Annotated in this window: 59 protein-coding genes and 2 pseudogenes (1 of these 61 running past the window's edge); 36 read left to right on the top strand and 25 right to left on the bottom strand. The window is 64.3% G+C overall.

What is annotated here, in order from left to right; all coding sequences use genetic code 11:
- Positions 1–831, top strand: partial view of an excinuclease ABC subunit UvrB gene (uvrB, locus tag HF680_RS13160; protein ID WP_185225367.1) — the end only. It extends 1,509 nt beyond the left edge of the window; only the last 831 of its 2,340 coding nucleotides appear in the window; the start codon falls outside the window, past its left edge; it ends in the stop codon at positions 829–831.
- A 16-nt stretch (positions 832–847) separates the two neighbouring features.
- On the opposite strand, the gene HF680_RS13165 is transcribed toward uvrB, so the two are convergent.
- The 3 genes from HF680_RS13165 to HF680_RS13175 form a co-directional block, all read right to left on the bottom strand.
- Positions 848–1,585, bottom strand: coding sequence for a hypothetical protein (locus HF680_RS13165; RefSeq protein WP_185225368.1), 738 nt, complete (start codon positions 1,583–1,585; stop codon positions 848–850).
- Positions 1,586–1,723: 138 nt separating this feature from the next.
- The gene (locus tag HF680_RS13170; protein WP_185225369.1) at positions 1,724–2,401 is read right to left on the bottom strand and encodes an NACHT domain-containing protein; all 678 of its coding nucleotides are present in this window, start codon (positions 2,399–2,401) and stop codon (positions 1,724–1,726) included.
- A 569-nt stretch (positions 2,402–2,970) separates the two neighbouring features.
- Positions 2,971–3,723 carry a hypothetical protein gene (locus HF680_RS13175; protein ID WP_185225370.1) on the bottom strand — a complete coding sequence of 251 codons (753 nt, stop codon included), beginning with the start codon at positions 3,721–3,723 and terminating at the stop codon, positions 2,971–2,973.
- A gap of 164 nt (positions 3,724–3,887) precedes the next feature.
- Here HF680_RS13175 and HF680_RS13180 point away from each other — a divergent pair, with 164 nt between their 5' ends.
- Positions 3,888–4,451: a hypothetical protein gene (locus tag HF680_RS13180; protein ID WP_185225371.1), complete on the top strand. Its 564-nt coding sequence runs from the start codon at positions 3,888–3,890 to the stop codon at positions 4,449–4,451.
- A gap of 276 nt (positions 4,452–4,727) precedes the next feature.
- Positions 4,728–6,218 carry a DEAD/DEAH box helicase gene (locus HF680_RS13185; protein ID WP_317134072.1) on the top strand — a complete coding sequence of 497 codons (1,491 nt, stop codon included), beginning with the start codon at positions 4,728–4,730 and terminating at the stop codon, positions 6,216–6,218.
- Between the two features lie 214 nt (positions 6,219–6,432).
- Here HF680_RS13185 and HF680_RS13190 read toward each other — a convergent pair whose 3' ends face one another.
- Together HF680_RS13190 and HF680_RS13195 are read right to left on the bottom strand one after the other, a co-directional pair.
- On the bottom strand, positions 6,433–7,782 hold the full coding sequence (locus tag HF680_RS13190) for an OmpP1/FadL family transporter (RefSeq protein WP_235968980.1): 1,350 nt from the start codon (positions 7,780–7,782) through the stop codon (positions 6,433–6,435).
- A 162-nt stretch (positions 7,783–7,944) separates the two neighbouring features.
- On the bottom strand, positions 7,945–8,712 hold the full coding sequence (locus HF680_RS13195) for a competence/damage-inducible protein A (RefSeq protein WP_185225372.1): 768 nt from the start codon (positions 8,710–8,712) through the stop codon (positions 7,945–7,947).
- Positions 8,713–8,810: 98 nt separating this feature from the next.
- Here HF680_RS13195 and map point away from each other — a divergent pair, with 98 nt between their 5' ends.
- The 7 genes from map to HF680_RS13230 all read left to right on the top strand — a co-directional run bounded on the left by map (position 8,811) and on the right by HF680_RS13230 (position 13,032).
- Entirely contained in the window at positions 8,811–9,629 is an 819-nt protein-coding gene (map, locus tag HF680_RS13200) for a type I methionyl aminopeptidase (RefSeq protein ID WP_045809810.1), read from the top strand.
- A gap of 52 nt (positions 9,630–9,681) precedes the next feature.
- On the top strand, positions 9,682–10,419 hold the full coding sequence (gene radC, locus HF680_RS13205; protein ID WP_045809809.1) for a RadC family protein: 738 nt from the start codon (positions 9,682–9,684) through the stop codon (positions 10,417–10,419).
- On the top strand, positions 10,416–10,940 hold the full coding sequence (locus tag HF680_RS13210; RefSeq protein ID WP_082064340.1) for a GNAT family N-acetyltransferase: 525 nt from the start codon (positions 10,416–10,418) through the stop codon (positions 10,938–10,940). The genes radC and HF680_RS13210 overlap by 4 nt, the downstream gene beginning before the upstream one ends.
- Positions 10,941–10,996: 56 nt before the next feature.
- A complete protein-coding gene (locus tag HF680_RS13215; protein WP_045809808.1) occupies positions 10,997–11,239 on the top strand; it encodes a BolA family protein in 243 nt (80 codons plus the stop codon).
- A gap of 5 nt (positions 11,240–11,244) precedes the next feature.
- A complete protein-coding gene (locus tag HF680_RS13220) occupies positions 11,245–12,147 on the top strand; it encodes an aldo-keto reductase family protein (RefSeq protein WP_185225373.1) in 903 nt (300 codons plus the stop codon).
- 91 nt (positions 12,148–12,238) lie between these two features.
- A complete protein-coding gene (gene grxD / locus HF680_RS13225; RefSeq protein WP_185225374.1) occupies positions 12,239–12,592 on the top strand; it encodes a Grx4 family monothiol glutaredoxin in 354 nt (117 codons plus the stop codon).
- The gene (locus tag HF680_RS13230) at positions 12,592–13,032 is read left to right on the top strand and encodes an acyl-CoA thioesterase (RefSeq protein WP_153925945.1); all 441 of its coding nucleotides are present in this window, start codon (positions 12,592–12,594) and stop codon (positions 13,030–13,032) included. The genes grxD and HF680_RS13230 overlap by 1 nt, the downstream gene beginning before the upstream one ends.
- Here the strand turns inward: HF680_RS13230 and HF680_RS13235 are convergent.
- A complete protein-coding gene (locus HF680_RS13235) occupies positions 13,016–13,396 on the bottom strand; it encodes a hypothetical protein (RefSeq protein ID WP_205196280.1) in 381 nt (126 codons plus the stop codon). The two genes, HF680_RS13230 and HF680_RS13235, sit on opposite strands and share 17 nt — an antisense overlap.
- A 279-nt stretch (positions 13,397–13,675) precedes the next feature.
- Here HF680_RS13235 and HF680_RS13240 point away from each other — a divergent pair, with 279 nt between their 5' ends.
- Complete coding sequence (locus tag HF680_RS13240; protein WP_185225376.1) at positions 13,676–14,788, top strand: NADH:flavin oxidoreductase/NADH oxidase; 1,113 nt, start codon at positions 13,676–13,678, stop codon at positions 14,786–14,788.
- Here HF680_RS13240 and HF680_RS13245 read toward each other — a convergent pair whose 3' ends face one another.
- From HF680_RS13245 to rpsD, 3 genes are all read right to left on the bottom strand, one after another.
- Positions 14,789–17,140, bottom strand: a complete 2,352-nt coding sequence (locus tag HF680_RS13245) for a bifunctional diguanylate cyclase/phosphodiesterase (RefSeq protein ID WP_185225377.1) — start codon at positions 17,138–17,140, stop codon at positions 14,789–14,791. It abuts the gene before it with no gap.
- A gap of 95 nt (positions 17,141–17,235) precedes the next feature.
- Entirely contained in the window at positions 17,236–17,616 is a 381-nt protein-coding gene (locus tag HF680_RS13250) for a hypothetical protein (RefSeq protein ID WP_082064339.1), read from the bottom strand.
- Between the two features lie 195 nt (positions 17,617–17,811).
- Positions 17,812–18,429 (bottom strand): 30S ribosomal protein S4, encoded by a 618-nt coding sequence (rpsD, locus tag HF680_RS13255; RefSeq protein WP_017504690.1) that lies wholly within the window; start codon positions 18,427–18,429, stop codon positions 17,812–17,814.
- Positions 18,430–18,679: 250 nt separating this feature from the next.
- Here rpsD and HF680_RS13260 point away from each other — a divergent pair, with 250 nt between their 5' ends.
- On the top strand, positions 18,680–18,901 hold the full coding sequence (locus HF680_RS13260) for a hypothetical protein (protein WP_045809802.1): 222 nt from the start codon (positions 18,680–18,682) through the stop codon (positions 18,899–18,901).
- On the opposite strand, the gene HF680_RS13265 is transcribed toward HF680_RS13260, so the two are convergent.
- Together HF680_RS13265 and HF680_RS13270 are read right to left on the bottom strand one after the other, a co-directional pair.
- Positions 18,898–19,836 carry an MBL fold metallo-hydrolase gene (locus tag HF680_RS13265; protein ID WP_185225378.1) on the bottom strand — a complete coding sequence of 313 codons (939 nt, stop codon included), beginning with the start codon at positions 19,834–19,836 and terminating at the stop codon, positions 18,898–18,900. The two genes, HF680_RS13260 and HF680_RS13265, sit on opposite strands and share 4 nt — an antisense overlap.
- A 94-nt stretch (positions 19,837–19,930) precedes the next feature.
- Positions 19,931–20,542 carry a superoxide dismutase gene (locus tag HF680_RS13270; RefSeq protein ID WP_017504687.1) on the bottom strand — a complete coding sequence of 204 codons (612 nt, stop codon included), beginning with the start codon at positions 20,540–20,542 and terminating at the stop codon, positions 19,931–19,933.
- Between the two features lie 149 nt (positions 20,543–20,691).
- Between HF680_RS13270 and HF680_RS13275 the strand changes: the two genes are divergently transcribed.
- Positions 20,692–20,982 (top strand): hypothetical protein, encoded by a 291-nt coding sequence (locus HF680_RS13275; RefSeq protein WP_185225379.1) that lies wholly within the window; start codon positions 20,692–20,694, stop codon positions 20,980–20,982.
- Between the two features lie 10 nt (positions 20,983–20,992).
- Here the strand turns inward: HF680_RS13275 and HF680_RS13280 are convergent, their stop codons facing one another.
- From HF680_RS13280 to fghA, 3 genes are read right to left on the bottom strand one after another with little or no spacing between them, the layout of a single operon-like run.
- Positions 20,993–21,220: a hypothetical protein gene (locus tag HF680_RS13280; RefSeq protein WP_045809799.1), complete on the bottom strand. Its 228-nt coding sequence runs from the start codon at positions 21,218–21,220 to the stop codon at positions 20,993–20,995.
- A gap of 15 nt (positions 21,221–21,235) precedes the next feature.
- The gene (locus tag HF680_RS13285; protein WP_185225380.1) at positions 21,236–22,195 is read right to left on the bottom strand and encodes a DUF4350 domain-containing protein; all 960 of its coding nucleotides are present in this window, start codon (positions 22,193–22,195) and stop codon (positions 21,236–21,238) included.
- A gap of 7 nt (positions 22,196–22,202) precedes the next feature.
- On the bottom strand, positions 22,203–23,042 hold the full coding sequence (gene fghA / locus HF680_RS13290; protein WP_017504684.1) for an S-formylglutathione hydrolase: 840 nt from the start codon (positions 23,040–23,042) through the stop codon (positions 22,203–22,205).
- A gap of 87 nt (positions 23,043–23,129) precedes the next feature.
- Here fghA and HF680_RS13295 point away from each other — a divergent pair, with 87 nt between their 5' ends.
- Positions 23,130–23,816, top strand: a complete 687-nt coding sequence (locus HF680_RS13295) for a glutathione S-transferase family protein (protein ID WP_185225381.1) — start codon at positions 23,130–23,132, stop codon at positions 23,814–23,816.
- 5 nt (positions 23,817–23,821) lie between these two features.
- Here HF680_RS13295 and HF680_RS13300 read toward each other — a convergent pair whose 3' ends face one another.
- From HF680_RS13300 to HF680_RS13310, 3 genes are all read right to left on the bottom strand, one after another.
- On the bottom strand, positions 23,822–24,205 hold the full coding sequence (locus tag HF680_RS13300) for a VOC family protein (RefSeq protein ID WP_017504682.1): 384 nt from the start codon (positions 24,203–24,205) through the stop codon (positions 23,822–23,824).
- A 66-nt stretch (positions 24,206–24,271) separates the two neighbouring features.
- Positions 24,272–24,964, bottom strand: coding sequence for an SDR family NAD(P)-dependent oxidoreductase (locus HF680_RS13305; protein ID WP_017504681.1), 693 nt, complete (start codon positions 24,962–24,964; stop codon positions 24,272–24,274).
- Positions 24,965–24,966: 2 nt separating this feature from the next.
- Positions 24,967–26,073: an S-(hydroxymethyl)glutathione dehydrogenase/class III alcohol dehydrogenase gene (locus HF680_RS13310; protein WP_185225382.1), complete on the bottom strand. Its 1,107-nt coding sequence runs from the start codon at positions 26,071–26,073 to the stop codon at positions 24,967–24,969.
- Between the two features lie 63 nt (positions 26,074–26,136).
- On the opposite strand from HF680_RS13310, the pseudogene cobB reads away from it, so the two are divergent.
- A pseudogene (cobB, locus tag HF680_RS13315) lies at positions 26,137–26,846 on the top strand (Sir2 family NAD+-dependent deacetylase).
- Between the two features lie 61 nt (positions 26,847–26,907).
- On the opposite strand, the gene HF680_RS13320 reads toward cobB, so the two are convergent.
- A complete protein-coding gene (locus HF680_RS13320) occupies positions 26,908–27,459 on the bottom strand; it encodes an OmpA family protein (RefSeq protein WP_039244254.1) in 552 nt (183 codons plus the stop codon).
- A 376-nt stretch (positions 27,460–27,835) separates the two neighbouring features.
- On the opposite strand from HF680_RS13320, the gene HF680_RS13325 reads away from it, so the two are divergent.
- The 7 genes from HF680_RS13325 to HF680_RS13355 all read left to right on the top strand — a co-directional run bounded on the left by HF680_RS13325 (position 27,836) and on the right by HF680_RS13355 (position 34,383).
- Positions 27,836–28,669 (top strand): hypothetical protein, encoded by an 834-nt coding sequence (locus HF680_RS13325; RefSeq protein ID WP_185225383.1) that lies wholly within the window; start codon positions 27,836–27,838, stop codon positions 28,667–28,669.
- 314 nt (positions 28,670–28,983) lie between these two features.
- The gene (locus HF680_RS13330) at positions 28,984–30,429 is read left to right on the top strand and encodes a protein adenylyltransferase SelO family protein (RefSeq protein ID WP_185225384.1); all 1,446 of its coding nucleotides are present in this window, start codon (positions 28,984–28,986) and stop codon (positions 30,427–30,429) included.
- A 123-nt stretch (positions 30,430–30,552) separates the two neighbouring features.
- Complete coding sequence (locus tag HF680_RS13335) at positions 30,553–31,080, top strand: DUF2975 domain-containing protein (RefSeq protein ID WP_185225385.1); 528 nt, start codon at positions 30,553–30,555, stop codon at positions 31,078–31,080.
- Positions 31,081–31,092: 12 nt separating this feature from the next.
- Positions 31,093–31,311, top strand: a complete 219-nt coding sequence (locus HF680_RS13340) for a helix-turn-helix domain-containing protein (RefSeq protein ID WP_185225386.1) — start codon at positions 31,093–31,095, stop codon at positions 31,309–31,311.
- A 210-nt stretch (positions 31,312–31,521) separates the two neighbouring features.
- A complete protein-coding gene (locus HF680_RS13345) occupies positions 31,522–31,938 on the top strand; it encodes a DoxX family protein (protein WP_185225387.1) in 417 nt (138 codons plus the stop codon).
- Between the two features lie 174 nt (positions 31,939–32,112).
- Positions 32,113–32,595 (top strand): MerR family transcriptional regulator, encoded by a 483-nt coding sequence (locus tag HF680_RS13350; protein WP_039244783.1) that lies wholly within the window; start codon positions 32,113–32,115, stop codon positions 32,593–32,595.
- 3 nt (positions 32,596–32,598) lie between these two features.
- The gene (locus HF680_RS13355; protein WP_185225388.1) at positions 32,599–34,383 is read left to right on the top strand and encodes an acyl-CoA dehydrogenase C-terminal domain-containing protein; all 1,785 of its coding nucleotides are present in this window, start codon (positions 32,599–32,601) and stop codon (positions 34,381–34,383) included.
- On the opposite strand, the gene HF680_RS13360 is transcribed toward HF680_RS13355, so the two are convergent.
- On the bottom strand, positions 34,384–34,764 hold the full coding sequence (locus HF680_RS13360) for a hypothetical protein (protein ID WP_185225389.1): 381 nt from the start codon (positions 34,762–34,764) through the stop codon (positions 34,384–34,386).
- 64 nt (positions 34,765–34,828) lie between these two features.
- Between HF680_RS13360 and HF680_RS13365 the strand changes: the two genes are divergently transcribed.
- The 3 genes from HF680_RS13365 (at position 34,829) to HF680_RS13375 (ending at position 38,229) form a co-directional block, all read left to right on the top strand.
- Positions 34,829–35,992 (top strand): acyl-CoA dehydrogenase family protein, encoded by a 1,164-nt coding sequence (locus tag HF680_RS13365; RefSeq protein ID WP_185225390.1) that lies wholly within the window; start codon positions 34,829–34,831, stop codon positions 35,990–35,992.
- Positions 35,993–36,078: 86 nt separating this feature from the next.
- Positions 36,079–36,798: a 16S rRNA (uracil(1498)-N(3))-methyltransferase gene (locus HF680_RS13370; RefSeq protein WP_185225391.1), complete on the top strand. Its 720-nt coding sequence runs from the start codon at positions 36,079–36,081 to the stop codon at positions 36,796–36,798.
- A 69-nt stretch (positions 36,799–36,867) separates the two neighbouring features.
- On the top strand, positions 36,868–38,229 hold the full coding sequence (locus HF680_RS13375; RefSeq protein ID WP_185225392.1) for a glutamate--cysteine ligase: 1,362 nt from the start codon (positions 36,868–36,870) through the stop codon (positions 38,227–38,229).
- On the opposite strand, the gene HF680_RS13380 is transcribed toward HF680_RS13375, so the two are convergent.
- Together HF680_RS13380 and HF680_RS13385 are read right to left on the bottom strand one after the other, a co-directional pair.
- On the bottom strand, positions 38,226–38,747 hold the full coding sequence (locus tag HF680_RS13380; protein ID WP_185225393.1) for a hypothetical protein: 522 nt from the start codon (positions 38,745–38,747) through the stop codon (positions 38,226–38,228). The two genes, HF680_RS13375 and HF680_RS13380, sit on opposite strands and share 4 nt — an antisense overlap.
- A gap of 45 nt (positions 38,748–38,792) precedes the next feature.
- On the bottom strand, positions 38,793–38,963 hold the full coding sequence (locus tag HF680_RS13385) for a hypothetical protein (protein ID WP_185225394.1): 171 nt from the start codon (positions 38,961–38,963) through the stop codon (positions 38,793–38,795).
- A gap of 112 nt (positions 38,964–39,075) precedes the next feature.
- Here HF680_RS13385 and HF680_RS13390 point away from each other — a divergent pair, with 112 nt between their 5' ends.
- The 7 genes and pseudogenes from HF680_RS13390 (at position 39,076) to HF680_RS13420 (ending at position 44,831) form a co-directional block, all read left to right on the top strand.
- Positions 39,076–40,647, top strand: a complete 1,572-nt coding sequence (locus HF680_RS13390) for an ATP-binding protein (RefSeq protein WP_185225395.1) — start codon at positions 39,076–39,078, stop codon at positions 40,645–40,647.
- Between the two features lie 54 nt (positions 40,648–40,701).
- Positions 40,702–40,947: a type II toxin-antitoxin system ParD family antitoxin gene (locus HF680_RS13395; protein ID WP_045809783.1), complete on the top strand. Its 246-nt coding sequence runs from the start codon at positions 40,702–40,704 to the stop codon at positions 40,945–40,947.
- Positions 40,947–41,267 carry a type II toxin-antitoxin system RelE/ParE family toxin gene (locus HF680_RS13400; protein WP_185225396.1) on the top strand — a complete coding sequence of 107 codons (321 nt, stop codon included), beginning with the start codon at positions 40,947–40,949 and terminating at the stop codon, positions 41,265–41,267. The genes HF680_RS13395 and HF680_RS13400 overlap by 1 nt, the downstream gene beginning before the upstream one ends.
- A pseudogene (locus HF680_RS13405) lies at positions 41,264–41,605 on the top strand (DUF72 domain-containing protein); the annotation flags it as partial. The gene HF680_RS13400 and the pseudogene HF680_RS13405, both read left to right, overlap by 4 nt.
- A 40-nt stretch (positions 41,606–41,645) precedes the next feature.
- The gene (locus HF680_RS13410; RefSeq protein ID WP_185225397.1) at positions 41,646–43,349 is read left to right on the top strand and encodes a recombinase family protein; all 1,704 of its coding nucleotides are present in this window, start codon (positions 41,646–41,648) and stop codon (positions 43,347–43,349) included.
- 83 nt (positions 43,350–43,432) lie between these two features.
- Positions 43,433–44,203, top strand: coding sequence for a 3'-5' exonuclease (locus HF680_RS13415; RefSeq protein WP_185225398.1), 771 nt, complete (start codon positions 43,433–43,435; stop codon positions 44,201–44,203).
- Complete coding sequence (locus tag HF680_RS13420; RefSeq protein WP_185225399.1) at positions 44,148–44,831, top strand: SOS response-associated peptidase; 684 nt, start codon at positions 44,148–44,150, stop codon at positions 44,829–44,831. Before HF680_RS13415 ends, HF680_RS13420 begins: the two co-directional genes overlap by 56 nt.
- Here the strand turns inward: HF680_RS13420 and HF680_RS13425 are convergent.
- Both HF680_RS13425 and HF680_RS13430 read right to left on the bottom strand, forming a co-directional pair.
- Positions 44,828–46,069, bottom strand: a complete 1,242-nt coding sequence (locus tag HF680_RS13425) for a Y-family DNA polymerase (protein ID WP_185225400.1) — start codon at positions 46,067–46,069, stop codon at positions 44,828–44,830. The two genes, HF680_RS13420 and HF680_RS13425, sit on opposite strands and share 4 nt — an antisense overlap.
- Positions 46,069–46,443: a LexA family protein gene (locus tag HF680_RS13430; protein ID WP_185225401.1), complete on the bottom strand. Its 375-nt coding sequence runs from the start codon at positions 46,441–46,443 to the stop codon at positions 46,069–46,071. The genes HF680_RS13425 and HF680_RS13430 overlap by 1 nt, the downstream gene beginning before the upstream one ends.
- 106 nt (positions 46,444–46,549) lie before the next feature.
- On the opposite strand from HF680_RS13430, the gene HF680_RS13435 reads away from it, so the two are divergent.
- Positions 46,550–46,861 carry a hypothetical protein gene (locus HF680_RS13435; RefSeq protein WP_185225402.1) on the top strand — a complete coding sequence of 104 codons (312 nt, stop codon included), beginning with the start codon at positions 46,550–46,552 and terminating at the stop codon, positions 46,859–46,861.
- On the opposite strand, the gene HF680_RS13440 is transcribed toward HF680_RS13435, so the two are convergent.
- Both HF680_RS13440 and HF680_RS13445 read right to left on the bottom strand, forming a co-directional pair.
- A complete protein-coding gene (locus HF680_RS13440; protein ID WP_185225403.1) occupies positions 46,858–47,439 on the bottom strand; it encodes a recombinase family protein in 582 nt (193 codons plus the stop codon). The two genes, HF680_RS13435 and HF680_RS13440, sit on opposite strands and share 4 nt — an antisense overlap.
- 199 nt (positions 47,440–47,638) lie before the next feature.
- On the bottom strand, positions 47,639–47,932 hold the full coding sequence (locus HF680_RS13445) for a hypothetical protein (protein WP_185225404.1): 294 nt from the start codon (positions 47,930–47,932) through the stop codon (positions 47,639–47,641).
- Between the two features lie 531 nt (positions 47,933–48,463).
- On the opposite strand from HF680_RS13445, the gene HF680_RS13450 reads away from it, so the two are divergent.
- The 3 genes from HF680_RS13450 to HF680_RS13460 all read left to right on the top strand — a co-directional run bounded on the left by HF680_RS13450 (position 48,464) and on the right by HF680_RS13460 (position 50,586).
- A complete protein-coding gene (locus tag HF680_RS13450; protein WP_185225405.1) occupies positions 48,464–49,849 on the top strand; it encodes a hypothetical protein in 1,386 nt (461 codons plus the stop codon).
- Positions 49,849–50,103: a hypothetical protein gene (locus HF680_RS13455; protein WP_185225406.1), complete on the top strand. Its 255-nt coding sequence runs from the start codon at positions 49,849–49,851 to the stop codon at positions 50,101–50,103. Before HF680_RS13450 ends, HF680_RS13455 begins: the two co-directional genes overlap by 1 nt.
- An 87-nt stretch (positions 50,104–50,190) precedes the next feature.
- Positions 50,191–50,586 (top strand): hypothetical protein, encoded by a 396-nt coding sequence (locus HF680_RS13460; RefSeq protein ID WP_185225407.1) that lies wholly within the window; start codon positions 50,191–50,193, stop codon positions 50,584–50,586.
- Positions 50,587–50,677: the final 91 nt, after the last annotated feature.

A 50,677-nucleotide genomic window follows, 5' to 3' on the forward strand; every position in this document is an offset into this window, starting at 1 on the left:
AAGACCCGCAACCAGGTCGACGACGTCATCGACGAGGTCAAGGCGACGACGGCCAAGGGCTATCGCAGCCTGGTCACCACCCTGACCAAGAAGATGGCCGAGGACCTGACCGAATATATGCACGAGCAGGGCATCCGGGTTCGCTACATGCACTCCGACGTCGACACGCTGGAGCGGATCGAGATCCTGCGCGACCTGCGGCTGGGGACGTTTGACTGCCTGATCGGGATCAACCTGCTGCGCGAGGGCCTGGACATCCCCGAGTGCGGCCTGGTCGCCATCCTGGATGCGGACAAGGAGGGCTTCCTGCGCTCGGAAACCTCATTGATCCAGACCATCGGCCGCGCCGCGCGCAACGTGGACGGCCGCGTCATCCTGTACGCCGACCGCATGACCGGCAGCATGGAGCGGTCCATCGCCGAGACGGACCGCCGTCGCGAACGGCAGATGGCCTACAACGCCGAACACGGCATCACGCCCGAAACGGTCAAGCGCGACATCAAGGAGATCATGGACAGCCCCTATGAGTCGCGCGAGATGGATCGCCTGACCAAGCCGGGCGTGGCCGAAGCCTCCAAACCCTTCGTCGGCTCCAACTTCCAGGCCGCCCTGCGCGACCTGGAAGGCCGCATGCGCGAGGCCGCCTCCAACCTGGAGTTCGAGGAAGCCGGCCGCCTGCGCGACGAGATCAAGCGCATGAAGCTGATGGACCTGGAGTTCGCCAACGAAGCCCTGACCGGCGCGGGGGAAGCGGTGGACAAGTCGGCGCCCAAACGCTGGCGCGCCGAGGCGGCGGCGGAGGCGCAGGAGCGGTTCAGGAAGGGGCGATAAAGAGCATTTCGAAGCCTCATTCGACGCCAAATATAGATGCCATCTTCACAGTGTTCTGGGTTGCGATAGCTAGCTCCTTATTAGCATACGACGCGGCATTTTTCATTATTCCGCCAACATAACCGTACAAAAAGCTATCAGTCATAGCGTCGATAAGATTTTCCTTCATCAAATCCGAGAAATTTACAACTTTACCACCCTTTGCCCTCATTAGATCAACCCGTAATGTTGACTCTTTAGCACTAAAGACAATTCTATCTGCGTTTGCCAGTCGCATGCCGCTGTAAACGTCCGATACTACGGACTCCAGATTATCTCTCGTCCCCCTTGGACTTACAGAGCGACCTTTGGCGTCCTTACCAGAAAGGCGCTCAAACGCTTTTGCGACATATTCCAGCTCACCGCCCTCGTGCAGCAAGATGTGAAGAGTCCGGTCTTTCTTTCCAGCAATACTCACATACGCAATCTCAAACCTAATGTCGGCGACTTCCATAAACGCCGCGATATTCTTTTTATTGGCTACATTTTTTAACACTGATTGGTATTTCACTGCCATTGGAACTACGAACTCATCACGCAGAAGCTCTGGATTCATATCCCTTAGCATTATGACCGCCTGTTCATGCGGCCTCTTCACCAATTCCGTTACAATATTTTTAAAGTTCTTTTTTGTAACGAACGCGAGACAATACGCCGCAAAATATTCTTGAAAAGAGCGGTGGGGAAATACGTAATCATTTCCCTCTTTGATCATTATGCAAACCGCACTACATAGATCATCTATATATGGCGAAGTTCCGAACTTTGATTGATTCAGTTCTATAGCAGAGCGAATGTACTTTTCCGCCGTAGAAGATGAGAATGCAAATTTTTGCTCATAAAATGTTAGTAGTCAAAAATATGAGAACACTCTTTTAAATTCGTCTTCGTCTTTAGTAGACTGGAATTGTCTCTTAAATCCTCCTGGCTTATATCTATCGTGTCGCTTATAAAGGGCATCGTAAGCTAACTCATAAAACTGATGCATTTTGTCTGGTATTTCGTAGTTTTGACTAAATGCCAATAACATCATTGATGCCAGTAGTGGATTAGATAAAAAACTACTGTTAGAACTATAGAACGCATCTTCTTTTATTTTATCTATAAATTTGGACTTGATTGTGTCGTCAAAGTCTACTTTTTGTATCAACTCTACTGTATCAAGTCTCGTAAGAGGCGCAACTTCAGCAACATCAAAATTCTGCCAAGACGCGAACTGCTGATCTGGACGGCTTGAGACTATGACGCTGGTTAACGGGTAATCTTCTGTCAGCTCTAGTACTGCTTGTTGTACCTTGTCCTTTATGGACTCTGTTAACTCGTCATATCCATCAAGAATGACGACGAACTCGCCCTTCTCCAGACCACGTCGAAACGACTGTATGGATAGCTTGGACTTTCCACGGGTGAGAGTATGAAATAGGTAAGGCGATATATCCGCCTGTGTTATTTTATTTAGGTTTCTTAGCTCTATGAAGATAGGTATGCGTCCTCCGCTGTCCACAAAAAGTGACAACCAGAGGTAACGCATGAACATACTTTCCCAGCGCCTCCCGTCCCGGTAATTATGATGCGCTGGACAGAGTTTTTAATTAGTTCAACCGCCTCGTACTGATCGAACTTATTCTGCCTAAATGAGAATCTTTGAGTAGAATATATTGAAAGAAAGTCAGATTGAGTTGCTGGATTTATTAGCGTCTTTATCTTTATACACTTATTAAATGTTGCTTCCAGATGTGGCGAAAGGTCAGTTTTCACCCGTTCTTGCTTACCAAAATCAAACGCCCTGCTAACGTGGTCGGCAAACAGTTTTGTTAGTGCCGCTTGAAAAGCGGGTTTCGCCAGCGCGCCTGCTGTCGCAATATCCAGCATACTTAGACCCTCCAAAATCAATCCAAGATTGCGGGGATTTCGCAATATGCGCAAGGGCTTGTAGGGAATCCAGCGGGGCTAGCACCTCATGGATGCGCGCAATGTATCTGGTGGCCGAGCACCCATGAGGCGCGAGCACATTTACGTGGGAATCGTCAGTTTGACGGCGGCGGTCTATATACGAGACGTATCGCTCGCTACGCGCACGGCTTCCGACGACACCTGCCCTCACAACTCGTCCAGCGTCTTCTCCCATTCTTCCATCGTCACTCTCCCACGCAGGGGGCCGAGGAAGAGGTCGAGGCCTTGGGAGATACGGCGGTCCTGTTCGCGTTCGATGACGGGGTCGAGGCCGGCGGCGCGGAGCTGGTCCTCAAGGGCGGCGATGCGGCGCTCCAGCTGGACGCGGCGGGCCAGTTGGGCGTGGCCCCATTCGGTGTTGGCGCGCTCCAGCTTCTGCTTCGCCTGCCAGTACTGGCCGCGCAGTTCCCAGTCGCTCCTGTCGCTGGTGTTCATGGCAAAGCGGCGCTCGGCCTCGGCCTCGTTGGTCAGGATGTCGAAGACCAGTTGCAGGGGGGCGTTCTTCACCGTCAGGCGGGCGGCGCGGCCGGGGCCGTCGCGGTCGGCCAGTTTGCGATAGGTCTCGGCCAGAGCCGCCAGGGCGCGGGCCTGGGCGAAGTCCTGGGCGTGCAGGGCGCGGCCCGAGGCCTGGGCGGCGGCGCGGGCCAGGGCGGCCGGGTCATTGGGGTCGTCAGGCGACAGGTCGGCGGCCTCCTGAGGCGAAAGGGGCTGGGGCGCAGGCGTCGCGGCCTCGCTGCGCGGATGGCGGGACCAGCCCTCCTTCGTCGCGCGGGCGCGGATGGAGGCCTCGGTCACGTCGTGGCGGGCGGCGACGGTCTTGGCGTCGAGGCCGGACAGATAGTCCTTTCGGACCTGGGTCCAGACCTCGGGCGGTTTGATCTTGTAGCGGCGTTTTTCCATGCGGGCATTATGGGGCGGTCTCTACCCCAGGCCGGGAGAAGGCCGATTTTCGAGGCTAGAGACTTGATTTTCCACATCGCGAGATGTCAGGGGTCACGCGCCAGCTGTGCATGAGGCGCGGGTGCGACCGATGATGACGCAGGGGCGTGCGACACCCCCGTCCCATGAGCCAGGGCATACATCGCAAGATCCGGCCGGACGCCGTCTGGGCCGAGGTTCGCAAGGCGTGGGAGGACGGCGAGACCGCGCGGTCCGTGGCCGCACGCTATGACGTCGGGGTGCCCGCCCTGTGGAAGCGGCGCGAGGCGGAGGGCTGGAAACGGCCCGAACCGACGCTGGCGCCGATCGAGCCGGCCGAGGGCTGGGACCGGCATATCCAGGCGCGGCGCGACGCCTTCAACGCCCAGCTGGAGGACGCGCGGGCGCTGGCGGAATGTCTGGCGGCGGCGATGACGGACGAGCGGCTGACGCAGGCGCCGCACTGGCATATTCCGTGGCTGTATCACTGGCGCGCGACGCATCTGGGGCCCGAGGCGACGGCGCGGGACCGGGAGCGGGCGATCGAGACGGGCCAGCCGTGGGCCGAGCGGTTCTGGGACGACGACGGGGCGTTGAAGCCGCTGGCGTGGCTGGATCTGGAGATGGCGCGGCTGCATCCCGAGGACTGGCGCGCGGCCATCGGCCTGCCCGACGGATTGCCCGAGGCGGCGACGCGATACGCGCCCTGAGGGGCGCCGCAGTTGACTTATCGGCGATAAGCGCCCATTTGCGCGGCGTCGCACACTCGCGATCTCCGGCGTCTCCAGCGCGTGTGGGTCCCCTTCGGACCTGTCTGTAGAAGCCGCCGGCCCCTCATATCCATTCGCTGCCCGGACACGCGGGGCGGCGCCCGATCCACCCCGCAGGCCTCCTCCCCGAGGCCCCGTCGGGACTGGCGGTGCGCGGCCCGACGGCGTCATGCCATGGCTGATCGCGCCCTGCCGCTACGCGAAAGATACATTGCTGTGAGCACCACATTCGAATCCATGGGCCTGAACAAGGCCCTGCTGCAGGCCCTGGCCTCGACCGGCTATACCAAGCCGACCCCGATCCAGGAAAAGGCCATCCCCGACGTCATGGCCGGCAAGGACCTGCTGGGCATCGCCCAGACCGGCACCGGCAAGACCGCCGCCTTCGCCCTGCCGATCCTGCATCGCTTGGCCGAAAACCGCATTCCGCCCAAGCCGCGCACCACGCGCGTGCTGGTCCTGAGCCCCACGCGCGAGCTGGCCACCCAGATCGGCGACAGCTTCAAGGCCTACGGCGCACACCTGGGCTTTAGGGTCGCGGTGATCTTCGGCGGCGTGAAATACGGCGCCCAGGAGCGGGCCCTGCAACAGGGTCTGGACATCCTGATCGCCGCGCCCGGCCGCCTGCTGGACCACATCCAGCAGAAGAACCTGGACCTGTCCTCGACCGAGATCTTCGTGCTGGACGAAGCCGACCAGATGCTGGACCTGGGCTTCATCAAGCCGATCCGCCAGATCGTGTCCAAGATCCCGGCCAAGCGCCAGAACCTGTTCTTCTCGGCGACCATGCCGTCCGAGATCGGCAAGCTGGCCGGCGAACTGCTGAAGGATCCGGTCAAGGTCCAGGTCACGCCGCAGTCGACCACCGTTCAGCGCATCAGCCAGTCGGTCGTCTATATCGAACAGGGCAGGAAGCGCGCCCTGCTGACCGAGATGTTCTCGGATCCCGAATACACGCGCTGCCTGGTCTTCACCAAGACCAAGCACGGCGCCGACAAGGTCGCGGCCTATCTGGAAGCCGGCGGCGTCGAGGCCGGCGCCATCCACGGCAACAAGAGCCAACCCCAGCGTGAACGCACCCTGGAAGTCTTCAAGAAGGGCAAGCTGCGCGTCCTGGTCGCCACCGACATCGCCGCGCGCGGCATCGACGTGGACGGCGTCTCGCACGTCGTGAACTTCGAACTGCCGCACGTGCCGGAAAGCTATGTCCACCGCATCGGCCGCACCGCGCGGGCGGGCAAGGACGGCACCGCCGTCAGCTTCGTCGCCGGCGACGAGATGAAGCTGCTGCGCGACATCGAAAAGGTCACGCGCCAGAAGATCCCCGCCATCGACCGCCGCAACGACAAGTCCCTGGGCCAGCTGGACGCCACCATCATGGCCACCGGCGTCGGCAAGAAGGCGACCCTGCCCGAGCGCGAAGGCGGCGAGCGCAACGAAGGCGGACGGGGTGGTCGCGGCCGTCGCAATCCCCACCGCGACGGCGTGCGTCCGGAAGGCGGCGGCCAGCCGCACCGCCAGCGTCGCAACCGTCCGGGCGAAACCCCGGCGGCCCCGCGTCCCGAGCGCGTCTACAACCCCCTGGCCGGCGAGCGCGTGCCCTCCATCAATGACAACGCCAAGCCGGCGGAAGGTCAGATGAAGCGCCGCCCCCGTCGCCGTCCCTCGAACGGCGGCAAGGGCTACGGCGGCGCCGCCAAGGGCTGACCTAGATCCTCCCCCGTTTGCGGGGGAGGGGGACCGCGAAGCGGTGGAGGGGGCGAACGTCGCACGGCACCAAATGTCGGAGATCGAGCCCGTTTCCGCCCCCTCCACCCCGCTTCGCGCGGTCCCCCTCCCCCGCTGCGCGGTGGAGGAATAAAAAAACGGCGGCTCCTGCGAAGGAGCCGCCGTTCTCATGTCAGCCGGGGCTGAGCGGACCTCAGAAGTTCCAGGTCGCGCCCAGGGAGAAGCCGACGCCCGAGCCTTGGGCTTCGCCGCGCAGGTTCGAGATGACCAGGCCGTTGCCATAGACGTCGCGGGTGTCGTTGATCGTCGCGGTGTCGATGTCGATGTAGGTCACGGCGCCGTCGAAGGTCATGTTGCCGATCGTCTTGGATAGACCGGCGGCGTAGAGCCAGCGATCGCCGTCCGGGATACGGGCGGTGCGGTGATCGTCCGGCGTCGGGGTCGGGTCGTAGCCTAGGCCGGCGCGGAAGGTCATGGACGGATCGATCTTGTAGTCGAAGCCGATCGCGCCGGTGGTGACATCGTCATAGTCCTGAACGATGGTGGAGCCGCCGCCGGTGTAGGCGACGCGGATGGCGTCGAACTCGCTCCAGCCGATCTGATTGACCTGGGCGTTCAGGGTCAGGCGATCGTTGACGGCGTAGCGGGCCGAGACGGTGGCGTACCAAGGCGTGGTGAACGACGCGCCGCCATCGGTCGAGACGTTGGCGCCGGCCAGGACGCCAGTCAGGCCCGAGATGTTCACCGAACCTTCCAGCTCGTGCTCGATCTTGGAGCGGTAGGACAGACCCAGGTCCAGCTTGCCGAAGTGCATCTGGGCGCCGGCGTTCCATCCGTAATCCCAGCCGTCGCCTTCCAACTGGTTGCGACCGTCGGTCGACGGCGAAACGACATAGGCCGGCGACAGGACGGCCGGGATCGGCACGTTCGGCAGGGCGGACGACAGGGTCGCCTTGGCGTACTGGGCGTCGAAGCCGACGCCGAGGTCCAGCCAGTCGGTGACCGTCATGGCGGCGACCAGGCTGACGTTGGCCGAGCGCAGTTCCGACGTCAGCGCGTCGTAACGGGCGAAGTCGTCGGGCAGATATTTGGTGGTGAAGTTGTAGGGCGCCTGGACGGCCAGGCCGACATTGAAGCGGTCGCCGATCGGCATGGAGACGGCGAAGTTCGGCACAATGCCGCTTTCGACCACGTCATGCACGTGCGGGTCGCCGTTGACGGGGGCCGAACGGCTGACGACGCCGACGCCCGGAACCGGGACGTTGTAGGTCAGGGTCGAACCGGTGTTGTCGACGTCGGAGTCCAAGATCAGGCCGTGGGCGCCGAGGTAGACTTCACGCTGGGTTCCGGCGATGGCGGCGGGGTTCCACCACAGCGACTGGACGCCCTTGTCGGCGCCGACGCCGGCGTTGGCGCGACCCTGGCCGCGGGTCGATTGTTCCTGGACATAGAAGGAGCCGGCCATGGCCGGGGCGGCGACGCCGGCCAGCAGGGCGGTCGTCATGGCGATCCCGCCCATGCGGGCGAAGTTCCTGGAGGTCATTTCATACACCTAAGTCAACGTCGGCCGCATTACGCGCGGTCGATCAGGGGAGGAGCCCTCTCAGCGTTCGCGGCGCGAAAGCGTTGCGGGCAAGGCCCCCATCGGACCGGAAACAGGCGAAACCGTGGCGCCTGAGCCGCACACGATCACGGCTTTGCGAGGTTACGCAGCGGCAACATCGATGCCCAGATTACGCAGTTCTGCGATCAAATCATGCGCCGCCGCATCGACCTGATCGGCATCGCGGCCACGAATGACCAGCTGGGTTCCGATCTCGCCGATGCTGCCATGGCCAAACGGATAGCTGCCGAAGGACAGCTCCCGACGCTGATTGGCCGCCGCCCGCAGCACATCGGCCACCGCCCCCTCGCCTACCCCGCTGACCTTCAGGGTCTGGACATGAACGATGGCGCCGGTGCGCAGGCGCGGGGCCACATCCTCCAGCATGGCCTGCATGATCTTGGGCACGCCGGCCATGACGAAGACATTGCCGATCTGGAAGCCGGGCGCGTCGGTGACCGGATTGGCGATCAGAACGCTGTCTTCCGGGATGCGCGCCATGCGACGGCGCGCGGCGTTGAACTCGTCGCCATAGCGGCGCGACAGAATGGCCAGCGCCTCGGGATGTTCAGGCAGGGCCACGCCGAAGGCGGCCGCCACGGCGTCGGCGGTGATGTCGTCATGGGTCGGACCGATGCCGCCGGTGGTGAAGACATAGTCCCAGCGTGAGCGCAGCGCGTCCAACGCCTCGACGATCCGGCCGTGATCGTCGCTGACGACCCGCGCCTCCATCAGATCGATCCCCAACGCCGCCAGAAACCGGGCGATAGTGTTGGTGTTCGCATCCTGGGTCCGGCCCGACAGGATTTCGTCGCCGATCACCAGGACGGCGGCGGTCGGCGCAGAGGCGATTGGTGCGGCGTCGGTCATACGGGAATCCGGGGGCAGGCTTGAGGTTTCATGCTATAACGCCCATCTGCGGCGAACGGATTGCGCCGTATCCCGCCTTTTGCAGACCGATCGCCCCCATGTACGAAACGCCCGAACTCGAAACCGACGTCCTGGTCCGCTCCAGCGCCATCCGCATCCATGAGGCGGAAGACTTCGAGGGCATGCGCAAGGCCGGACGTCTGGTCGCCGAGGCGCTGGACATGATCGCGGCGCATGTGAAGCCGGGCGTCCTGACCAGCACGATCGACGATCTGGTGCGCGAGTTCACCCTGGACAACGGCGGCCTGCCCGCCTGCCTGGGCTACAAGGGTTACGAGAAGACCGTCTGCACCTCGATCAACCACGTCGTCTGCCACGGCATTCCCGGCGACCGGGTGCTGAAGGACGGCGACATCGTCAACATCGACCACACCGTGATCGTGGACGGCTGGCACGGCGATTCCAGCCGCATGTATGCGGTGGGCGAGATCAATGCGCGGGCCAGAAAGCTGATCGACGTGACCTATCAGTCGCTGGATCTGGGCCTGGAGCAGGTCAAGCCGGGCAATACGTTCGGCGACATCGGCTATGCGATCCAGAAGTTCGTCGAGGCCCAGCGCATGAGCGTGGTGCGCGACTTCTGCGGCCACGGCATCGGCCGCGTCTTCCACGACAGCCCCAATGTCCTGCACTATGGCCGTCGCGGCGAGGGCGCGGTGCTGAAACCCGGCATGTTCTTCACCGTCGAGCCGATGGTGAACCTGGGCAAGCCGCACGTGAAGGTGTTGTCCGACGGCTGGACCGCCGTGACGCGCGACAAGTCCCTGTCGGCCCAGTGCGAGCACACCATCGGGGTGACCGAAGACGGGCTGGAAATCTTTACGGCGTCTCCGGCGGGGCTGTTCCGACCGAACTGAACCCTTGATCCCCAATCGCAATACGCACAGGTTGCGTTGAGCGGGAGGGATCATGCTCGACGACAAGGCGTCCGAAGTCGGGGACAAGCCCAAGCCGCGCCACAGCGGTCATCGAGACCGGCTGCGTGAGCGGGCGGCGAAAGGAGGCCTGGGCGCCCTGCCCGACTATGAGCTGCTGGAGTTGCTGCTGTTTCGCAGCGTGCCCTACAAGGACACCAAGCCGCTGGCCAAGGATCTGCTGGCGCGGTTCGGAGGGCTGGAGGGGATCGGCGCGGCAAGCCATGAGGCGATCGAGGATCAGGTGGCGCGGTCGATGGGATATGCTGTCGGCAAGGCGACGCGGGCGGTGGCGCTGGACCTTCAGTTGATCTTCGACGTGACGCGGCGGATCGCGAAGGAGCCGACGGCCAAGCGGCCGGTGATCTCGTCCTGGACGGCGCTGCTGGCCTATGTCCGCGTCGCCTTGCAGCACGAGCCGCGCGAGCAATTCCGGGTGCTGTATCTGGACAAGAAGAACCAGCTGATCCTGGACGAGGTGCAGAACCGCGGCACGGTCGATCATGCGCCGGTCTATCCGCGCGAGGTCGTGCGGCGCGCGCTGGAGCTGTCGGCCAGCGCCCTGATCCTGGTGCACAACCATCCGTCGGGCGATCCCACCCCCAGCCGCCCCGACATCGAGATCACGAAACAGGTTGTGCAGGCCGGCCGCGCCCTTAACGTCGAGGTTCACGACCATCTGGTCGTCGGCCGCGACGGGGTGGCCAGCTTCAAGCAACTGGGCCTGATGTGAACGACAGGATTCTGACGACCGAGCGGCTGGTGATGAGCCCCGTCTCGACACAGGATTTCGACGATCTGCTGACGCTGTGGTCCGATGAGGATTTCACGCGCCACATCATGGGCCGGGCGCTGGGCCGCGAGGAGGTGTGGTTCCGGCTGCTGCGCGATCTCGGCCATTGGGCGGCGACGGGCCATGGCAACTGGACGATCCGGCTGCGGGACGACGGAACCTATCTGGGCAGCGTCGGGGTGTTCGACTATCGCCGCGAGCTGGAGCCGCCGTTCGACGCGCCGGAGCTGGGTTGGGGCGTGGCGCCGGGGTTTCAGGGGCGGGGCTATGCGGCCGAGGCGCTAACGGCGGCCCTGGACTGGACCGACCGGAGGCTGGAGGGGCGAACCGTCTGCATGATCGCGCCCGAGAACCTGGCCTCGCTGAAGCTGGCGGCGCGGGTCGGTTATCGCCCCTATGCGAGTGCGACCTACAAAGATCATCCGGTGCAGCTGTTCGAACGGCAGCGCTACGGAGCGTAGGCCGCCATTAAGGATTACCGGGCAAACTGGCGTCCAACGAAGTGTGAGTGCCCGCCATGCCCATGTCCGTGGAAACGCTGCGCCAGCATCTGGTCGACGCCTTCGCCGACGCCGAGATCGAGATCGAGGATCTGGCGGGCGACGGCGACCACTATCGCGCGCGGATCGTGTCCAGCGCCTTCGCCGGTCTGCCGCGCGTGCGTCAGCACCAGATGGTCTATGCCGCGCTGAAGGGTCAGATGGGCGGCGAACTGCACGCCCTGGCGCTGGAGACCTCCGCGCCGGCCAAGGAGGGCTGAAGGCCATGCGCTATCGCCCCTTCGGCGTCTCCGGCTCCGCCATCTCGAACCTGACGCTGAGTTTCGGCGCCGGCGTGCTGAAGCGCGGGCGCGAGGCCGGGCTGGACCTGCTGTATTCGGCGCTGGAAGCGGGGGTGAACAGCTATCGGCTGGAGACCGCCGACCCGGTGGCGGCCGAAGTGCTGGGCGAGGCCCTGTCGCATGTGGATCGCAAGCTGGTCTATGTCAGCCTGACGCTGGGCGCCGGCGACGGTCGCGACCAGCAGCGCGACTTCTCCGCACAAGGCATGACGGCGGCCATCGATCGGGTGCTGCACTTCTCGGGCCTGGGCTGGATCGACGTTGCGGTGCTGCACGAGCCGGGCGAGACCGAACTGGCGCAATCGTCGCTCAGCGCGCTGAAGGCCATGCGCGCCACCGGACGGATCAAGCTTTTGGGCATCGCCGGCGGCGGCGACGTGATGGACGCCTATGTGTCGACAGGGGCGTTCGACGCCCTGCTGACGCCGTTCGACATCAACGCCGACTGGAAGATCCGAAACCGCATCCGCTCGGCGCGCGAGCAGGACATGGCGGTCTTCGCCTATGACTTCTACGCCGACCGGCGCGCGCGGGCGCCCGATGCGCCGATCTTCAAAAAGGGGCTGTTCGGCTTCGGCAAGGACAAGCGTCCCGTCGATACGCCCAAGAAGGACGCCTTCGGTTTCCTGTACCGCACCCAGAACTGGACGGCCGAGGCGATCTGCCTGTCCTACGTGCTGACAGACCCGTCGGTGTCCAGCGTGATCGTCACTCCGACCGACACCGATCGGCTGGCGACACTGGCCGCGGCGCCCGAGAGGGACATGCCGCCGGGCCTGGCCGCGCAGATCGAGATGGCGCGCGTCTTGGCCAATCAGGCGGCCTGACCGTCCTTCCCGGCTGTGCAGAACGTCGAGGACGCCTTGACCGCGACCGTTCGGCTCCCTAGCTGACGGGCTTCACGAAAGGCCCGCATCCGTGACCGACACCGCCCAAGCCGCCGATCCCGTCCACGCCTTCATCGGCGAAACCGTCGCCCAGAACGACGTGGTTCTGTTCATGAAGGGCACGCCGGACCAGCCGCGCTGCGGCTTCTCCTCCCTGGCGGTGCAGATCCTGGATCATGTCGGCGCCGGCTTCGTGGGCGTGGACGTGCTGCAGGACGAAGCCCTGCGCGAAGGCATCAAGAGCTTCACCGACTGGCCCACCATTCCGCAGCTGTATGTGAAGGGCGAGTTCGTGGGCGGATCGGACATCATCCGCGAGATGTTCCAGGCCGGCGAACTTCAGGCCCTGATGGTCGAGAAGGGCGTGCCGCTCGGCGAGACCTGATGGCCAGGAAGACCCTCACGCCGCGCGAAGACCGCGAGGTCTTCGTCGTGCCGCTGGACGTGCGGCCCGAGCACATCGACGCCAACGGCCACGTCAACAACGTCGTCTATGTCGGCTGGCTGCAAGATGCGGGCACGGCCCACTGGAACGCGCGCTTCGACGAGGCGACGCGGGCGAAATGGTCGTGGGTCGCGACCCGGCATGAGATCGACTATCTGCGCGGCATCGCGCCGGGCGCCGAGGGCGTGGTCGCCCGCACCTGGGTCGGCGATCCGCAGGGACCGCGCTTCACCCGCTACGTCCGCATCGAGGACGCCCAAGGTCGCGTCTGCGCCCAGGGCGTCACCGAATGGGTGCTGGTGGACGCTGCGACCCTGAGGCCGCAGCGCATTCCGCCAGACATGCTGGTCGTATTCGAGACGCCTACTTCAGCGGATTGAGGATGCGGGCCGCCGTGCCGGGCTCCAGGCCCAGGTCGGCATAGGTCCAGCGCAGTTCGACGCCGTCCGGGACCAGGGCCTTGCACAGGTCCTGTTTGGTGCGGCGAAGCGTGATCTCGACCGGCGCGCCATCCGATACCGACACCTCGAAATCCGACGCCTGGGTGCAGCCGTTGGAATCGACGCGCGCGACCAAGGCGCCGTCGGCGAACCGGGCTTCGCGGATGGCCTCGGCCGGCGGGGCGTCGTCGCGGCGCAGGTTCACCGAGACGTTCTCGCCCGCATCGCTGTCATAGATGACGCAGGCCGACAGCAGCGGTGCGACCAGGGCCGCGACCACCAGACCTTTGACCAGGCCGCGCATCACTGGCCCGAGGCCGGCGCGGTGATGACGCGCGTGGTCGGCTTTTCGGTCGAGACGATGATGCAGCCCGACAGCAGCGGCGCGGCGATGGCGATGGCGAGAGCGAGACGAAGCATTGGTGTGTTCCCCAGTTGAAGCTTGACCCTTTTGTGCCGCGTGGGCCGGGCGCGCACACGTGAATAATCGGAAAGCTGGGTGAACAATCGGAAAGGATCGGGGTTGAACGTGACCGCAACCGCCATAGCTACAGGCCCCCTCCCCTCCCACGGATCACCTTTCATGAGCCAACTGTTCTCGCCCCGCGCCGTCGGCCCCCTGACGCTGAAGAACCGCGTCGCCATCGCGCCCATGTGCCAGTATTCGGCCATCGACGGCGTGCCCCAGCCCTGGCACGTGCAGCATCTGGGACGACTGGCGATCTCCGGCGCGGGACTGGTCATCGTCGAGGCGACGGGGGTCGAGGCGGCGGGACGGATCACGCCGGACGACACCGGCCTGTGGAACGACGCCCAGGAAGAGGCCTTCGCCCGGATCATCCGCGACATCCGCACCTACAGCGACACACCCATCGGCATCCAACTGGCCCACGCCGGACGCAAGGCCTCAACCAGCGCGCCGTGGAAGGGCGGCGGCGCCCTGGAGGCCGAAGACGGCGCGTGGGAAACCTTCAGCGCCTCGGCCGAACCGTTCAAGGATGACTGGCACACGCCGACCGCCATGACCCCGGCCGACATGGACCGCGTGGTCGCTACGTTCGAAGACGCCGCGCGGCGGGCGGATCGGGCCGGGTTCGACCTGGTCGAACTGCACGCCGCCCACGGCTATCTGCTGACCCAGTTCCTGTCGCCGGCATCCAACCACCGCACCGACGAGTTCGGCGGATCCTATGAGAACCGGGCACGCTTCCCGCTGCGGGTCGCCCAGGCCCTGCGCGACGCCTGGCCCCGGACCAAGGCGTTGGGCGTGCGCTTCAACGGCTCGGACTGGGTCGAGGGCGGCATCGCCTTGGACGAGGTGACGGCCTTTGGTCAGGCGCTGCACGACATGGGCTATGACTATCTGCACCTGACGTCGGGCGGAAACGTCGCCCAGGCGAAGATTCCGGGCGGCGAGCCGGGCTATCAGTTGCGGTTCGCCCAGGCCGTGAAGGCGGCGACGCCTGAGGCCAATGTTATGGCCGTCGGCATGATCTTCGATCCGCAGCAGGCCGAGGACATCGTGGCGTCCGGTCAGGCGGACTTCATCGCCATCGCACGCGCGGCGCTGGACGACCCGCACTGGGCGCACCATGCGGCCGTCGCCTTGGGAGAGGATGAAGGCCTGCCGGTCCAGTATCGCGGCGCCGGCAAGGGCGTTTGGCCCGCCTATGATCGCGTCAACAGCCCGGCCTGATCAGGCGGCCTTTTCCATCGACGGATCGACGGCCCACAAAACGCGTGCGGCGGCTTGAACTTCGGCATCGGCCGTCTTTTGCGGGCGGCCGAGCAGATAGCCCTGAACCTCGTCACAGCCCTGGTCACGCAGGAAGGACAGCTGCTCCAGCGTCTCGACGCCCTCAGCCAACACGGGGATGTGCAGGCTCTCGCCCAGGGCCAGAACGGCGCGAATGATGGCGGCTGACTGAGGTCCGCCGTCCAGTTCGGACATGAAGGAGCGATCCAGCTTGATCTTGTCGAACGGGAAGGCGCGCAGGGTCGATAGCGACGAATAGCCGGTGCCGAAGTCGTCCATGGCGATCGAGACGCCCAGCAGCTTCAGCTGGCGCAGGACGTGGGTCGTGCGCTCCATGTCGGTGATCATGGCCGTCTCGGTGATCTCCAGCTCCAGCCGCGACGGCGACAGGCCGGTCTCGACCAAGACCTGATGCACCAGGCGCGGCAGGTCGACGTGACCCAGCTGCACCGGCGACAGGTTGACGGCGATCTTGTGCGGTTCGGTCCAGCTGGCGGCCTCGGCGCAGGCGGTGCGCAGCACCCATTCGCCGATCGGCAGGATCAGGCCGTTCTCTTCGGCCAGAGGGATGAAAACGGCCGGCGAGATGAAGGTCCCGTCCGGCTGGATCCAGCGCAGCAGCACCTCATAGCCGGTGATGTCGCCGGTATCGACGGCGGCCTGCAGCTGCCAGTTCAGGCTGAACTGGCCCTGATCCAAGGCCTCGCGCATCTGTTGAGCCATGCGACGACGATTGCGCACCGCCTCGTCCATCTCCTCCTCGTAGAAGCAGACGTCGGTCCCCAGCGAGGCCTTGGCCCGGTACATGGCCAGGTCCGCGTCATTGATCAGGGCGGACGGGTCGTGGGCGTCGTCAGGCCAGATCGCGATGCCGGTGCTTAGGCCGCAGGCGACCTCGGCATGGTCCAGCACGACCGGCGTGGTGACGGCGTCGCGCAAGCGCGCGACCAGATCCAGAGCGTCGTCCTTGTGCTGGATCGGCACGACGGCGACGAACTCGTCCCCGCCCAGGCGCGCGATGAACTCGTCGTGGCGCAGACAGCCGCGCATCCGTTCGGCGATCTGGATCAGAAGCTGGTCGCCGGCGGCATGGCCGTGAACGTCGTTGACCTCCTTGAACCGGTCCAGGTCCATGGCCAAGAGGGCCACCTTGTTCGGAACCGTCAGGTCGGCCGTCTGGCGCGTCAGCCATTCCAGGAAGGACGAGCGGTTGGGCAGGCCGGTCAGGCCGTCGTTGCGCGCCAGATGGGCGATGCGACGCTCCTGCGCCTGACGCATGCGCAGATCGCGCACGGCGTAGATCATGACGTGATCCACACCGCAGTCGCGGCGCACGGCGATCTCGACGGGGATGTCCGCCCCGCCCTCGGCGACCAGTTTGGACTGGCTGAGGCCGTTGACCGCCAGATCCGCGACGCCGGCGATCCAGCGCGACAGCGGCTCGCCGACCAGGGCGTGGTGGGCGACGCCCGCCAGATCGGCGAAGGCGGCGTTGGCGGCCAGGATGACGCCGTCCTGTTCGACCACCATGCCATCGACGCTGCCCTCGATCAGATGATCCAGGCGCGCCTTGGCCTGAAGCCGGGACTGGACGTCCAGGGCGTGGCTGGCGACGCCGGTGCCCAGCATCATCAGGCCGACGGCGGCGACGGCGAAGGCCAGGACCAGGTTGGTCGATCCGACAGCGCCCATATCCCTCAGCGCGCCGACCGGCACGATCGTCATGGCGGCCATGCCGGTGAAGTGCAGGGCGACGATGCCCAGGACCATCAGCACCACAGGGACGACCTTGCCGGACTGCCGGGCGCGATTGAACGCCAGGGCGCCCAAGACGACCGCCCCTGCCACAGAAGCCGCGACGTAGGCGGTCGACCAGTGGATGACGGCGTCGGTCGCAAAGGCCGCCATGCCGGTATAGTGCATGGCCACCACGGTCAGGCCGAACAGCACGCCGCCGATCTCGGCCGAGGCGGGCATCCGGCGCGAGGCCACCCACAACGCCAGCGCGCTGCCGGCGATGGCGACACCCAAGGACAAGCCGGTCAGGACGGGGCCGTAGCTGATGGTGACGCCGGGCTCATAGGCGATCATCGCCACGAAATGGGTGCACCAGATCGTCGCCCCGGTCGCCACCGCACCCATAAAGGCCCAGGCCAGACGCGTGCCCTTTTCGGCGGCGCGCAGGCGGCGGTACAGGCGGAAGGTGATGATCGAACCGATCAGGCACAGGCCGGCGGCTAACGCGACGAGCCAGAGATTATGGTCGTCGGTCAGGCAGGTGAGAAAGCGCATGAAGCTACAGACCTTGGGGGGACGGTCTGTCGTCGTAGCGGACGTTGCTTAATCAGACGCGCTCGAACAGGCTTAACGAAACGCTACGGCCGTTTTCAGGAGCGGGGCATCTGATAGGGGTTGTTGACGCTGACGGGTGAGCCGGGCGTCAGGCCCAGCTCCTCGAACGACCACTTCAGCTCGACGCCCTGGACCAGGTCCTGCTTGCACTTGTCCTCGTCGATGCGGCGCAGGGTGATGACGGCGCTGCCGCCCTGCAGGCTGACGATCGGGATCAGGTCTTCCTTGGCCGTGCAGCCGTTCGAACTGACCCAGAAGACGGCCTGATCCTTGGTGAAGGTGGCGGCGTGGATCGGCTCCAGCGCGCCGGGCATGCCCGCGGTGGAGACGGTGGGCTCGCCGCGGCTGGCGCAGGCGGCCAGGCCCGCCGATGCGGCGGCGATCAAAGCCAAGCGTTTCATGATGGAGTCGCGCAACTGACGACCTCCCCTGCCTCAAAGCCTGAACCGGCCGAGAATGCGCCTGTTCGCCCCTGGAGGGAACAGGATAAAAAACGAAAGGCCCCGGACGAATCCGAGGCCCTCCAAACTGAACACTTCAAAGGGACCGCCACGGGGCTCAAGCAGCCCGAAGGGCGATAGCCCCCTTGAAGAACGCTTCGTAAGCTTCGCTTACGAAGCGTAGTATTCGACGACCAGGTTCGGTTCCATCTTCACGGCGTACGGCACGTCCGACAGTTCCGGCACGCGGACGTAGCGAACCGAGAACGAGCGGTCCGACAGTTCCAGGTAATCCGGCACGTCGCGTTCCGACGACTGCTGGGCTTCGAGCACCAGAGCCATGTTGCGCGACTTTTCCTTCACGGTGACGACGTCTTCCGGCTTCACGCGGTAGGAGGCGATGTCGACCTTCTTGCCGTTGACCAGGACGTGGCCGTGGCTGACGAACTGGCGGGCGGCCCAGACGGTCGGGACGAACTTGGCGCGGTAGACGATGGCGTCCAGGCGCGATTCCAGCAGACCGATCAGGTTTTCCGAGGTGTTGCCCTTGCGACGGGCGGCCTCATCATAGGTCTTGGCGAACTGCTTTTCGGTGATGTTGCCGTAGTAGCCCTTCAGCTTCTGCTTGGCCTTCAGTTGCAGACCGAAGTCCGAAACCTTGGACTTGCGACGCTGGCCGTGCTGGCCGGGACCGTAAGAACGCTTGTTGACCGGCGACTTGGAGCGGCCCCACAGGTTCTCACCCATGGCCCGGTCGATCTTGTACTTGGCGCTGTGGCGCTTGGACATTCTATTCTCTTTTCGACGATACGGCCCGGCATCCCCTGGATTGGGAATGCGATCTCAACGGCGGTCCACGCATCTTCCGTCATTCATCCCGGCTCCGCCGAAGCGGACCCATGGAAGGCGGCGCTTATGGCCAGCGAGGGCGGCGGAGTCAAGCACGGCGGGCTGTTAAGCACGATGGCATGGAACGATCCCGTCGCCCCGCCCTTCCTTCGACGCAACCAAACCACGCATGAGGACAAGGAGGAGTGGAATGCAGACCGAACCCAACAGCTTTCAGACCGGCCTGTCCGACGAGGCCATGCAGACGCTGAAAACGCAGCTGGTCGATCTGGTCGAGCCTTTGAGCGACCACCAGCTGCTGGATCTCGCCGACGGCATCCATGAGATGCTGCGCCAGCGCCGCATGGTCCGCCAGCACCATGCCGAGCGCATGAACGCACGGACCCGGCACGGCGTGGACCTTCGCATCTAGTCCTTCGCAGACTGCGCTTCTGAGATGAACATGGCGCGGCCTTCGCGGGTCGCCACCTTGCCCAGGCCCGGGAACGGAAAGTGATAGGCGTAGATGTGGGCGCCGGAGTTGCGCAACGCCGTCACCTCGTCCAGCCGCGCCTTTAGGCCCGCCGCCTGATCGTCGTCATAGCCGACCTTCCAGTCCGGATGTTCGACCGATAGGATCCAGTGGTGCATCAGGTCGCCGGTGTAGAGCAGCTGGTTCTGGCCGTCGGCGATCAGATAGGCGACGTGGCCCGGCGTATGGCCAGCCGTGTCCTGAGACTGGACGCCCGGCGCGACCTCGCCGCCCGGCTCGAAAGCCTGGACCTTGGGCGTGATGATCCGCACAAGATCGGCAAGCTCAGGATTGGCGCGGATGGACGCCCATTCCGCCTGCGACATCCGGATCGCTGCATTGGGGAAGGCCAGGCCGCCGTTGCGGATCAGGCCGCCGACATGGTCCGGGTGGCCGTGCGAGATCAGCACGTCGGTGATCGAGGCCGGATCGACGCCCGCCTTTTGCAGGCTGTCCATCAACTGGCCCTTGCCCTCTCCCAAGCCCGTGTCGAACAGCATCGTGCGGGCGCCGTTCCTGACCAGAAGCGGATGGATTTCCAGCATGATCGGATCGGCCGGCTGTCCGGCGGCGGTGAGCGGCGCGGCGACCGCCTGCGGCGTCAGGCCGACGCCGAAGGTCTGGTTGTCGTTCTTGACCGGGTTCTCACCGTCGAACAGGGCGATGGCGTCCAGCGCGCCGATCTTGAAGCGATAGACCGGCTTCTCGGCTGGGGCGGCGACGGTCTGGGTGGGATTGGGCGGCGCGGGATCGCCGGGCTTCTGCCCGTTCGCCTGAGGGTTACAGGCCGCCAGCATCAGGGCCGCGAAAGCAGCCCCCGTCATCATCATCCGCATCGCTTCGATCTCCGTTTGCGATGACGCAATCGAAAACGCCCGCCGGAGGTTCCGGCGGGCGTCGTCATCTCTCGATCTCTGGGCTGGACCGGCCTTATTTGGCGGCGGCGTAGAGTTCGTTGACCTTGTTCCAGTTCACCACCGTCCAGAACGACTTCAGATAGTCGGCGCGGCGGTTCTGATATTTCAGATAGTAGGCGTGCTCCCACACGTCGGCGCCCAGGATGACCTCGCCGCGCTCGTCCACGACGTCCATCAGCGGATTGTCCTGGTTCGGGGTCGAGGTGATCTTCAGCTTGCCGTTCTGCACGATCAGCCAGGCCCAGCCCGAACCGAACTGCGCGGCGCCGGCGGCGTTGAAGTCTTCCTTGAACTTGTCCATGCCGCCCAGATCGGCGTCGATGGCGGCCTTCAGCTCGGCCGAGGGCTCACCCGCCTGATCGGCCGGGGCCAACAGTTCCCAGAACAGGCTGTGGTTCCAGTGACCGCCGCCGTTGTTGCGCACGGCCTTGGGCGCGGTGGAGATGCTGGTGAAGATTTCCTCCAGCGACTTGCCCTTTAGGTTTTCGTCGGCGTCGACGGCCTTGTTCAGGTTGTCGACATAGGTCTGGTGGTGCTTGTCGTGGTGGAAGGTCATCGTCTCCTTGTCGATGGCCGGCTCCAGCGCGTCATAGGCGTAGGGCAGCGGGGGCAGGGTGAAGGCCATGTCAGTCTCCTGAAGACGGGTTTGTTCCTGAACCCCATTTAGGGGCTATGGCGTATGACCCAAGCGATTTCGTCGCGTTTTTGTTCAGCTTTGCCATTTGCATTGACCCATGATGCGCGCGATTGTCCACCCGTCAATCGGAGGCTGTCATGTCGCGTATCGAATTAATCGCCCTGCTGGCGCTGGCCTTTTCAGGAAGCGGTTGCGCCGGCTTCAAGGCGCTGGACGAGGCGGCGGCGGATATGGCTAGGCAAACGCCGACCTGCACCCAAGACCCCGCGATCGGCGCGGACAATTATGGCGGTAAGACCTGCCGCGTCAGTCACACGGTTTGGTCTTCGACGACGACGACCGTCGAGGAGACTGGCAAGGCGCCCATCACCATCCGCACCGTCACGACGCCCTCGGGAAGCACGACCGAGCTTGTGCCGACGCCCTGACCAGACCAGGCTAGGCGGTTGGCAAGTTCGCCTTCAAGCAATCGCGAACGGCGCGCTTCACATCGCCCGGCGCATTGGGCTCGTCCACGCCCTCCGCCGCGAAGACGGCGCGCACGGCGGCGTCCAGCCCTTTGGGCAGGGCCTCGATCACCCGCTTCTGCCCCTTGGCATGCAGGCAATAACCCACCTCGCGGCAAAGGGCGGAAAACATCGGTTCGTAGGGATCAGAAGCGCTCATCCCGGCCCCTTAGCATCAGGGGAGCAGACGCGACAGCCAGTGCATCAGGTTCAGCACGAACTGCTGATCGTCATGACCGGCTGTGTTCAAACCCATGCGAACGGGCTCGCGATCCGGCTGTTCGGTAAAACGCACGACCTGGGCCGTGAGCATCCCCGCCTCTCCCAGCACGACGACCCGCCCCGCGCCAAAGCGCAAAGCCAGACCTTGCGCGGGTAAGGCGGGCCGCGACAGCTCGGCAAGGACGACGGCTGGATCCTGGCCGGCCCGAAACTGCGTTCGGATCGTTTGCAAGGCTCCGAGATCGGGAGCCTCTCGCGCATCTGCGCTCATCGCCAGCAATACCGTTGCGTCTGCCGGCCCCGACAGTGACTGCCCGGTGAAGCTCTTGACGACCTTCAAATGCTCGCTTTGATTGCGGCCCTCGATGATCGGATGATCCGCAAGCGCCGCGCTCGGAAAGACCAGATTGGCCGTAACGTCGTCGCCCACGGGCTGGAAGGCGTAACCCGTGCCCATCGTCACCCCGAACTTGGCAGCCAGGGCTTCGGCGGCGGAACCATGGGGCGCGTGATCGGCGGCCAGAAGCAACGCCCCGCCCTGCTCCACCCATCGACGGATCGCCTCGATCTCGTCGTCGTCGAAAGCCGAGGCACGCGAGCCGTCCGCCGGTCGCGCCGGATTGGCGATGACCAACACCGCCACGCCATCAAGCGCACCGGGCGCATCGAGACGCCTCCGGCTGGCTTCGATCCGATATCCATCGGCCCGCAACAGCGCGGCGAAGGCGGCATAACGACCTTCGATGGTCTGCTCGCTGCCGTGGCCCTGATCGACAAGCACGACAGGCCCATCCGTCGCATAGGCTGGCGAGGCCACCTTTGGCCGCCAATCCAGATCGCCAGCCTGCTCTTGCGCCAAGGCCGGGCCTGCCAACAGCAGGACTGCGACGGCGATCCAACCCCGGCGTCCCATCTGGCGCTTAGATCTTCAAGCGTTCGGCGTGGAAGGCGATGTGGTCGGCGATGAAGCTGGCCATGAAGAAGTAGGAGTGGTCGTAGCCGGGCTGCATCCGCAGGGTGATTGTCTGGCCGGCGGCGTCGGCGGCGGCTTGGAGAAGTTCCGGCTTCAGCTGGTCGGTCAGGAAGCTGTCGGCGTCACCCTGGTCGATCAGGATGTCATCGAAGACGCCCTTCGCCGCGCCGCCTGCGATCAGCTTGGCGGCGTCGTGGCGGTCCCACGTCGCACGGTCGTCGCCCAGATAGGCGGTGAAGGCCTTTTCGCCCCAGGCGCATTGGGTGGGCGAGCAGATGGGCGCGAAGGCCGACACGGAGCGGAACAGGTCAGGATGGTTCAGCGCCAGGGTCAGGGCGCCGTGGCCGCCCATCGAATGGCCGCTGATCGACCGGACGCCCGTGGTCGCAAACTTGGCGTCGATCAGGGCGATCAGCTCCTCGGTGACATAGGTCTCCATGCTGAAATGCGGCGCCCAGGGCGCCTGCGTCGCATCCAGATAGAAACCCGCGCCCTGACCCAGGTCATAGGCGGAATCGTCGGCGACGTCTTCTCCGCGCGGGCTGGTGTCGGGCGCCACGATGATGACGCCGTGTTCGGCCGCCGCCTGGTAGGCCCCCGCCTTGGTGGTGAAATTATCCTCGGTGCAGGTCAGGCCCGACAGCCAGATCAGCACCGGGAAAGGCCCCTCGCCCGCCGGCGTGAAGACCGACAGCGTCATCGGCGTGCCAGTCGCTGTGCTGTCGTGCTTCAGATAGCGCAGGGTTCCGCCGTGGACGGCGTGGGTCTTGGTGGTCTGCAAGGTCATGACATCTGGCTAGTGCAACCGGCCAATGTCCGCAACGCGCGAAGCTCGTGATAGAGTCGGCGAGCGACCGACCATGAGGATCAAAAGATGATCACCGTCACCGCCTTCAAATGGGTTCCGCCCTTCGCCGCCGGACAAGTTCGGGATCACCGCGTGCGATGGATTCTGAACGAGGCGGGCTGGCCCTACGAAATCCGGTTGCTGGATGCAGTCGATCAGAAGTCGGCGGAATACCGCGCGCTTCAGCCGTTCGGTCAGGTGCCGACGCTGGAGGAGGACGGCCGCGCTCCGACGTTCGAGAGCGGCGCCATCGTCTGGGATATCGCCGAACGGGCGGGCGTGCTGATGCCGTCCGATCCGGTGATGCGCGCCCAGGTTCTGACCTGGTATTTCGCTGCCCTGAACAGTGTCGAAGGCGCGCTGAACAATGTCGCCGAGGCTGAGTTCTTCCTGCCCGACGAAGCGGCCAAGGCGGTGCGACGACCGCAGGTCATGCCCTTCGCGGAGCGGCGCCTGGGCGAGCTTCAGACGGCGCTGGGCGAACGGAACTGGCTGGTCGGCGAAGACTTTACGGTCGCCGACCTGATGATGAGTTCAGTGCTGAAGATCGCCGCGTCTCTGGACCTGCTCCAAGGCTATCCGGCGCTACAGGCCTATTTCGACCGCTGCCTGGATCGCCCGGCCTATCGGAAGGCCGTCGCGGACCAGTGTGCGACCATCGCCGCCCATGGCCCGCGCGACATGCGATACCGCGAGGCCCAAGCCGCCGGCTGACGCCTTCAGCCCGGCCTGTGCATGGCGCAGATCTTGTTGCCCGACGGATCGCGCAGATAGGCCAGGATCATGGGGCCGAAGGGGCCCTTGCGTTCGCCGGGCGGGTCCTCGATGGCGCGACCGCCGGCCGCGACGCCGGCGTCGTGGAAGGCCTGGACCATCTCGGCCGTCTTGGCGTGAAAGCCGATTGTGCCGCCGTTGGCGTGGCAGGCCGGCTCGCCGTCGATGGGCGCGCCAATCGCAAAGGCGCCCATGCGGGTGCGCCACCAGTAGCGGCCCTTGGGGTCCGGCCCCTGGCCCGGCTCGACGCCCAAGGCGCCGAGCGCGGCGTCGTAGAACCGGCGCGACGCCTCGATGTCATTGGCGCCGACGGTGACGTGGGTGAACATGGCGAGCCCTCCTGATCTATGGTCGACAGACGATAGCCATGACCGTCTCTTTTGGCAACGAACCCGTCACCACGGGACGGGCCGGCCGTCGCGGTCCAGATAACGCAGTCCCGGCCGCCCCCTCTGCGCCAGGATCACCTCGACCAGTTTGGGGATGCTGTCCTCGATCGTATGGGGCGCGTCCGGCCCGCCCAGATCGGTGCGAATCCAGCCCGGCGCCAGCAACAACATGCCGCGGGGGTCATCGGTGTGTCGCGCGGCATAGCCGCGCATCAGCATATTCAAGGCCGCCTTGGAGGCGCGATAGGCGTCGACGCCGCCGCCGTTGTTGTTGGCGATGCTGCCCTGGCCCGACGACATGACGCCGATCACGCCGCTTGGCGCGACCCGGTCGCCCAGCGCCTCCACCACCTGAAGCGGCGCCCAGGCGTTGGTGGCCATCAGCCGGGTGAAATCGTCCAGCGACGTATCGGCGATAGAAGCCGGCGCATCGGCCACGCCCGCATTGATGAACAGACAATCGAAGCGTCGATCCGACAGCCTATCTGCAAGCGCCCGCACCTGCTCGCCATCCGTGATGTCCAGCATCTCGATCTCTAGCGTCGGATGGTCGGACGCCAGGGCGTGCAGGGGCGACACGGCGGATCGGGCGGTAGCGACGACAGACCAGTCCCTCTCCAGGAAGGCCTCGGCCAAGGCCAGGCCCAGGCCTCTCGACGCCCCGATCAGCAAGATGGAGCCGGGGGCCCGTGTGGCCATGATCAGAACACCACGACCGAACGGATGCTCTTGCCCTCGTGCATCACGTCGAAGGCCTTGTTGATGTCGTCCAGGGCGAAGGTGTGGGTGATCATGGGGTCGATCTCGATCTTGCCGTCCATGTACCAGTCGACGATCTTGGGCGTGTCGGTGCGGCCGCGCGCGCCGCCGAAGGCCGAACCGCGCCAGACGCGGCCGGTCACCAGCTGGAACGGGCGGGTGGCGATCTCCTTGCCGGATTCGGCGACGCCGATGACGACGCTCTCGCCCCAGCCGCGGTGGCAGGCCTCAAGCGCCTGGCGCATGACGACGGTGTTGCCGGTGCAGTCGAAGGTGTAGTCCGCGCCGCCGCCGGTCAGTTCGACCAGATGGGCGACCACGTCGGAGACTTCCTTCGGGTTGACGAAATGGGTCATGCCGAAGCGACGGCCCCAGTCTTCCTTGTCGCCATTGATGTCCACACCGACGATCATGTCGGCGCCGACCATCTTCAGCCCCTGGATGACGTTCAGGCCGATGCCGCCCAAGCCGAAGACGACGCAGTTGGCGCCGGGCTCGACCTTGGCCGTGTTGACCACGGCGCCGACGCCGGTGGTCACGCCGCAGCCGACGTAGCAGGCCTTGTCAAAGGGCGCGTCCTTGCGGATCTTGGCCACCGCGATCTCGGGCAGGACGGTGAAGTTTGAGAAGGTGGAGCAGCCCATGTAGTGGGCGATGGCCTGGCCCTTGTAGCTGAAGCGCGACGTGCCGTCGGGCATGACGCCCTTGCCCTGGGTGCCGCGAATGGCGGTGCACAGATTGGTCTTGCGGCTGAGGCACGACTTACACTGGCGGCATTCCGGCGTGTACAGCGGGATGACGTGATCGCCGACCGCGACCGAGGTCACGCCCGGCCCCACCTCGACCACCACGCCCGCGCCCTCGTGCCCCAGGATCGAGGGGAAGACGCCCTCGGAGTCCAGCCCGTCCAGCGTATAGGCGTCGGTGTGGCAGATGCCGGTGGCCTTGATCTCGATCAGCACCTCGCCGGCGCGCGGCCCCTCCAGATCGACCTCGACGATCTCCAACGGACGTTTGGCCTCGAAAGCGACGGCGGCGCGGGTTTTCATGGCAGGGGCTCCTGAACGATTCCCTCCTCTTCTAGGGCAGGCGCAGGATGGTATGAAGCCGTCATGTCACAACCAAACCTCGTCGTCCTGACCGGGGCCGGCATATCGGCCGAGAGCGGCGTGCCGACGTTTCGGGCGTCGGATGGGCTGTGGTGCGGGCATCGGGTGGAGGATGTGGCGACGCCTGAGGGCTATGCGGCCGATCCGGCGCTGGTGCAGGACTTCTACAATCAGCGGCGGCGACAGTTGGCCGAGGTCCAGCCGAATGCGGCGCACCAGGCGCTGGCGGCGTTGGCGGCGCGGTGGCGGGGCGACTTCCTGCTGGTGACGCAGAACGTCGATGATCTGCACGACCGGGCGCATGAAGAGACGCCGCCGGCCGCCGGGTTCGAGCTGATCCATATGCACGGCGAACTGCTGAAAGGCCGCTGCACTGGCTCGGGCGCAGTGATGGACTGGGCCGGGGACATGGCGGCGGACGAGGCCTCGCCGCATCATCCCGACGGCCTCATGCGGCCGCACATCGTCTGGTTCGGGGAGATGCCGCTTCAGATGGAGCGGATCGAGCGGGCGCTGGAGCGGTGCGACCTGTTCGTGTCCATCGGCACCTCGGGCGCGGTCTATCCGGCGGCAGGGTTCGTGCAGGCGGCGCGGTATGCCGGGGCGCGGACGGTCGAGATCAACCTGCAGCCGACGTCGGGGCGCGCCTGTTCGACGAAGGCGTTTACGGACCGGCTACGCAGGCCGTGCCGGCCTTCTTCGACACGCTGTAGAGACGAAAACGGCGGCCGCTGCGAAGGCGGCCGCCGTTCCGGTGTCCGAGGTCGAGGCGGCTTAGGCCAGGACGACGATGGTCACGCGGCGGTTCTGCGAACGCCCCTCGGGCGTGTCGTTCGAGGCCACCGGCTGTTCCTGGCCATAGGAGATGGTGGCCATGCGGTTCAGGGCGACGCCCTGGCGGTTCAGGAAGCGACGCACGGCCTCGGCGCGTTGCTCGCCCAGCTGGTCGTTATGCTCGGGCGTGCCGGTCGAGTCGGTGTAGCCCTGGATTTCCAGATAGACGTTCTTGTTCTCGCCCTGCAGACGCTGGGCGAACTGGGCCAGGCGCTGCTCGGCCTCGGGCGACAGGGCCGCCGCGTCGGTGGGGAATTTCACGGAATCGTCCGACAGCACGACCTGATAGAGGAACTTGCCCTCGGCCAGTTTGTGCGCGTCGTTGGCGCGTTGCAGGGCCTGGCCTGCGGTGCCTTCGACGGTGGTCACGCGGTTGTCGACGACTTCGACCTGATCACGCACGAAACGATGGCTGGCGCAGCCGCTGGCCGCAAAGCCGAGGGCGATGAGGGCGCCGCCGACGACCGCCGTCCTGAGTTTCGATCTGCTCAAGTTCTGTCTCCTTCTTGCCGGGAGCGCCACACCCAGTTCATGCGCAAGATGAAAATGGCGTATGAGACAAGGCGGAGTAATGACGCGCTTTGGGCGGCATCGTGTCAGCTTGACCATAAGCAGACCGAATATTCGCGTTATTCTTGCATGAGCATGGAACCACCGCCTCAGTGAAGACGTTGCGCCGCCGACGGCCGATGCCGGAGGGCGGACACGCTCATCTATCGCCGCCCTGCGCAGTCGCACGGTTGTATTCACGCCGACGCCACTTTCCTGACGCGACCGAATGTTTTCAACGGGGCCTGTTGGTTTTTTACAGGCGTTTTGTCCCGATGACCATGCGGCGGCGTGTTCAACTCCCATCACGGATCGGCGATTGAGCGCGGCGCGCACACGGCGCTGGGCGCTGGCGGCGACGCCGATCCTGGCCGCGCATCTGGGGCTGGCGCTGCTGATGCGCGGCGGTGCGGAGCCGATCGTCGAGGCGCCGCAGTCGTCGCCGATGATGGTCGAACTGGTCGAGCCGCCCCCGCCGCCTCCCCCGCCCGCGCGCGTGATCGCGCCCGATCCCTCGCCCAAGCCCGACGCGCCGGCCGCCGCCGCCCAGGCGGCCGCGCCGCCCAAACCTGCGCCCCAGCGGCGACCGCCGGCCGTGGCGGCGGCGCGACCGCGACTGGTGGTCAGCAAACGCCCGCCCGACGTCGAACCCCTGCCCGCCGCGCCCGCCCCGCCGGGTCCGCCCCTGCCCTTGCTGGGCGCGGCACAGATCGCCGGCGCCATGACGGTCGGCTCAGGTCCGGGCGGCGGCGGCGGAAAGGGCGTCGGCGGATCGGGCGGCTCGGGCGGGACCGGCGCGGGTTCAGGCTCGGGCGGCGGGTCGTGCGACATGGTGCGCTGGGTCCAGGACGCCGTTCGCGACGACCAGGCCGTGCGCCGCGCCGTCATCGCCGCATCCCAGGACATGGAGGCGAACGGCCGCGCCATTCTGGTCTGGAACGGCGACTGGCTGCAAAGCCGCAACCAGGCCGGCAAGGGTCTGGCGGGCGTGCGCCAGGCCATCGCCCTCGAAGTCGCCTTCGCCCCGGCCGAGTGCAAAAGCCAACGCATGACGGGCCTGGCGGTCCTGAAGCTGGAAGACCGCCCCGGCGGCGCGCAACTGGCCCTCGGCAAGGGCAGCTGGCGCTGGTCGGACCTGCTGGGCGCGGGCTGACGGGCCGACGCCCATTCAGACGGTCGCCCGCAAAAAACACCGTCTAATTCGTCTAATTCGTCTGATCTCTCCCTCTCCAAGCCTGCGGCGCCTCACCTGCGGAAGAACCGATACAGGATCGCACGGCTTAGAAGCGTGGGCAGGAAGATGACGCCGGCGGCCGATAGAAGATTGAAAATATTGGACTGACCTCAGGCGAATAGGATGGCCGGCCTCTTGGTGATCGTGCGTCGAGCGGAGCGAAACTGGAGGATCACGAAAGAAAGACGCGCGCGCGGTTGCGCTCCCCTCGCCGGACACGCACCTAGCCTGCCATGCCCGTCTCTCCTGACTATCGCCCCGAACCGCGCTTCTTCGATTTGGGCGCGGACTATGCCGATGCGGTTCAGGCCGCGGATTTTCCGCAGACGATCCTGCGGTTTCGCAACGACCGCGCGGCGGCCGAGGTCGGGCTGGAGGGGCTGAGCGAGGCGGAATGGATCGCGGCGTTCAAGCGGTTCGAACCCCTGCCGGGCCAGCCCGGTCCGATCGCCATGCGCTATCACGGGCATCAGTTCCGGCACTACAATCCCGATCTGGGCGACGGGCGCGGGTTTCTGGCGGCGCAGATGCGCGCTCAAGCAACGAGCGACCGCGTCGCGAGTGATAGCGCTCAAGGCCGGCTGCTCGACCTGGGAACCAAAGGCACCGGCCAGACGCCCTGGTCGCGCGGCGGCGATGGGCGGCTGACGCTGAAGGGCGGGGTGCGCGAGGTTCTGGCGGCGACGATGCTGGAGGCGCAGGGCGTCCCGACCAGCCGCGCCTTTTCGCTGATCGAGACCGGCGAAGCGCTGGAGCGCGGAGACGAGCCGTCGCCGACGCGGTCGGCTGTTCTGGTGCGGCTGTCGCACAGCCATGTGCGGTTCGGGACGTTCCAGCGCGCCGCCTATCTGGGGCGCAAGGACCAGATCGAAGCGCTGATCGAACACGTGCGCAGCCTGTATCATCCGGGCGTCGCCGCCGGCGATGCGCCCGGTCTGCTGCGAGCCGTCGTCGAGGCCTCGGCGAAACTGACGGCGCGGTGGATCGCCGCCGGCTTCGTGCACGGGGTTCTGAACACCGACAATCTGAACGTCACGGGCGAGAGCTTCGACTACGGCCCCTGGCGGTTCCTGCCTGAATACGACCCGGCCTTCACCGCCGCCTATTTCGACCAGACGGGCCTGTACGCCTTCGCGCGTCAGCCCGAGGCGGTGTTCTGGAACCTGACGCAGTTGGCCGGGTGCCTGAAACTGGTCGCCGAGGTCGAACCGTTGGCGGATGCGCTGAACGGCTTCGGTCCCGCCTATATCCGCGAACTGCGGGCCGCCTTCCTGATGCGGCTGGGCGTCCACAGCCTGGGCGAGGCGGCGGATCAGCGGCTGGTCGATACGACGCTGGCCCTGCTGCGGGAGGGCGGCGCGGCGCTGCGGTGGGAGCCGCTGTTCTTCGACTGGTTCGGCGGCTTCGCCTCCTCGGCCCGCGCCCTGTCGGGACCGCGCGCGAAACTGTACCAGGGCGAGGCCTTCGACGCCTTCCGCTTTGCGTTGATGGAACACGAACCCGACCGGATCGAACGACTGGAGCATCCGATGTTCGCCGCGCGCGAACCGGAGGAGATGCTGATCGGCGAGGTCGAGGCGATCTGGGCCGCCATCGCCGACGCCGACGACTGGGCGCCCTTCCAGGCCAAGCTGGATCGACTGGAGGCGGCGCGTCTGGCTTGGGGTTTTACGGCCTGACGCCGAACCTTACGAAAGCTTCATCTCGTTTATCGATAATCTTCTTGCCCGTTTATCGATAAATCCATATCGATAGTCACCAAGGCGGTCGCGGAGGGCGACCCGAAGGGAAGGACTTTTGAGATGAAACTGATCGGCAAATATTCAATCGCAAGCGCTCTGCGCTGGTGCCTGGGGTTCGCAAACGTCTTCGTCATGCTGGCGACGATCGTCATGGCGATCTGCCTCTTGGGCAGCGTCGTATCGGCCGACTTCGCCGCAGGTTTCATCGACGGACTGAAGGACATGAACAGCAGCACGGGCCGTGAGCTGCAATGGCCGGAGCGTCTGACCTTGCTCGGCGCCTTCATGGCCTGCGGCTTCACCTGGTGGATCATCAACCGGCTGCGGCGCATCCTGCTGTCGGTCAATCAGGGCGACGCCTTCGAGTTCGCCAACGTCAAACGGTTGCAAGGCGTGGGTCTGGGCCTGATCGGCATCCAGCTGACGGCGCTGTTGCTGGTCTTCGTCGCCCCGCAGAGCATCGGCCAGTCGCCGTCCGACTACGACTTCGACCTGGGGTCCTGGCTGGGCATTCTGGTGGTCTTCATCCTGGCCGAGGTGTTCCGGCAGGGGTCGGCCATGCGCGACGAACAGCTGACCACGATCTGAGGAGCGCGCGCCATGATCATGATCCAACTGGACCGGCTGCTGCTCGAACGCCGGATGTCCCTGACCGAACTGTCCGACCGCGTCGGCGTCACCCTGGCCAATCTGTCGATCCTGAAGACCGGCAAGGCCCGCGCGGTGCGCTTCTCGACCCTGGACGCCCTGTGTCGCGAACTGGATTGCCAGCCCGGCGACCTGATCGTCCAGATGCCGGGGCCGCAGCCCGAAGACTGAAGTCGCGCGTCGCAAATCCTTGTGGGGCATTGGGAATCGGCCCAATGCCCCCGGCCCGTAACAGAAAGTCATCAACTGATGTCATCAGTTGATGTCATCGCATGATGACAACGCTCTGAAGCGCCGCTATATAGGCTTCAGCGAACGGCTCCCCGGGGAATGCCCCAAGGCCGGATCGCAGCCGTTCATGACCTTCAGGCGTCCTCCCCGATGACCACCTCGACCTTCACCACCGCGCCGTCGCGCAACCGCGCCGCCTACGCCAACATCGCCCTTTGGACGCTGCAGGGCTGGATCGCGATGTTCTTCATCGCCGCCGGCTACGCCAAGCTGACCGAGCCGATGACCAATCTGATCAATCTGATGGGCTGGCCCGCCGTCGCGCCCGAGAACATGGTGCGCGGCCTGGGCGTGGTCGAGATCGTTCTGGCCATGGGCGTGTTGAGCCCGCTGATCTCGTGGCGGGTGGGTCGCCCGCTGCTGCTGACGGCGACGGTCGGCCTGATCGTCATGGAAGCGACCATGATGATAATCCACGCGTTGAGCCAGGACTTCGGCCTGGCGGCGGTAAACGCCGTCCTGCTGGCCATCACCGTCCCGGTGCTGCTAGGCCGCCGTAAGGCCTGACTGAAAGAGATCGAACGCCGGACCCCTCTCCCCCCTGCAGTCCGGCGTTTGCGCCCGGAGCTTCCCCCCAGGCTCCGGGCTTTTTCGTGCCTGATCGTCGGCGCGAGAGAAAAGCTTACCCTTACGTGCGCGTAAGCCTCTTCCCTTTACGCGCACGTCAAGTTATGAAGGCCTATGGCCACCGCCGACGACCACCGCACCTATTCCATTCGCCAGCTGTGCCGCGAGTTCGGCGCCACGGCGCGCGCCCTTCGATTCTATGAGGACAAGGGCCTGCTGACGCCCGCGCGCAAGGGCCAGACCCGCGTCTATGACGCGCGCGACCGCGCCCGGCTGAAACTGATCCTGAGGGGCCGCCGCATCGGCTTTACCCTTCAGGAGATCCAGGACATGATGGATCTCTATGATCAGAAGGATCACAACGTCCACCAGATGGCCGTGGCCCTGGTGCGGCACCGCGCCCAGATCGCGGCGCTGAAACAGCAGCTGGAAGACATCGAAGGCGCCATCGAGACGGCCGAACAGGCCTGCGCCTGGATGGAATCCAAACTGTCCGAACACCGCCCCGACCTGCTGCCGGGCGCCGAAGACTACGAGAAGCTGCTGCGCGCGCGTCTCAACCACGACCACCACCACCCCTTCAAAGCAAGAGCGTAATCCATGGCCTACAAGGCGCCTGTCCGCGACTTCACCTTCATCCTGAATGAAGTGCTGGAGATCGACCGCTACACCAACCAGCCGGGCTTCCAGGACGTCTCTTCGGATCTGGTCAGCCAGATTCTGGAAGAAGGCGCCAAGTTCGCCGAGGAGGTCATCGCCCCGATCAACAATCCGGGCGACAAGGAAGGCTGCCACTGGGCCGAGGGCGGCGTGGTGACGGGACCCAAGGGCTGGAAGGAAGCCTACAAGGCCATGTCCGAAGCCGGCTGGATGGCGCTGGCCGCCGACCCGGCCTACGGCGGTCAGGGCATGCCCAGCGTGGTGGCCTCGGCCTTCGGTCAGATGACGGCCGGCGCCTCGGCCGCCTTTTCGATGTATCCGGGCCTGACGGCGGGCGCCTATGCCGGCATCCACGCCAATGCCTCCGAAGAGTTGAAGCAGAAATATCTGCCCAAGATGGCGACCGGCGAATGGTCGGGCACGATGAACCTGACCGAGCCGCAATGCGGCACGGACCTTGGCATGGTGCGCACCAAGGCCGTGCCCAACGGCGATGGGTCGTATTCGATCACCGGCCAGAAGATCTGGATCTCGGCGGGCGAGCATGACTTCGCCGACAACATCATCCACACGGTGCTGGCCCGCGTCGAAGGCGCGGTTCCGGGCATCAAGGGCCTGTCGCTGTTCGTCGTGCCCAAGTTCCTGGTCAATGAGGACGGGTCGCTGGGCGAGCGCAACAGCCTGGAATGCGCCGGCCTCGAGCACAAGATGGGCATCCACGGCAACGCCACGGCGGTCATGCAATATGACGGCGCCAAGGGCTGGCTGATCGGCGAAGAAGGCCGCGGCATGAACAATATGTTCGTGGTGATGAACGAGGCCCGCCTCGGCACCGGCCTGCAGGGCCTGGCCATCGGCACCGCCGCCTATCAGGCCGCCGTCGAGTTCGCCAAGGATCGCCTGCAAGGCCGTTCGCTGACCGGACCGAAGAACCCGGACGGCCCAGCGGACAGCATCATGGTCCACCCCGACGTGCGCCGCATGCTGCTGGAATCCAAGGCCTTCGTCGAAGGCGGCCAGGCCTTCATCCTGTGGACTGCGCTTCACGCCGATCTGGAGAAGTCCGAGGACGCCGCCGTGGCCCAGAAGGCCAAGGATTACATGGGCCTGCTGACGCCGGTGCTGAAGGCCTATCTGACCGACAAGGGCTTCCACGTCGCGTCGCTGGGCATGCAGGTGCATGGCGGTTCGGGCTACACCGAACACTTCACCGCCTCGCAGTATCTGCGCGACGCCCGCATCACCATGATCTACGAAGGCACCAACGGCATCCAGGCGCTGGATCTGGTCGGCCGCAAACTGCCCGCCAACGGCGGCCGCGCCATCATGACCTGGTTCGGCGAAATCGACGCCTTCGTCGCCGAGAACAGCGGCAATGAGGCCATCAAGCCCTTCGTCGACGGCCTGGCCGATGTGAAGGCCAAGCTGCAGGACGGCACCATGTGGCTGATGCAGAACGGCATGGCCAATCCGGACAACGCCGGCGCCGCCTCGACCGACTATCTGAACGTCTTCGGCCTGACGGCCCTGGCCTATATGTGGGCGCAGATGGCCAAGGTCGCTCAAGCCCAGGTCGAGGCCGGTTCGACCGACCCCTACTACGCCGCCAAGCTCCAGACCGGCCGCTACTTCGTCGAGCGCATCCTGCCCGACGCGGAAGCCCATCTGAAGAAGATGAAGACCGGCGCCGACGTGCTGATGGCGATGCCGGCCGAGTCGTTCTGATCAATCGACTGGCCTTGCCTTCGGCAAGGCCAGTCGTAACTGCTCAAGTTCGAACTCTTGAAGGGAAAAGGGGCCTTTAACGGAAACCGACGGATCCACCAGCGGCCCATCGAGAGACCGTAAAATATAATAGTAGCTCAGATGACTGCCGTCGTTGTCCTCATCAACGCTGGCGACAACGTAGCGATTGTCGTAGCCCACCTCGAACACCGTGGCGGGAACTCGCTCAACGCAGTTTCCATCTGGAAGCGAATAGCAGAGCATCTGCTCCGCTTGGGCATCGGTGGCGACCAGTCGATAGGGACCTACGACACCCTGATCTATCACCGGCCCGTTGCAGGCCGCCAAGGCCAACGTCGCCGACAGTAGAAAACGCCGCATAGCTTAGTATCCATCTCCAAGGTCCGGCGACAATGACCGGCGCCGCATATTTCGGGAAGACGCCATGAACGTGCTCAACAGCCCAGACCCCGACTTCATGAAGGAAGAAGAGATCACCCTCTTCTCCGACAGCGTCGGCAAATGGATCGACGAGCACGCGCCGCTCGAGAAGGTGCAGCAATGGATCGCCGACTCCTCGGTGCCGCGTCAGCTGTGGAACGACGCCGGTGAGGCGGGTCTGCTGGGCCTGTCGCTGCCGGAAGAGGACGGCGGTTTCGGCGGCGACTATCGGCACGAGGTCGTGCTGATGCGTCAGCTGGGCTGGAAGGGCGCGGACCACTTCGGCATCTCGCTGCACAATGCGATCGTCATGCCCTACATCTGGCATTACGGCACCGAGGAGCAGAAGCAGCGCTGGCTGCCGCGCCTGCAATCGGGCGAACTGGTCGGCGCCATCGCCATGACCGAACCGGGCGCCGGCTCGGACCTGCAAGGCGTCAAGACCACGGCGGTCAAGTCGGGCAACGGCTATGTCGTCAACGGGTCCAAGACCTTCATCACCAACGGCCAGCTGGCCAACTTCCTGATCGTGGTCGCCAAGACCGATCCGGCCGAGGGCGCCAAGGGCACCTCGCTGATCGTGGTCGAGACCGACGGCGCGGAAGGGTTCGAGCGTGGTCGCAACCTGCACAAGATCGGCATGGAGGCCAACGACACCTCCGAACTGTTTTTCAACGACGTGAAGGTTCCCGGCGACAACATCATCGGCGGGACCGAGGGCCAGGGCTTCGTCCAGCTGATGCAGCAGCTGCCCCAGGAGCGGCTGAACATCGCCGTCCAGGGCGTCGCCGCCGCCGAGCGCGGCCTTGAGGCGACGCTGGCCTATGTCAAGGAGCGCAAGGCGTTCGGCAAACGCGTCATCGACTTCCAGAACACCCAGTTCAAACTGGCCGAGGTCAAGACCAAGCTGACCGTCGCCAAGGTCTTCACCGACCACTGCATCGGCCTGCACCTGCAAGGCAAACTCGACGCCGCCACCGCCTCCATGGCCAAATACTGGGTCACCGACATCCAGGGCGAGACCATCGACGAGATGCTCCAGCTGCACGGCGGCTACGGCTATATGAACGAATATCCGATCGCCCAGCTGTACAAAGACGCCCGCGTCCAGCGCATCTACGGCGGCACCAACGAGATCATGAAGCTGCTGATCGCGCGGACGCTGTAAGGATATCGATCCGTCCCTTGTGATCCAGGGCTTTCGCTTCGCTGCGGCCGGGATGACAAGCGGTTTGCGTCAGGTCATGTAGGGGGATGATCCGCCTTCACGTTACATCGCCGCTGGCCCCCGCCGCCCCCGTCGCGCCCACGCTGGACCAGTCGCGCTATCTGACCCAGGTCATGCGGCTGAAGGCCGGGGATGAGCTGCTGGTGTTCAACGGGCGCGACGGGGAGTGGCGCTGCACGGTCGCGGAAGTGCTGAAGAAGGGCGTGATCCTGCGCGCCGAGGAACAGGTGCGATCCCAGACCTTCGGCCCCGATCTGGAACTTATCGTGGCGGTGGTGAAGAAGGCGCGCGTCGAGACCATCGTGGAGAAGGCCGCCGAACTGGGCGCACGCCGGGTACGGCTGGTCCTGACGAAACGCACCAACGCCGACCGCATCCGCCTGGACCGGCTGGACGCCATCGCCGAGGAAGCCGCCGAACAGACCGGGCGGATGGACGTGCCCGCCGTCGATGATCCGATCAAGCTGGACGCCCTGCTGGACGGCTGGGAAACCGGACGCCGGCTAATGTTCTGCGACGAGACGGGCGGGGCGCCCGCCGTCTCGTCCCTGCGCGACGCAGGCGAAGGCCCGTGGTCCATCCTGATCGGGCCGGAGGGCGGGTTCTCGCCGGAAGAGGGCGAGCGGCTGCGGTCCCTGCCCTTCACCACCGCCGTGTCGCTGGGCCCGCGCATCCTGCGCGCCGACACCGCCGCCATCGCCGCCATGACCCTGTGGCAGGCGGCCGTCGGTGATTGGGCGCGATAGAATACTCTGCCCCACCCCTTGAGGAACTTGGCTTTAGCCGCCATCTAGCCGCGACAGCAGGGGTTACAGATGGCCGAGAACGCGCCGCTTTCCAGAGACGCTCTGATCGAGGCCATGTCCAAGGGGATCAAGCCCAAGGACCAGTGGCGCATCGGCGCCGAGCACGAGAAGTTCGGCTTCGACAAGACCACCCTGGCGCGCCCCGCCTATGAGGGCCCGAACGGCATCAAGGCCATGCTGGAGGGGCTACAACGCTTCGGCTGGTCGCCCGTCGAGGAAAACGGCTTTCTGATCGGACTGGAGCGCAGAAACAGCGAAGGCTTTGTCGCCTCCGTCAGCCTGGAGCCGGGCGGTCAGTTCGAGCTGTCCGGTGCGCCGCTTCTGACCATCCATGACATCTGCAACGAGACCGGCCAGCATCTGATGGAGGTCAAGCAGGTCGCCGACCAGATCGGCGTCGGCTTCCTGGGCGCCGGTTTCGACCCGCTGTGGACGCGCGAACAGGTGCCGGTCATGCCCAAGGGCCGCTACGACATCATGCGCGCCTATATGCCCAAGGTCGGCACCCTGGGCCTGGACATGATGCTGCGCACCTGCACCATCCAGGCCAACCTCGACTTCGATTCAGAAGCCGACATGGTGATGAAGTTCCGCACCTCCCTGGCGCTGCAACCCATCGCCACCGCCCTGTTCGCCTGTTCGCCCTTCACCGAGGGCCGCCCCAACGGCTTCCTGTCGGCCCGCGCCAACGTCTGGACCGACACCGACGCCGACCGCACGGGCATGCTGGGCTTCGTGTTCGAGGACGGGTTCGGCTTCGAGCGCTACGCCGACTATGCGCTGGACACGCCGATGTATTTCGCCAAGCGCGACGGCCGTTACATCGACGCCTCGGGCCAGTCGTTCCGCGATTTCCAGGCCGGCAAACTGCCCGCCCTGCCCGGCCAATATCCGACCCTGAAGGACTGGAACGACCACCTGACCACCCTCTTCCCCGAGGTGCGGCTGAAGGCCTATCTGGAAATGCGCGGCGCCGACGGCGGACCGTGGAGCCGGATCTGCGCCCTGCCCGCCCTGTGGGCCGGGGTTCTGTACGACGCGCCGTCGCTGGCCGCCGCCTGGGATCTGGTCAAGGACTGGGACATCGCCGACCACGAGCGTCTGCGCCGCGATGTGACCCGCCTGGGTCTGAAGGCCGAGGTGGCGGGCCGGTCGGTGCGCGACATCGCCGTCGACCTGGTGAACATCGCCAAACAGGGGCTGAAGAATCGCGCCAAATTCTCGGGCGGGATGGTGGACGAGCGCGGCTATCTGTCGGAACTGGAAGACATCGCCGACAGCGGCGTCACCCCGGCCGAGCGCCTGCTGGACCTGTATCACGGCGCCTGGCAGGGCGACGTGAAGCGCATCTACGCCGACTTCGCCTACTAGGGGACGGTGTAGTCCGAGCGGTCGGGTAGCGGGCTGTCCGGCCGGTATTCGCCGGCCTTAACGTCAAAGGTGAACCGGCGAATGACGCTGCATTTCGGATCGCGCGCGGCGATCAGGTCGGCAGGCTTCAGCGGCGGCTTCTCCAGCGAATCTTCGGATCGCGAGGCGCCGCGCGGATAGGCCGTCGCCGTCGTCTCATAGGTCAGGACCGGCATCGCATCCGCCGCGTCGCTCGCGGTCAGGGTCGCAGCGAAACTGTATTCGTCGTGACAGGCGCCGGCGGGCTGGGTCATGTCCTCCTCGCTGAAGCAGGCGCGGATCATCAGCGAACCCTGCATCGGCACGGTCAGCACCGGCGCGGCGCCGGCCTCGCCGTCGGCATCCAGCCGATAGAGCCGCAACTCCGTCGCCTGTCCCCCGCCGCCGGAATACATGGTGCGGCTCTCCCTCTCGACCCCGGCCAGAAACCCGCCGTCCGCCAGCCGGATCAGGCCATTCCAGGGTTTGTAATTGTCCACCTCGCCCGACGCTCCGTTCGGCGCGGCCGGCAGGGCGTCAGGCGCTCAGATAACCGGAGTGAAGACCGGCTCGCCGTCACGCGTCTGCGGGTGCAGACCGACGCACAGGGCCCCGTCGGCTGTGCAGGCCCGATCCTCAGCCAGGGTCAGGGGTTCGATCCCGTCCCCGGATGGCGGGGATTGGAGCATGGCGATCGCGGCGAGGAGCAAGATCATGCGCCGACCCTAACCCAGACCGCGCACAACGCCATCGGCTCTTTTCGACCCGCCGCAAAGGCGAGCTTAACGGATGCGCCGTAACATGGGTCTCAGTCCGAGAGAGTGCGCAATGACCTGTTCGCCCGTTGCGGCCCTGGCCTTCCCCACAGCCGATGTCGATCTGGACACCTTCTTCGATGTATCGCTGGATCTGCTGGTGGTGCGCGAGTTGGACGGGCGCGTGGTCAAGGCCAGCGCTTCGTGGTTTACGGTGCTGGGCTATCGCCCCGACGAGATCGAAGGCCAGGGCCTGCTGCGCCTGATTCACCCCGACGACCACGCCGCCACCCGCCAGAGCATCGTCGAGGTCGAAAACCGGCGGCCGGGCGATCCGGTCATCGGCCAGATCAACCGCTATCGCCACAAGGCCGGTCATTACGTCACCGTCGAATGGCGCGCCCATCGTCAGGGTGACCGCATCTATGGCATCGCGCGCGACGTGACCGAAAAGGTCGCCGCCGAACGCGCCCTGCGCGAGGCCACCGCCGCCGCCGAGGCCGCCAACCGCGCCAAGTCCGACTTCCTGGCCAATATGAGCCATGAAATCCGCACGCCCCTGAACGGCGTGATCGGCATCGTCGACGCCTTGTCGCGCACAGAGCTGACGCCCGGGCAGGCCGAGATGGTGGCCCTGATCGGACGATCCGGCGTGACGTTGGAACGGCTGGTGTCCGACATTCTGGACGTGTCCAAGATCGAGGCCGGGCATCTGGACCTGGAAAGCCGACCCTTTGATCTGGACGAGGCCGTCGCCGCCCCGCTGGATGTCATGCGCCTGAAGGCCGAGGCCAAGGGACTGACCTTCGACATCCGCCGCGACGCCGATGCGCGCGGCGTGTTCGTCGGCGACAGCACCCGCATCCGTCAGGTGCTCGACAATCTGCTGTCCAACGCCATCAAGTTCACCCACCAGGGCTCGGTCGCCGTCACCCTTGCGGTGGACGAGGATTCCGACGGCCTGACCCAGCTGACGCTGCGGGTCGAGGATACCGGCGTCGGCTTCTCCTCAGAACACGCGGCCCGTCTGTTCGATCGGTTCAGCCAGGCGGACAGCACCATCACGCGCCGGTTCGGCGGCACGGGCCTGGGCCTGTCGATCTGTCGTTCGCTGGTCGAGCTGATGGGCGGGCGGATTTCAGCCGCCTCCACGCCGGGCGTCGGCAGCCGGTTTACCGTCGAGATCCCCCTGACGCGCGCCGCCTCCCTGACCGAACACGATGCCCAACGACGCGCGCGTGCGGCCGAGGCCGACCGCCCCCTGGCGCCCCTGCGCGTGCTGCTGGCTGAGGATCACCCGGTCAATCAGCGCGTCGTTCAGCTGATCCTGGCGGCGCACGCCATGCAGGTCGTCACCGTCGCAGATGGCGAACAGGCCCTGGCCGCCTTCCAGTCCGAGACCTTTGACCTGATCCTGATGGACATGCAGATGCCGGGCATGGACGGCCTGACCGCCACCCGCGCCATTCGCCAGATCGAGGCCGCCCGCCCTGATTGGGTCCGCACGCCGATCATCATGCTAAGCGCCAACGCCATGAGCGAGCACCGCGACCAGGCGCGCGACGCCGGCGCCGACCTGCACGTCCCCAAGCCCATCACGGCCGCCAGCCTGCTGGCTGGCATCCAGGCGGCGACCGCGCCCTGATCCGACATTGACAAAGTTTGCCAAGCGGCCATTGTCGTTGATAGGAAGCTGACCATGGCGACGATGAACATCTCACTGCCCGATCCAATGAAGGCCTGGGTCGAGGAACAGGCGAAATCCGGGCGCTACGCAAACACGTCGGACGTGGTGCGCGACCTAATCCGCCGCGAGCAGGTCAAGGCCGAGAAGATTGCGCATTGGCAAAGGCTGATCGTAGAGGCCGACGCCTCCGGTGTTTCCGACCAGTCGCCACGTGAAGTGATCGAGGAACTGCGCGCCCAGTTGCGACGCGCCTCCTGATGCTCCGCCTAAGCCGCGCGGCGCGGGCGGACTTGCAGCAGGTCTATCTGCAAGGCCTCGAGCTGTTCGGGAGCTGTCAGGCCGATGACTATATCGAGGGTCTGTTCGCGAAACTGGACTTGCTTGCGGATTTTCCACGTCTTGGGGCGGCTCGACCAGAGTTGAGCGCGGACGCCCATGTGTTCTTCTACAAAAGCCACGCCATCCTCTATCGAATCGACGATGCGGACGTGTTCGTCCGACGCATTCGGCACGCGCTGGAAGACTGGCAGTCCGACGCAACTGGCGTCGGATCGAGCGACGAACGGAGCGAACCATGACCCACCCCATCCATGTCGGCATCGGCGGCTGGACGTTCGAGCCTTGGCGCGGGGTCTTTTATCCAGAGGGTTTGGTTCAGAAGCGCGAGCTGGAATATGCGGCGTCGAAACTGACCTCGATCGAAATCAACGGCACCTATTATTCGACCTTCAAGCCCGACAGTTGGCGCAAATGGCGCGACGAGACGCCGGACGGCTTCGTCTTTTCGGTCAAGGCCAGCCGCTATTGCACCAATCGCAAGGTGCTGTCCGAAGGCGCGGAAAGCTTCGACAAGTTCCTGAGCCAGGGCCTGACTGAACTGGGCGACAAACTGGGACCGATCAACTGGCAGTTCATAAAGTGCTTCACCTAAAACGACGGCGTGCTACACGCTCTCAATGACCGTAGCCTACAGCTACCTACGCTACTCTTCGAAGGCGCAGAGGCTTTCGCATTCGCTGAAGCGACAGCTTGAAGCTGCCGAACTCTGGGCAGCAAAGCGTCCTGATGTAATCCTCGACACAACGACGCGAGACCTCGGCGTCAGTGCATTCAAGGGCGAACATCGTGTTCGCGGTGCACTTTCGTCCTTTCTCGATAGGATCAAGACCGGCCAAATCGCGCCCGGCTCCTATCTCTTGGTGGAGACATTCGACCGCTTGTCTCGTGAGAGCGAAATGGTCGCTGTGAACCTTTTGTCGTCCATCGTTCTCGCTGGCGTCCGGGTCGTCACACTGCGGGACGGTCACGAGTATCATGAGGGTTCGGACGGCATGGACATCATGCGCGCGGTCATTGTCATGTCGAGGGCGCATAACGAGAATAAGGAACGCGGAGAGAAACTGGCTGCGAAGTGGGCCGAGAAAAAACAACTCGCCCGCCAAGGCGTGAAGGTAAGCCGTAGAGGTCCGTCATGGACTATCTGGAACCCCGATAGGAAGGACTTCGACCTCGACGGGAAGAAGGCCGAGGTGGTTTGCCGCATCTTCCAAGACTGCATCGACGGCCTCGGGATCACGGCGATATCATCGCGCCTCAACCGCGAGAAGGTGGAGCCGTTCGTGACCGGGACGGATGGCTGGCACCAACATCGCGTCTTGACGATTCTTCGGTCGCCCTCCGTCTGCGGCTACTATCAACCGACCCTAACAACAAACCGGCCGGGCCAGCGGATGCTTCGGGTGGCCGAAGGCGACGCTATCGCGGACTACTATCCGCGAATCATATCCGACGATGTTTTTAATCTTGCTCAAGACCGGATCGCTCGCCGAAATAAGAGAGGCGGCGGTAAGGGCAAGCGCGGCAAGCTTTTTCCGAACTTGTTGATCGGTGTTGGACGCTGCGAAGAGTGTTTTGGCACCCTCATCCTCGGCTCTCGTCACAACAGCCAGAAAGTGCGTCACTACCGATGCTACCAGCAGAGCCGAGCGCACCGGTGCAACAACATTTCGCGCTACTTGACGTCTGATGTGGAAGACCGGCTGCGGTTCTTCTTGATAAAAGGACGGCTCGAAGAGCACGTCCAAGAGGCCGACCTCTACGCTCTGCGAGTGAAACTGGCCGAGATCGAAGGCATCAAGCGGGCGATCAAGAATCTGGTGGACGCGATTGAGAAGGGTGGACTTGCTCTCGCTGAACGGGCGCACGAGCGGCAGATTGAGTTGAAAGGGCTGGAGCGAGAGGCGGATGAACTCCGGGCTTCGGCGACCGTGCGTCAAAAGCGGGGCACCGAAGCCACTCTTCGCGAGGCGGCGGAATGGCTTACCAAGGTTCAGGACGAAACTGATGCGACCGAAACCTTCAAGCACCGTTCCAAGGCCAACGCATTGCTGAATGACCTATTCGACTGGATTATCCCGACCGCTAACGGCCTATGGCTGGGAAGCAGCACCACGGCCCGCTGGGTCGGCGACAACGCGATGAGCCTTCCGTTCGATATCCCGGCGGATTTGAAACCGACTGCAAAGGCTCTGGCCAACTACCGTGGAGAGACGATGCTAACCCATGGCGAAGCCATGACCGTCGTAGAAGCCGAAGCCTTCAAAAGAGAACTTCAAAGAGCTTCGGCGTGCGCCGAGAACGTGGGCAGTTTCGAACAGTAGGAAATGCTGCGGCGAATAGAGTGCTTTTGCAGTGACAATCCGGCGATGTGCGAGAGAATGACGCAACGCAACTCGGAGGTCATTTGAGCCAGCACACCATCGTCTTCGATCTCGAAACTGTGCCCTGCACCGACACGCTCGCGCGCCTTCACGGACGCGATGTTCTCACCGACGATGAGGCGGTAGAAATCCTTGGAGAGAAATTCCCCAAGCTTCCGCTCCACAAGGTCGCTGTGCTCGCTGCCCTCGTGGCAGAGCGTGTCGAGGGAGTCTGGCGCGTAAGGTCGCTGGGTGCACCGCACATCGGTGACCGAACAGAAGTCGATTTGATCTCCGCGTTCGCCGCCCGCGTGGACAGCCTTCGACCGACTTTGGTGACCTTCAACGGCAATGGGTTCGACATGCCGGTCCTGCGCTACCGGGCGATGGTCAACGGCATCGCCGCTCCCGGCCTGACCGCTCGCCCCTACTTCAAGCGCTACGATCAGGCGCACGTCGATCTGTGCGACGAACTCGCCAGCTTCCAATCGAACGCGAAGGCATCGTTGGACGACCTGTGCAAGATGATGGGCCTTCCGGGGAAACCGGAGGGAATCGACGGCTCGAAGGTCTGGGAGCACGTTCGAGCCGGTCGCATCCAAGAGTGCGCCAACTACGGGGAGACCGATGTTGTGAACACCTACCGGGTGTGGCTGCGCCACGAACTTTTCCGAGGCGCAATCACGGAGGAACAGATGGTTGGAAGCGAGGCTGACCTGACCGCCTTCATCACGGCCCGGCTCGGCGAACGTCCGCATCTTGCGTTTCTCGTTGCCCCACCTGCGGAGGGCGACGGCGGTGTGCGGACGCTTTGAGACCACAGGCAAGTTCAGTTGGGCCGAAATCCACGCGGCCCTTTCCACCTATGCACCGGTGACGACAGCCCCTCTGAATTTCGAACCCAATGACGATGTGCGGCCGACGACCAGTCAGGCCACCGCAAGGCTCGGCGAAGACGGTTGGATCGTGGAGAAGATGCGATGGGGCCTCGTGCCCTTCTGGCGCAACGGCAAGCCGCTCAAGGACACCGAGAAGGGCAAAGGCGACGGCTTCAAGCTGACCACCTTCAACGCCCGATCAGAGACCTGTGCGGGCACATCCACCTTCCGCGAAGCCTTCGGCAAGCGACGTTGCATCGTCCCCGCCTCGGCATGGTTCGAATGGACCGGCGACAAGGGTTCGAAGACCAAGCATCGCTTCGCCCGCGCAGACGGTGACCTCCTCTGGTTCGCCGGTATCTGGGATCGCGTGATCACACCCGACGCGGGCGAGTTCGGGAGCTTCACGATCATCACGGCAGAGTCGTCCGGTTGGCTCGGCGAGTATCACTCTCGCGCGCCGGTGATCCTTGAGCGCGACGATTGGGGCCTATGGCTGGACCCGTCCGCCGACGCTCGCGAATTGTTCGCGGCGGTGCGTCCCGAACGGTTTGGGCTGGATTAAGCTCGAACTTCCATCAGATCGCTGATCCGCGTCGTGTAGCGAGGCGACCGGTTGTTCGCTCGCGTGGACCACGATGATGTTTTGCCAATCCCGCCCGGCCGGAGTGTCCCTCGACCGAACCGAGCGTTCACCGCGTCCAGCGCCGTCATCAGTTTCTCGGATCGCACTGGGTCCACAGTCGGTAGCAGATCGCGCGGTGCGTCCTTCGCAAGCTGGAGGTCCAGCAGGATCACGCCGCACTTGGCGTAGCGCGTATCTGATCGCCACATCCACCGCCCGGCGGCGACCGCTTGTCGGATGATCGCGAAGCTGTCGGCTGTCGGCTCGATCTCGAACGACCGCTGACCATGATACCAAGGGTCGCCGTTGTGCGGATGGGTATGGAAGAACACCTGCATCGCATTGGCTTCCAGTCCATGCTTTCGACACTTCTCCGCAGCGCGTGAAGCGTGAGCCGCCAGTGCCTCGCGCATGTCCTCCCAAGTCTCGACCAGCCGTCCAAACATCCGCGTGACGGCGACGGTTTGCTTCTGATCTGGAGCGAGGGTCAGCGGCATGCAGGACACCCCATTCAGTTCGGCATGGGTTCGCTGGCCTGTGACGGTCATGAGCTTCCTGACGGACGCGCTCGGCAACGCCGCGAACTGCTCGACGGTGAAGATGCCCTGATTGTTGAGCTTGGTCTGACTGGCCCCGCCGACGCCCCATATCTCGCTGATCGGCATTTGTGCGAACGCCTGACGCCGGGCGTCGAGGTCGCTGAAATCGGACACGCCGGTCGGCCCGCCCTTCGCGTGCTTGTTCGCCAGCTTCGCCAGCGTCTTCGTCGGCCCGATGCCGATGCAGGTTGGAATCTTGGTGATCTGACGCACCCGATCCCGAACCCGGCGGCAGTAGGCGACCCCCGCGAACTGCGTCAGGTCCAGAAACATTTCATCTATCGAGTATGGTTCGACGCGCTGGAAGCTGTCGGACAAAACCTCGAACACCCGGCGGCTCATATCGCCGTAGAGGGCGTAGTTCGACGATTTCGCGATGACTGCCCGATACTCCGGCTTGCGCTTCGACAGGTGCCAGACCTCGCCCATCTTGATCCCAAGTGCCTTCGCCTCGGCTGAACGGGCTATGGCGCAGCCGTCGTTGTTCGACAGCACGATCACCGGCTTGCCAATGAGCGTCGGGTCAAAGGCCCGCTCGCAGGAGACGTAGAAGTTGTTGCCGTCGATTAGGCCGAACATCAGACATCCGTCCGAACCAGCGCGGCGATCATGGCCCAGACCTCGGTGTCGTCGGACAAGGGCTGGGGCGTTTGGTTCGAAGGCTCCAGCCACCATTGGCCGTCCTTCTCCATCAGCACCGCCAGCACCACGTCGCCATGCAGGAAGGCCACGCAGACCTTGCCGGTGATCGGCGGGGCGTCGGTTGTCACCACGAGGATGTCGCCTCCGTGAATGCCGCGCCTTCGCAGCCCTTCGCCCTTCACTCTTACGGCGTATCGTTGCGGGCGCCGAAGCTGCAAAAGGTCAGCGAGATCGGGCACGCCTTCGATGTGATCCTGCGCCGGGCTTTGGAAGCCCGTCGTGTCATCGCCCTTGTAAGCGGCTACTCCCATACGAGAACGTATGGAGAACATTTAATCGGCTGGGAAGTGAGATTGATCGCCCTACTGTGGGCAAAACGTGGATGATGTGGTGGTCATGTGTGGCGACATCCTCTGAATGCATCTTCAGATCGGTTCGAAGGAAACACCAGCGACCTTCCCGGTGGGGAAACTCGTCATCAACCGATGTCGATTAAAGGGTCTGAGAAGCAAGGAGTGGACTATGGATCGGGCAGAGTTCGAAGCCATACGAGAAAAGGTCAGGGCACGGCGAGAAGCGAGGGAGGCAGAAGCCGACGCGACATGGGCGGAAAACTACGCGGCGATGGTCGAGCGCAATGGTGGACCTGAAGCCTATTTTGGACCGCTGACCACTTACGACACCGCTGACCAATTCTTGGCCGCTCTCACGAAGAAGACACGCGGCTAGACCTGCGACGATTCCAGCAGCATGCCCCGACCGCCCGGCAACGTCCGATAAAGCGTGCTGGGCGCCACGCCCACCTGCCGAGCAATCTCGGACATCGAAAGCTGATCGTCGGCCATCAGCGCCTTGGCGATCTTAAGCTTCGTGTCATCCATCGCCTTGGGACGGCCACCGAGACGACCACGGGCAATCGCGGCCTTCCGCCCGGCTTCACAGGCGAGACGTTTCTGTTCGACTTCATACTGTCCGAGCGCTGCCAAGGTATGGACTGCCAGCCGACCGCTCGGCGTCGTGCTGTCGATGGCCTCGCTCAAGGACTTCAGTCCGATGTCGCGGCGGGTAAACTGATCAACGAGATCGAGGATTTGACGGACTTCTCGTGCAAGCCGGTCAAGCCGCAAAACCACCACGGTGTCCCCGGCTCTGGCGAACTGGAGAAGTTCGGTTAGCTGTGGCCGATCAGATCGTGTGCCGGAAGCTGTCTCGATGAATATGCGTTCGCACCCGGCTCGCTCCAGCGCGTCGATCTGGGACTCGTGGTTTTGACCGCGAGCCGAGCACCTCGAATATCCGATCAGCATACGTTTCCGAAAACCCCTGAAAGCCCCGCGTTGTCGGAGATAGATTTCAGGATACGGTATTCGGAGAGTCTGTCACCCATATTGGATGATTAACGAGAGACTTCCACAGCCTCTGACCGACATCTCCCAGAAGTATACCTTTTGAGATCGCGTTTTTTTGAGCGAAGTCTGCGGCCAGTGGCGGTGACCGCCGGGTCGTTCAGGGATCGGCTCGACCGTCCAGCGGCAGGACGAACATCCGGCTGTAGCGATAACCGCCGTCACTTGTCGGGAACACCACGAAGTCCTCGCCAGCGTGGTCTACGGCCTCTCGCACCAGATCGCTGAACTCGTCCAGACGGTCGGGCTTGCCGACCAGAGTGAAACCGTGCGTCTCGGACTTTACCTCGCAGGCCGGGGAACCTTGGATCAGTTTATCCAGTAGCCTTCCCATGGCGGAAGGAAAACACCGGTCGTTGGAGCGGTCAAGCTGGGAGACTTGCAGGATCGTCACGGGCGCACCCTCCGGCCGCTTCGCGACCGTCAGAAGGGCTGGGCTTTCGAGCCGACGAGATGTGAACTGCTCTGGCCAAGCCAAGCGACATTGCGCCCGGTTGAAGAAGGCATGTGGTGCCGACGCCGGATGGCGTCGCCAGCAACTTCGAGATCGGCGGAAGAGGCCGATCTCTTTGTTGCAATGCATTCGCTTTGATGGGGGAGGAGCCGGATTCCTCGACCCCATCCAGTTCACGACGTAGCGACACGGCTCTCGATAGGCCGAGCGGCTCGCCGGGAGGCCGTGATCGAAGGCGTGGAGCCGTCGCGTGTAGCGCGGCGCAATGTCTCGGCAGTCGAGGATCAGGCAACGCCCCAGCGCGTCACGCCAATCCTCTAAAGACTATTAGACCAATGGCGTGACGGGATGCGCTCGTGACGACTGTAATAAGAATCAACTGTCACGAAGTTTATAGTCAGCACGATTATCTGCGTGGTAAATACTGATTATGTCGCACGCATAGGGGCTGCGACCACAATCAACGATAAAATGAACACGCAGACTATTTACTACAGCAGCGCAGCTTGCGGTGCTGGGAAGACCAGATGGGCCGTCGAACGCATCGGCCGCACGCCCGGACGCTACATCTACGCGGTGGACCGCACAGAAGAGTTCGCCGTCCGCCAGAGCCTTATCATCAACAATGCCATCCAGTCGGGTGCTTCGGTGAGGGTTTGCTCGCTGTCCAGCGAGGCTGGCAACGTCGTTTCCCGCGACTTCCCGCTGATGATTGAGCGTTGCAGCGACGAAGAGCACGTCGTCCTGATCATGACCCACGAGGCGGTCAAGAGGGTGGATCACTCGGCCGTCGAGGGTCGGGGTTGGACGATCATCATCGACGAAGACCCCAAGGTCTGGACATCGGGATCGTTCGATCTTGGTGCGTCCACTCCGTTCTGGGAAGCAACCTACAATCTGGAGCCATTCGCCAAGGGCTACTCCAAACTCCTTCCGAAGGCCGACGCGCCCTCCTGCCGTGCTCTTGCTGCTGACGACCTCACCCGCCCGGTCGCAGCGCTTCACAACCGGGTTCAGCGGGGGGGAGCCGTGATCAATCTGGAAGCTTGGGAGGAACTCCAGCACCGCCAGAGGCTGACTTACTTCAGCATCTGGGATGTCACCGAATTGGCCGTCTACGACCGGGCTGTCATCCTCGCTAACAGCTTTACCAGCCTCATCACCTATCGGCTCTGCACGACGCTTCATCCCGGCGTGATCTGGAAGCCGATTTCCCTCGGTCAGAACACTGTCTGGCAGGGTCGTGATCTGACGATCAGATACGTCGCGGAGGATCATCGTGCGGGTTCGACATTTTTCGAGACGACCGAGGCTGGCCAACGAGCCGTTCAGGCATGGTGCGCTTGGGTTCGAACGAACGTCACCTCCGGGCAACACTATTGGGCAGCAAACAAGAAGCGGGGTGACCTGAAGCTGCCGGGCGAGCAGGTCTCCCCGAAGATCGCCGGGTCCAACAAATATAGGCTGTTGACCGAGTGCTCGGTCCTCTACAGCGCCAAGGCCAGCGATGCGGAGAACAAGGTGTTCGCCGCCATGACCTGCGGGCTGCTCGACCACGAGGCTGTGCGCCGAGATCGTGAGTTTGAAGACCTGATCCAGATCGTCTTCCGGTCGTCGCTCCGCATGCCCGACGATGTGCGCCCGGTGACGGTGACCGTCTATGACAAGGAACAGGCGACTTTCCTCGCCGACTATTTCAAGTCGGCGGGCTTTCCTTTCCGCACGTCCTTGGAGTTCATCGACCTCGGGCTGACCTACACGAAGGCCAAACCCGGCCCGAAGCCTGATCCGCTGAAGCCGCCGAAGAGTGCCGCTCAACGTGCGGCTGATTACCGTGCACGAAAGGCAGCAGCGTGATGACTCAGGACGAGATCAACGGGATGTTGGCCGCAGCGCTGGACGATGCCCAAAAGCGCATCGACGTGCAGGAGAAGTGCATCGAGATGTTGGTGGATCAGATCGAGGACATGGCCCACCAGATGACCGGCGTGTTGGAAGAAGCAAGAGTTGCTCGCCTCCACTACGCGGAGCAGCGAAAGCGGCTGGGTCTGACCGTCGATGTGACGGGTGGAAGTCTGATCGGAGGAGGCTTCGGAATTCCGGGGGGATGATCTTGACCGCGAGAGCGGACTCTCATCCGGTGTTGCCTGTCGCTATTCCCCTTGGGTTATGCTCCCTTCACAGGGTGGGAGAAGACAATGAAACGCAGACAGATTTTGACGATCCTCGCGGCGGCGACGTTGGCCGGTTGCGCGTCCACTTCGTCAATGATCGTTCCAGAAGCCACGGGGGCGCGCGTCGCTATCGTCAGCTTGGAAGGACCGCTCGGTTCTCAAGCAGTTGATTTGATATCGCAAGAGTTAGCCACCAGAGGGATCGCGGTCGTAGAAGCGGTCCGAGCGAGAGAAGTCATCGGAATCGACACCGATCTGTCGAATGCCTCACCGGCATCAGTGCAAGCTCTGTCGTCCTACGGCGAGGAACTCGGTGTGAGGTATCTCTTTACCGGCACGGTTTCAGCGGTGGGTGGTCCGCTTTACTCGTTCGACCATGTGAACATGACCCTTCGCCTGATCGACGTTCAGTCAGGTTGACGTGCCCCTGAGAATTTCCTCCACGCGGAGCTAGAGTCCGGCCCTTGAAAGGACGGACGGAATGAAACGAGCGAGATTCACGGAAGAGCAG

This window comes from Brevundimonas huaxiensis (assembly GCF_014218725.1).
GTDB lineage: Bacteria > Pseudomonadota > Alphaproteobacteria > Caulobacterales > Caulobacteraceae > Brevundimonas > Brevundimonas huaxiensis.

Excerpts from the sequence above, each read along its gene's own strand:
- HF680_RS13165 (WP_185225368.1), bottom strand. The coding sequence starts at position 1,585 with ATGATCAAAGAGGGAAATGATTACGTATTTCCCCACCGCTCTTTTCAA.
- HF680_RS13170 (WP_185225369.1), bottom strand. The coding sequence starts at position 2,401 with ATGCGTTACCTCTGGTTGTCACTTTTTGTGGACAGCGGAGGACGCATA.
- HF680_RS13175 (WP_185225370.1), bottom strand. The coding sequence starts at position 3,723 with ATGGAAAAACGCCGCTACAAGATCAAACCGCCCGAGGTCTGGACCCAG.
- HF680_RS13180 (WP_185225371.1), top strand. The coding sequence starts at position 3,888 with ATGAGCCAGGGCATACATCGCAAGATCCGGCCGGACGCCGTCTGGGCC.
- HF680_RS13190 (WP_235968980.1), bottom strand. The coding sequence starts at position 7,782 with ATGACCTCCAGGAACTTCGCCCGCATGGGCGGGATCGCCATGACGACC.
- HF680_RS13195 (WP_185225372.1), bottom strand. The coding sequence starts at position 8,712 with ATGACCGACGCCGCACCAATCGCCTCTGCGCCGACCGCCGCCGTCCTG.
- map (WP_045809810.1), top strand. The coding sequence starts at position 8,811 with ATGTACGAAACGCCCGAACTCGAAACCGACGTCCTGGTCCGCTCCAGC.
- radC (WP_045809809.1), top strand. The coding sequence starts at position 9,682 with ATGCTCGACGACAAGGCGTCCGAAGTCGGGGACAAGCCCAAGCCGCGC.
- HF680_RS13215 (WP_045809808.1), top strand. The coding sequence starts at position 10,997 with ATGCCCATGTCCGTGGAAACGCTGCGCCAGCATCTGGTCGACGCCTTC.
- HF680_RS13220 (WP_185225373.1), top strand. The coding sequence starts at position 11,245 with ATGCGCTATCGCCCCTTCGGCGTCTCCGGCTCCGCCATCTCGAACCTG.
- HF680_RS13230 (WP_153925945.1), top strand. The coding sequence starts at position 12,592 with ATGGCCAGGAAGACCCTCACGCCGCGCGAAGACCGCGAGGTCTTCGTC.
- HF680_RS13235 (WP_205196280.1), bottom strand. The coding sequence starts at position 13,396 with ATGCGCGGCCTGGTCAAAGGTCTGGTGGTCGCGGCCCTGGTCGCACCG.
- HF680_RS13240 (WP_185225376.1), top strand. The coding sequence starts at position 13,676 with ATGAGCCAACTGTTCTCGCCCCGCGCCGTCGGCCCCCTGACGCTGAAG.
- HF680_RS13245 (WP_185225377.1), bottom strand. The coding sequence starts at position 17,140 with ATGCGCTTTCTCACCTGCCTGACCGACGACCATAATCTCTGGCTCGTC.
- rpsD (WP_017504690.1), bottom strand. The coding sequence starts at position 18,429 with ATGTCCAAGCGCCACAGCGCCAAGTACAAGATCGACCGGGCCATGGGT.
- HF680_RS13260 (WP_045809802.1), top strand. The coding sequence starts at position 18,680 with ATGCAGACCGAACCCAACAGCTTTCAGACCGGCCTGTCCGACGAGGCC.
- HF680_RS13265 (WP_185225378.1), bottom strand. The coding sequence starts at position 19,836 with ATGCGGATGATGATGACGGGGGCTGCTTTCGCGGCCCTGATGCTGGCG.
- HF680_RS13270 (WP_017504687.1), bottom strand. The coding sequence starts at position 20,542 with ATGGCCTTCACCCTGCCCCCGCTGCCCTACGCCTATGACGCGCTGGAG.
- HF680_RS13275 (WP_185225379.1), top strand. The coding sequence starts at position 20,692 with ATGTCGCGTATCGAATTAATCGCCCTGCTGGCGCTGGCCTTTTCAGGA.
- HF680_RS13280 (WP_045809799.1), bottom strand. The coding sequence starts at position 21,220 with ATGAGCGCTTCTGATCCCTACGAACCGATGTTTTCCGCCCTTTGCCGC.
- HF680_RS13285 (WP_185225380.1), bottom strand. The coding sequence starts at position 22,195 with ATGGGACGCCGGGGTTGGATCGCCGTCGCAGTCCTGCTGTTGGCAGGC.
- fghA (WP_017504684.1), bottom strand. The coding sequence starts at position 23,042 with ATGACCTTGCAGACCACCAAGACCCACGCCGTCCACGGCGGAACCCTG.
- HF680_RS13295 (WP_185225381.1), top strand. The coding sequence starts at position 23,130 with ATGATCACCGTCACCGCCTTCAAATGGGTTCCGCCCTTCGCCGCCGGA.
- HF680_RS13300 (WP_017504682.1), bottom strand. The coding sequence starts at position 24,205 with ATGTTCACCCACGTCACCGTCGGCGCCAATGACATCGAGGCGTCGCGC.
- HF680_RS13305 (WP_017504681.1), bottom strand. The coding sequence starts at position 24,964 with ATGGCCACACGGGCCCCCGGCTCCATCTTGCTGATCGGGGCGTCGAGA.
- HF680_RS13310 (WP_185225382.1), bottom strand. The coding sequence starts at position 26,073 with ATGAAAACCCGCGCCGCCGTCGCTTTCGAGGCCAAACGTCCGTTGGAG.
- HF680_RS13330 (WP_185225384.1), top strand. The coding sequence starts at position 28,984 with ATGCCCGTCTCTCCTGACTATCGCCCCGAACCGCGCTTCTTCGATTTG.
- HF680_RS13335 (WP_185225385.1), top strand. The coding sequence starts at position 30,553 with ATGAAACTGATCGGCAAATATTCAATCGCAAGCGCTCTGCGCTGGTGC.
- HF680_RS13340 (WP_185225386.1), top strand. The coding sequence starts at position 31,093 with ATGATCATGATCCAACTGGACCGGCTGCTGCTCGAACGCCGGATGTCC.
- HF680_RS13345 (WP_185225387.1), top strand. The coding sequence starts at position 31,522 with ATGACCACCTCGACCTTCACCACCGCGCCGTCGCGCAACCGCGCCGCC.
- HF680_RS13350 (WP_039244783.1), top strand. The coding sequence starts at position 32,113 with ATGGCCACCGCCGACGACCACCGCACCTATTCCATTCGCCAGCTGTGC.
- HF680_RS13355 (WP_185225388.1), top strand. The coding sequence starts at position 32,599 with ATGGCCTACAAGGCGCCTGTCCGCGACTTCACCTTCATCCTGAATGAA.
- HF680_RS13360 (WP_185225389.1), bottom strand. The coding sequence starts at position 34,764 with ATGCGGCGTTTTCTACTGTCGGCGACGTTGGCCTTGGCGGCCTGCAAC.
- HF680_RS13365 (WP_185225390.1), top strand. The coding sequence starts at position 34,829 with ATGAACGTGCTCAACAGCCCAGACCCCGACTTCATGAAGGAAGAAGAG.
- HF680_RS13370 (WP_185225391.1), top strand. The coding sequence starts at position 36,079 with ATGATCCGCCTTCACGTTACATCGCCGCTGGCCCCCGCCGCCCCCGTC.
- HF680_RS13375 (WP_185225392.1), top strand. The coding sequence starts at position 36,868 with ATGGCCGAGAACGCGCCGCTTTCCAGAGACGCTCTGATCGAGGCCATG.
- HF680_RS13385 (WP_185225394.1), bottom strand. The coding sequence starts at position 38,963 with ATGATCTTGCTCCTCGCCGCGATCGCCATGCTCCAATCCCCGCCATCC.
- HF680_RS13390 (WP_185225395.1), top strand. The coding sequence starts at position 39,076 with ATGACCTGTTCGCCCGTTGCGGCCCTGGCCTTCCCCACAGCCGATGTC.
- HF680_RS13395 (WP_045809783.1), top strand. The coding sequence starts at position 40,702 with ATGGCGACGATGAACATCTCACTGCCCGATCCAATGAAGGCCTGGGTC.
- HF680_RS13400 (WP_185225396.1), top strand. The coding sequence starts at position 40,947 with ATGCTCCGCCTAAGCCGCGCGGCGCGGGCGGACTTGCAGCAGGTCTAT.
- HF680_RS13410 (WP_185225397.1), top strand. The coding sequence starts at position 41,646 with ATGACCGTAGCCTACAGCTACCTACGCTACTCTTCGAAGGCGCAGAGG.
- HF680_RS13425 (WP_185225400.1), bottom strand. The coding sequence starts at position 46,069 with ATGTTCGGCCTAATCGACGGCAACAACTTCTACGTCTCCTGCGAGCGG.
- HF680_RS13430 (WP_185225401.1), bottom strand. The coding sequence starts at position 46,443 with ATGGGAGTAGCCGCTTACAAGGGCGATGACACGACGGGCTTCCAAAGC.
- HF680_RS13435 (WP_185225402.1), top strand. The coding sequence starts at position 46,550 with ATGCATCTTCAGATCGGTTCGAAGGAAACACCAGCGACCTTCCCGGTG.
- HF680_RS13440 (WP_185225403.1), bottom strand. The coding sequence starts at position 47,439 with ATGCTGATCGGATATTCGAGGTGCTCGGCTCGCGGTCAAAACCACGAG.
- HF680_RS13450 (WP_185225405.1), top strand. The coding sequence starts at position 48,464 with ATGAACACGCAGACTATTTACTACAGCAGCGCAGCTTGCGGTGCTGGG.
- HF680_RS13455 (WP_185225406.1), top strand. The coding sequence starts at position 49,849 with ATGACTCAGGACGAGATCAACGGGATGTTGGCCGCAGCGCTGGACGAT.
- HF680_RS13460 (WP_185225407.1), top strand. The coding sequence starts at position 50,191 with ATGAAACGCAGACAGATTTTGACGATCCTCGCGGCGGCGACGTTGGCC.